The organism is Blautia sp. aa_0143, assembly GCF_004167315.1.
Lineage (GTDB): Bacteria > Bacillota > Clostridia > Lachnospirales > Lachnospiraceae > Blautia_A > Blautia_A fusiformis.
The window spans coordinates 1-57,671 of record NZ_RCXU01000014.1; the positions used below are offsets into that span (position 1 = coordinate 1).

Below are 57,671 nucleotides of genomic sequence, written 5' to 3' on the forward strand. Positions count from 1 at the left end.
TCCACTGTTTTGTTATAGAAAACAGAAAATCGCTATGCCACAGCCTCGGCAGGCCATCGCGTAGCGATTTTGTTCAACTTGAATTTGTAATTACATTCCATACATATTGGCATTCTTTACAAGTACTTTATCACCCTTTTCTAATTGTTCCTTGGAAATTCCTCGTAACCCAAGTCCAACATGCTCTGTTTTATATCCACAACCATTTGCTTTTCGTTCTTTTGTATGTACATCGACAGTAGTAATTCTGGTTTCTAAGATATCTCCATTTGCTTTATAAATACATGCATTTTCCCCTTCTCTGCACATCCCTGTTAATATGTTTCCTGTGGCAACTGTTCCAACTCCCATAATTGTAAATATATCATCAATAATCAATTCAAAATCTTCTTTTAAACACGATGGAACATCTAATCTGCTCATGTATTCTGTTTCTCGTTCTTTTTTGCTTTTACCAAATAATCCCATGGTATTCCTCCTTTAAAACTTCCGATTTTTCGTTCTCAGCGACTTCCCAATAAATGGGAATTGTTCTACTTCTTCATCTTTTTAATATCCAGATACAGCCCATATCCCAGAAAAAGGATTCCAATAATAAACGCAATACCAGCCGCTATTGCTAAAAAAGGACCTACACATTCAAGACCGGCTGCAAATAAAGTGGCATTCCACGAAACTACTCCACTCATAAATATCGCAGCAGAAATATATCGTGCAGAAATTAAAACTGCTGACATGAAACAGAAAATAGCACCTACAATTTTGTTTTCCATTTAAATTACCTCCAAATACCGATTTGTTACTCACATGATATCATATTTTTTCTTCAATTACATCCACCTAATTTTAATACACTGCCTGTCGACTTGCTTCTGTAACCAGCATCCGGTTAATCTTCTCCTGCATTGTTTCCTTTGCATTTTCATTGAAATGATAACGGACAACATAGACTGTCTGCCCGATTTTCTTTGTAAATGTGTTACCCTCTGTTTTTGTATTCATCATTTTTTCCATAATCATTTCTCCTTTCTTTTGGAGCCCCAGCAGAGAGTCATTCCATTGGTCTCTGTCAGAACATTATTCTTTAAATCAGACCCAAAATGGGCACTTCCAGTTTCACAGGCTACCTATATATAGCCTTTTCATTTTTGCTTGCAAAAAGCCTTGTGATCACAGCACTTTTTTAACGTAAAAAGCGTTTTAATATGATGCAGCCAACGACAAGAAGCATATCTAACAAATATCATTGTCTATCACTTCTGTTTTCTCTGCCGATATCTCTCTGGTTAATGCCTAATAATCTTCCCTGCCAGACAAGACGATAAGTACAGCGTTTGCTTCTATCGTGTTTCCAAATACTTTCTTCCATCATCCGATGGTTCTTCATCAAGTTCCGGTCCGTGACGTTTACAGATATCTAAAAACATTGTCCGGCAGGCAGAATCGGCTGCAGATTCAAAATTTTATTATTCAAAAATAAATAAAAATGGATTCCACCAAAATACCCATCACCAAAAATGTACTGGACACTTCTATTCATTATATTTGCACCAACAACTTGAAGTTATCTTCCTGCTTACGACTTTCCAACAACATAAACTCCAAATATCATTTTGATAATATAAAGATACTTCTTTCTTACCCCAGAGCAAGATCCACCTGTGTTTAACAATATTGTCTTTCATCACAATATTCTCTCATCAGGTTTTCATCTTGCTGGGGATTCCCCAAACCCATTTTTCTATTTATGCCGAGGTCTCAGTACACACTAGAGCAAGATCCACCCCGGTAATACCATATCGCTATTTTAGCAATACGGCATTTTTCGGATGTTGGAATCTTGCTGAGGATTGTGCTCCCCAGTTCCTCACATTCAGCATAAATATATAATTGGTTCCTCGAATTTCTTCGGTCACAGCACAGGGAGAAAAAATAGGCTAAACAGCCCTATATCCCTGTGAAATCACCATGTGATTAAAAAATAGCAAGGACAGGAAGTGTGGATACACTTCCGCAAAATTGCCAATTTCGGAGCCATATCCAAAATTGAAAAATACATAAAAATCAAAAATCCGAAACCTTACTTGATATCCAAATTTATAATTTTTACAGATTACAAAAAAACCAATATGAAAATTTTACAAATTTTGTACCACCTGTAAAATTCCCATATTGGTTTTCATTCAGCTTTTATGGATTTGGAATATTCTATGTTTTCAAATATTTTACTTTGAGCAAAAAACAGCTCTATAAACTTTTATCATTGCATTTTCTGGTATAATTTCATCAACTCTCCCACACAATCTGCTTCCGTCATTTTTGTACTAAAGCCATACGCAGCCATAACAGCTTTATCATTTGCAGTATGTGCTCGCCGTAACTCGGCTGGCATTGTTAAAGGATCATATAAAGCCGCAAGATTACTATTAGGATATAATGTTCTTGCTTTCAAAATTTCCTGTGCCGATTTTTCAATTTGTTCCCGATTCTTCTCCGTTACTACAGGCCACGGGAAATTGTTATACACTATTGTGTTTGAATAACTATAATCACTTTTTAATCTTCCACACACTGCTCGCATCCATGCCATATGAACATTCGACATCAATACACCAAATTCATAAAATGATGCATTTGGCATAGTGAATAATTTGTCTCCCGGAATAATTTCACCATCTAAATAATCCATTGGAATATATCTACGATTCTGAGAAGAAACTTTGGGAATCGCAATATATTGATTTTTATGTTCAAGTATTGATGCAAATAAAGTTGGATTCTCAGCCGCTTTTTTTGTGTTCGCTCTTGTACTACTAAGTCTAAATTCACGTACTTTATTCACCCGTTCTAATATCATCGGACATTTTTTTAATAATCCAGGATCAGCTCCAACAAGCCAAATACAATATCTCGGCTTTCGATCAATAAAATCTTTTCCCATCATATAATGTCTAAAAAACGGAGAAGCCTGTGGTTCTTTTTCCAAAAACTCTTCCTTTTCCTCTTCCGTCAATATTAAAAATCCACCATCAATTGCTTGCCCACCTAATGCTATTTCAGGAACATTACACAATGGTTTCATTCTTTTTTCAATGAATATATTTTCTGCATCAAGCAAATATCCATTAATATTATTCGCCGGAATTGCGTTCTCACCTGAATAAATTATTTTCTGCTTATTATTTACAGCTCTGCTAAAGCCAACAATTACACAATGAACATGCGCTTTTATTGACGCTTCACTATCCCATATAAATGTTCTGTATGCAAAATCAATATGTACACCTGATTCAAAAAGCGGTTTCCAGAGAATCGAAACACTTTCTCCCTGTGTAATTGAATTAGTTGATACCAATGCTGCTCTGATATTATAATTTCCCATATAGTCAGCTGCTTTTTTATACCAGCAACTAACATAATCAAGATTTCCTATACTCTTCCATCCTTCAAATATCTTCTCAACATCTTCCTTCTGCTCCGACGCCATCCAACGTGCTCCTACAAATGGCGGATTTCCCATTATAAACGATAATTTTTCTGCAGGAATTACATCATTCCAATCAATTCTTAATGCATTTCCTTCTGTGATATTTACATATGTCTTTAAAGGAAGAAAATCATCATTAAATCCATACACAATATTTTTCGTTTCTTCCAACATTTGAGATTCTGCAATCCATAAAGCCGTTTTTGCAACTGTAACTGCAAAATCGTTAATCTCTATTCCATAAAATTGCTGAATAGAAACTCTAATTGGATTATTTACCTCTACCAATGTCATTTGTCCGCCAACTTTTTCCTTTATCACCTCATTCTCCAAACGACGAAGCGACAAGTATGTTTCTGTAAGGAAATTTCCAGAACCACACGCAGGATCAAAAAATGTAAGTGATGCCAATTTATTTTGGAATTCTTCCAATTTTTTATCTCTGGTACGCTTCACTTGAATTGCTCTAATACTATCAAATTCCTTTTGCAAATCTTCCAAAAAAAGCGGACTAATAACTTTATGTATATTTTCAATAGATGTATAATGCATTCCTCCTGAACGTCTGGTCTCAGGATTTAATGTAGATTCAAATACCGCTCCAAATATAGTTGGAGAAATATCACTCCAATCAAAATCTTCTGACGCTTTTGTAAGAAGTAATTCTTTAATTTCCTCTGTAAAAGGTGGTATCTCAATAGTTTCATCAGCAAATAACCCACCATTTACATACGGGAACTGAGCAAGTTCTTCCTCCAAATACTCGTCTCGCTCTGATACAGGTGTATCCAATATCTTAAATAATTCTAATAAAGCTCTCCGGCAATCCTTTACTTCATATGTTTCCAAATAATCATGGAACATATTTCTCTTTCCGAAAATACCAGCATCTTCTGCATACAAGCAAAAAACAATTCGCACACATAAAGCATTCAGGCTCTTTAGTTTATGCTCTCTTTTTTCTTTCTGCTCAAATGTTTCATCCTTTTCCTTAATATCTGGTATACGATATTGTTTTAAAAACGCATCATAAATAAGCCCAACAATACCTCCTGCTTTTATTGATACTTCCATTTCATGCGATATTGTCTTTACTTCCTTTTTCACCAAGAAGTCCAACAATGGATATTTGCTTTGTAATTCATCTAAAGCAATCTTTGTCGGTTCTGGCTGTTTCTGGTTCATATCATAAATCCAAATTTCAGCAAAATTTGACGTAACAATCCACCGAGCTCTTTCATCAAAAGTCAGCTTCCCATTATATCTGTCTGCCTGTTCAAATGGAGTAAGATCAACATCTCCTGAATTCCTGATTTTCTGATCCAATGCTTTTCCAAGACTCTTCTGTTCAATAATTACTCGTGTTTCAGGAATATATACATCAATACGTTTTGTATTTCCATCAATTACAACTTTCTTTTCAAAGTTCAAACGTTCTGTCACATTATCCATTCCCAAAACATTCGTCAATAAATCAATCCAATAAGAACGTCCATCTTCATCTTCTTTCCCTTTTCCCATCCATCGGTTTACAAATTGACGGGCAGCCTCTCTTTGTTCTGCATCTGTCATGCTTTTTCCTCCTAAATAATCGTACATTCACAAATCTTTCTCCGACTATTTTTACATATCATATCCACAGTATATCATAAAATTATTACAGAACAGCATTCATATATCATTATTTGTATTTTGTCTACACACAAGGAACTTCTACCGCCAAATCATAATAATATTGATACATGACCATGTTATCTTTTGCTTCTATATACACTCTCTGAGCTTCTTTCATCAAGTTATTCCAAATTTCTTTCCATTCACTAGGAGCCGAATCTAAAAACCACATATTATTAAATGACATTTCTATCGTCCCCCATAAATCATCTTCTTTACGCTCAGTTTTTATATTCATCTGCATATTTCGTGCAATTTCCAATGCATCTTTTTGTAAAAAAGTGAATTTCACTACTTTTTGAGGATCTGGAACTTTCTTAAAACAACGCATATGAGCTTCTGCCTTTTTTATAATTGTTTCCAATTGTTCATCATGCCATTTTTTATCCTCTAGTATCTCTTCTTCTGACATTTGCGCTTTTTCTGCATTAATTTCTCTTTGCATTTCTTCCAATTCACGCTGTGCAATATCATAATATTTCTTTTCAATCACCATAATCTCCCAACTCCATAAAAAAAGAAACAGTCAACATTTTCGTTACAACTGTTTCCTTTATTTTTGAAGTCCCCGGAGCATTTGTATCACTACATTCTGTTCTTTTTCATCAAGATTATTCCAAATATTCAAAACCTCTTGTTGTGATTCTGATAAGCTTACTGGAACATCCATTCCGGCAAAGAATTGTGCCATTGTTACTCCCAGTGCATCACATATCTTTTCTACAGTAGGCATAGTGGGTAAACTTTCTTTAGCAATAATTTTTCCAATCGAAGATTGAGATATACCAGTCAATTGTGACAGCCGATATTTACTCATATCACGTTTTTTACATAAAGCTATAATATTGTCCGCAATATAATCCTCTGTACGCAAGTAAATACACCTCTTTCCGATAGTAGTTACCTTAATTGTAACTAGAAATCCGAAAAAATATTAGAGATGTATCTTGCAAGTATTTACTAAGGGAAACAGTAGTATTAAAACAAAAAAATAGAACTATATAAAGTTGTATTCCATTAATGTCAGCTTATTATCTAAATGCTCATATTCTCTTTGTATTTCTTCAATTTTATCATATAGTTTCAGCACTGTCGAACCCTTTATCATTTTATTTTCTTGGCACATCTGCCGGAATTTTTCTTTGTACTCCCGCAGTATTCTTCCTTTTTCCTCTAATTCCTCCAGTGTTTTAATTTCCTCTTTATCTGCCATGTATTTTCCTCTCAGACATAATTTTTAATACATAAATAATAACCTTTTTTTCGCTGTTGTTCAATTACAACTTATCGCCTTTTTCTCCCATCAATCGACAATCTTCTTTTTGCTATATACATATGATATACTTCTTTTTATACAACCAATTACTATTGTATAACTCACCATTTTTTCTATCTACAACACAAAAAAGTCAAGTTGTGATGGAAAGGAGGTGAGGACATGGAAATAAATTATGCACTTATAGGCAAACGTATAAGAGAAACCCGCAAACAACGAGGATTATCTGCCGAGGAGCTGGCTGAAATCGCTGATCTTTCTACTGTTTATATAAGCTATATAGAAAATGCCAAGCGTAAACCCAGTTTAGAATCTTTAATCAAAATTAGCAATGCCCTTGAAATTACTATTGATGAATTACTCTATGGAAACTTGTTATACAATCCTACGGAATATCAAACTGATATTGATTTATTAATGGCAGATTGTACCAGCACTGAAAAACGTTACATATTCGAGGTTCTTTCAGCCATAAAGAATATTTTACGAATCAATGATTGGCATCTATCCTCAAAACACAATTACGATGCTGATAACCCGAATGATTATTAAATCATTCAATAACAATCAAATATCTATTTCTACATAAACCATCTGTTAATCACTTAACTGATGGTTTATGTCTTTTTCAATCCAAAAATTCTATGATAGTTATATCAACTATAAAGGATGTCGCTATTGATGAAAGAAAGTGAAGAACGAAGCAGTAATATTGATGAACAGAAAGCCAGAATCCGGCAAAGATACAAAGGTATTGATCCAGAAGAACTGGAAGTAATTCCGGCACTTCCACCAGAGGATATTTTTAAAACAGAAAAAAAACTACGAGTAGCTGTATATGCAAGGGTATCTACGGATGATCCACGCCAAACATCCTCATATGAATTACAGAAAAATCATTATCAGGATGTAGTAAATAAAAATCCGAATTGGATGCTTGTCGAAATATATGCCGACGAAGGCATTTCAGGCACTTCGCTTCAACATAGAGATGCATTCAAAAAAATGATTGAAGATTGTGAAGCCGGAAAAATTGATTTAATCATAACAAAAAGTGTATCCCGATTTGCAAGAAACGTTGTTGACTGTATCCGATATGTACGAGAGCTTTCTTCACTCCGTCCACCCGTCGGTGTATTTTTTGAAACAGAGCATTTAAATACTCTTGATCCCAAAAGCGAAATGATTCTGTCATTCATGTCAACACTTGCACAGGAAGAAAGTCATACCAAAAGTGAAATTATGAATTCTTCCATTGAAATGCGTTTTCGTCGGGGAATATTCCTTACACCTCCTCTGCTCGGATATGACCGAGACGAAAATGGAGATCTTGTAATCAATCCACATGAAGCTAAAATTGTGCAGCTTATTTTTTATATGTATCTGAATGGAAGCAGTACTCAACAAATTGCTGATTCTTTGACAGAACTCGGTTGTAAAACAAAAAAGAATAATGATGTCTGGTCATCCAGTACCATACTACAAATCCTTCAAAATGAACGCCATTGTGGGGATGTTCTGGCGAGAAAAACATGGACTCCTAATTATCTTGACCATAAATCAAGGAAAAACAATCAAGACCGTAATCAATACAGAAAAGTCGGACATCACGAAGCTATTATCTCCCGAGATGATTTCATAGCTGTTCAAAAATTAATTACAAATGCGAAATATGGAAATAAAGAGATTTTACCAGAATTACATGTGATACAAGAAGGCTCTCTAAGTGGATTTATAAGCATTAATCCAAGATGGTCTGGATTTAAAGCTAGAGACTACTTTGAAGCATCTCAAAGCGTCCTTAAACCGGCAAATATGAATGTACCTGATACAATTACTGCTTCCGCCGGTTCCTTCGATTTAAGAGACTATGAAGTTGCCAGAGGACAATTTTTCTCCTCTGTTGGTCGGATTTCTGTTTCTTTTTCATATAAACAGATCTCTTTTAACAAAGATGCTATACGGAAATTTCCAAACATAAAATTTGTCGAACTGCTAATACACCCAAGCTCAAAACTACTTGCTATCCGACCATGTTCCTCTGAAACAAAAAATAAAGTGCAGTGGTCACGTCTCAAAGATGGTCAACTTATTCCAAAACCAATTTCCGGCGCTGCATTTTTGCCAACATTATACGAGATATTTAAATGGGACAAAAAATGCAAATATAGAATATTAGGAGTTGCCCACCAAAAAGGCAATGAAAATGTCCTTATTTTCAACATGGACGATACAGAAATACGAATACCGACAAGTACCAACGACGTATCCGCCCCCAATAACAACATGCCTGATACAATATCTGATTCTAAGAGTGTGTTAGCTTATCCTGCCGACTGGATGAATAGCTTCGGTAATAATTACTATACTCAGTCTCAAGCGCCAGAATTAACAGAATTTACAGCAGACAAAAACTGGCAGACTGCTTCAGAAAGTAAACCTTATAAAGAACCCGAGCTACAAACCACTCCCAAAGAAACCATTATACAAAATATAAAGAATATTATTACAGAAATTAAAGGAGACACCCAATGAGCGAGCAACCTATAAATCAATGGAATATGACTACAGAACCTTCTGATATGATGAAAATCAACACACCTATGCCAATAACAGTCGCGCCCAGCCCCTCAAATCAAATGGAAGTCATTGACGATGATTCTTTCAGCTATGACGGTTATCAAGTTGTACGTGGCGAATTCTTCGCTCATATTTACGAACCTTCGTTTACGTTTAATAACTACAAGGTATCTGTAAATACCGCCTGCATAAAAAAACTACCCGATGTCGAATATGTGCAAATATTAGTCAATCCCATTGAAAAAAAACTGGCTGTCCGTCCCTGTCGAGAAGAAGAAAAAGACTCTTTTCGTTGGTGTTCCTCTGGAAAAAAGCGTTCGCCAAAACAAATCACCTGTCGAATTTTCTTTGCTAAAGTGATATCTCTCATGGACTGGAATCCTAATTATCGGTACAAGATTCTCGGCAAACTAATTCGTTCTGGCAATGAAATACTGTTCATTTTCGATTTAACTTCACCTGAAATATTTCCTCGTACTCTAAAAGACAATGGAACTGTAACCACTGCTAGGACACCTTCTTATCCTGAAGAATGGAAGAATCAGTTCGGTATTCCAGTGGAAGAACATCAAAAATCAATGCAAGTCAATATATTTGAAGGCTACGCAGTATTTGACATACAAGAAAAGAAGAAGGCAACTGATAAATCCATAGAAAAAGCAAAAGAACCATCAACAGCAGAAAGTGAGGAAAAATCCTATGAACAACAAACACTCTTCCCATCCACTAATATGTATTGACTTTAAAAAGAATCGTATACGAATCCACCGCAATACACTCCGTCAAATTGGTAACCCAGAATATATTCAACTTCTTGTTAATCCTGATCAAAAAATGATAGGTATAAAGGCTAGTTGTGCGGAGGATAAATTGGCACATAAAGTTAAGGATTATTTTGTCATCAATGGTAACAGTTATGAATTGTACAGCCGAGAATTACTATATTCACTTTCCCAACTTAACCTTTCTTGGGAGAAATTTAACATTTTTCGTTTAGAAGGCAATATTTACCCAGATAAAAAAATAGCTCTATTTTCCATGGATAACATCATCACAAAACTGCCACAAACAGAATTCAAATCAGAAATAATGGGAGATGAGTATGCGCAATTATAGTATATATACATTAAAAACAAAACTAGAATTCACCAATTTGTATCAATATCTCAGTGAAAAAGATTATAAACAACTTGAACAACAGATATTATGTCATTCCTATCACACCCCCATCTGCACATGGAATGGTATTGTCATTAATGGTATAGAAGCATATGAATTATTTCGTAAACACAGTATTCCTTTCCGAATAAAAAGACTCCATTTTTCCAGTAAAGAAGATGTAATTTCATGGATATGTACTGACCAACTTAAACGAGAGGATTTAACCAATATCAATAAAAAATACCTGATAGGGAAAAAATATGATGCTGAAAAAATTATAGTTTCAAGACAACTTTCATCTACGAATAAATCTCATATTTCCGGTGCAAGCATCGCAGCAAAAAAAATATCCGAAGAATGTAATGTAGCAATGGCTACCGTTTACAAATATTCTGCTTACAGTAGTGCACTAGATATAATTGATGAAAAAGTTCCGGATTTTGTCAAACGAGTTCGTTCTGGTCAACTCTGGATTTCCCAAGCTAATATTATTGAGCTTTCAGGATTACCAAAAGAGCAACTTTTAAGTCTAAATAACTACCTTCTTGCCGAAAAGATAGAACATCTCAGTTATCATGATATGAAAAGGGAATTACTATGGAATAATTACGCCAAACCGATGTTAAGGAAAGAATCTTCCGTTTCTATTCCTTCAATACGCAACCTGCCACAATTTGATCCAGATGCGGAAATTGCAAGTCTTACATTGACGATTCCCTCGTGGAACAGTTCTATCGAAAGAGTATTAAAAGTTTCAGATTTTAAAATTGCATCTGATACAGCAAAATATAAGCTTAAATATCAGCTTATGTGTCTAATATCAACCACAAATAATATTTTAAAAAAATTGGAGGAAATATAATTATGGATGGAAATACCGAAGATTTACAAAAGTTTGTTCCCCAAGTGCATTTTGAGCAAATACCTATTAAAAATTTATGTTCAAATCAAGATTATCAACGTAATCTTTCCATCAAACACGTTCAGCGTGCTGCAGCTAATTTTGACCTTTATCAGATAAACCCTGTAAAAGTAAGTAGACGTGATGGGATAAATTATGTGTTCAACGGACAACACACTATAGAGATTGTTGCTCTCGTCTCTGGATCAAGAGAAACTCCTGTCTGGTGTATGGTTTATGATGATCTTGTTTACACCCAAGAAGCAGATATTTTTGCAAATCAGATGAAATATGTCAAATCGTTATTACCTTATGAAATATTCATGGCTAATATTGAAGCTGGTAATGATAGAGAACTTATTATTCGTGACCTTGTTGAATCATATGATCTCACTATTACTTCTTCCTCTCGCCCCGGAGGTATATGTGCTGTATCCACTTTAATTAATATCTATGAAAAATATGGTTTTCACACTCTTGATCGTGTTTTACGCCTTTGTGTTGCCACATGGGAAGGTGCGCCTATGTCCTTTAGTTCCAATATGCTTAATGCTATTGCCCGTCTGGATAATGCTTATGGAGAAACAATGAAAGATGACACCTTCAAAGAAAAAGTTGGGCGTGTCTCTGTCAGAGAAATCAGTCGTACTGCCAGAGAACGTCGTGCCGGTTCATTAGGATTCGCAGAAGCTCTTTTACTAGAATACAATAAAAAATCCAAGTATTCACTTCCTTTTGAGAAATTATACACTCATAAAACACCCAAAAAAAGAGAACCATCAACTGAAGATGAATCCGGTCAAAGTTCCACTCCAGAAGGTCAGTTAGATTTATTTTCTACGGATCAAGAGAATACTCAGGCTCTGCCAAACGAATAGCGCAGAGCCTTCAGCCTTTAATTCTATCCATACTTTCAAAAGAACACCCTGCTTTAAGGCTCTCTTTCATGCAATCACTATTTTATCTTATCCCAAATTCATCAACCGCTCCATCCGCCACCTTATATATGAATACCCATTCCAAATATTTGCTTTTACCGGATACTCTTTCCTGTAAACAAATACAGTGTGATATTTAACAAAATGTATTCTACACCAATTATGTATATCTTTCATATATATGTTATTTATACCATTCATCCACTGTTCTAAAGCCCATATGTCTTTATCTGACACTAACTCCATTATGAACAGTACATTATAATATTGAATGACACCTACTCTCTTCCTTTCCTCTATTAACCTTTTACACAATAACCTATACTTAATGTTCATATCGTTCCTATGCCCCTCCCTCTAATCTATATTTTCCATCCTTATATACGTTATATATATAATTATTATATAGTACATATAAGGCTCTGCAGCATATCCACTGCCTCTCCTCCACGGACTTCCCCTACAATTATCCTATCCGGTCTCATTCGAAGGGCTGACCGGATCAGATCTCGGATCGTTACTGACACCGCGCCCGCCATATTGGCCATTTTTGCCTCCAGACATACCAGGTTATCAATTCCCCGGATCTTAAGCTCCGCATTATCTTCAATGGTGATCAGGCGCTCATCTTTTGGAATATATTCTGTAACAGCTCCAAGGAATGTTGTTTTTCCACTGCCTGTACCTCCACCGATCACAATAGAATATCTTGCCTGAACAAGTTTTTTTAAAAACTGTGCACATTCTTCGGTGATGCTTCCAAAAGCGATCAGTTTTTCCATTGTGATAGGATCATCCGGAAAACGACGGATCGTCAGGATCGGACCATTCAGAGCAACCGGATAAACCACTGCATTCACACGTGCTCCGTTTTCCAGCCTTGCATCTACAATGGGCATGGACTCGTTGACAACCCGGTTACAGCGCCCTACGATCTGCTGGATCACATCCTCCAGCTTCTCTTCTGACGTGAAGACCTTATTCCATCTGGTCAGTTTTCCTCCACGTTCCACAAAAATATGATCCGGACCATTTACCATGATCTCCGTAACACTTTCATCATCGATCAGTTCCTGCAGAACATCCAGCTTGCGCACAGAACAGAACAGCTCCTGTCTGAGCTCTACTTTCTCCTTCAGTGAAAGAAACAGTTCCCTTGCCTGAGTTAATATCAGTTCATCGATCACCCCCAGGATCTCATCATCGGACAGCTCTCTGGAAACATCCAGCTGTTCCATGAGCAGATCATACATTTCCCGGAATTTTTCTCTGTTCATGACCGCTCCTTTCTCAAAAGTTCACGGATATAATCTCCCAGTTCACTCCAGACCAGCTGTTCTACGTAAGCGTCAGAAGAGATCCTATCCATATGAAAGGGCAGATGCACCTTTTCTGTTTTTTCCAGGATCTTTTCTTTATTCCAGATACGCAGAAGATTTTCGAATTGTGTCACCTTACAGACAGAAAGTGTGTCATTCAAAACCGGCATATAGATTTTTCTGCACATTTCCAGAAGCCGGAAATCCTCATCTCCATTTTCTCCCATATCCAGGATCAGCACTTCATAGGAACTGTGAAGTACGATCTCCTGCAACAGCCGCTCCCAGTCTTCCCAGTCCACGGTCCGGATATCTGAAGGTGTTCTTACAGGCGGTATAAAATCCAGATTGTTTACTGTCTGGATCATTCCGTTCATTCTATGGATCAGGTTTTCATTTCCCTGGCGAACATAATAAAACAGATCACTCAGATTAGCCGGAAATTTTTTCCCAAGAAGTTCCTCAAAACCAGAATAGGATTCCAGATTCAGATAAAGAACGGCACGTTCTTTCGCCAGTATCTGTCCCAACGCAAGTGCAAAGGATGTCTTCAGACATCTGCCAAGAGGAGAAAAAACACCGATGATCTCCATTGTCTTTTTCAACACAGGAAAAGTTACCGGATCAAGAGACTTCTCTTCTCCATAGCAGGCCATCACCTCCCTTATCACATCTGAGGAAGATTGATATTTATACACACTTGAATACTGATCCAGTTCCGGAGGATGCACACCCTCTGAAAGAATGATGATCTTTCCGATACCAAGGTCACGGACTTCTTTTCGCATTGCTTTATCGGAAATCAGCAGCAACTCAATATGATTTTCTTTTCCGTAGGCAATGAGACTTTCCGCCGTGGTAAATGCCTGGATCTCAAACGGAAGATTCTTTTTCTGGTTCAGATAATCCATAAAATTGAAAGCATAATCCACCTCCAGATCACAGACCGCAAATATGTTTTTCTTCAATACACACCTCCTGCATAAAGCACCGCACTCAAAAATATGGGTACCGTAAAATGAAAGTTCTCCGGAAAGCTCATCCCCTTTCTGTAATAAGGACGTATCTCACCGGTACAGTAAAACTCATTCATATACTGATATAAATAAAGGAATCGTCGGCGGATACCGCCTGTAGAAATAAGAATTGCCAGAGAAATGCCTGCACCTGCAAGCAGAGAATAAACAATACATTCCATAACTGTCCGCGGCCCCATGATCCCGCCAAGTGCGCACAGAAGCTTAATATCTCCGGCGCCGATCATATGGAATATAAAAAGAATTCCCAAAAGAAGCACCGGCACAGCCACTCCTGCCAAAAAGATCACTCCACCTTTCGGCCCGTTTTCTGTAATCTGGATCAGGAAACCGATCATAAAAGAAAAAAGGATCCATCCATTGTCTACAGATGCATTTTTAAGATCCATCCAGACCGCCATCGCAGATATCACCACGGATAATTCTCCATAAAGAAACATACACGCCCCCTTTCCTTTTTAAAATATATGTTTATTCAGTTATGATAAAAATGGAATTTCCCGCCTGACCTGGCGGTGATCGATACCAGAAGATCTCTGGTGAAATTAATTATAGAATTTCAGGAGCATTTTGTCCAGCATTTTCGTTCGACAAATTCTGACACGAATTTTTCTGTCATCTGCTCCTGAAATTCTTTTTATTTTTTATCGTTTTATCTTCTATGATCCTATCGGATCTTTACTCCGTCCTTGATCACTGCTTTCAGTTCCAGATCCTGATCCAGCAGTACCACATGAGCTTTTTTACCTGCTTCCAGAGATCCGTACTGTTCTTCCACACCAAGGCTTCTGGCCGGATTTATGGTCGCGCAGGCCACGGCTGTTTCCAGCGGAAGCTCCATCTTTTTAACAACTGTACGCATACAATCCATCAGATTTGTGGCAGATCCTGCGATCGCACCGTCAGATACCAGCGTGGCAAGTCTTCCCACAACCTTAACATCCAGTCCGCCCAGTGTATACTGGCCGTCCGGCATACCGGTAGCTCTCATACTGTCGCTGATCAGGATCATCCTGTCAGCTCCCATCATCTGAAAGGTAGCTCGAACAACAGACGGATGGATATGGATCCCGTCACAGATGATCTCTGCCATAACATCCTTATTATCAAAAACAGCACCTACGACGCCTGGTGCACGATGCGTAAACGCAGGCATTGCGTTATACAGATGGACTGCATGGTTTGCCCCTGCTCTGCATGCTTCCATTGCTGTATCGTAATCTGCATTGGTATGTGCCAGAGAAACATTGACCCTTTCATGAACTTCCCGGATAAATTCTGCTGCATGCTCACTTTCTTCAGGTGCAATCCCTATAAATTTTACCAGACCTTCCGAGGCCTTTAAAAAACGGTCACAGATTTCCACATTACATGGCAGGATATTTCTCGCGTCCTGTGCCCCTTTTTTTGCAGGGCTGATAAAAGGCCCTTCCATATTGATCCCCAGAAAATCCGCCTTACGGCAGTCCTTTGTTTCTTTTTTATATTCTGCTGCTGTATGGAGGATCTGCTCCAGTTCCTCTACCGGTAAAGTCATAGTAGCCGGTGCAATCGCTGTAACTCCTACCGATGCCTCATATTCCGCGATTCTTCCGATCGCAGCCTTGTCTCCGTCGCAGAAATCATCTCCCTTGCATCCATGAAAATGCAGATCGATCAGTCCCGGAATGGCGTAGCAGCCTTTTCCGTCCAGAACATCCCCGTTAAGCTGCGGCGCATCCTTTTCTTCATAAACCTGTCGGATCTTATCCCCATCCAGGATAATCCCGCCTTTTACAAATGCTTTGTCCGGTGTAAAAACATACACATTATCAATGATCATAGTAAAACCTCCCAAAATCCCCATTTGTGATCATAAACAAAAAAGCAACCAGAAACATGTTCTGATTGCTTTCAGTTAATAGCCAGTACGGGAATCGAACCCGTGTTTCCGCCGTGAGAGGGCGGCGTCTTAGCCCCTTGACCAACTGGCCATATTCTTTTGTTTCTGCCGTTTGATTTCGTTTTTTGTTGTTTCCCTCAACCGACTTCGTTAGTATATAACACTTTCTTTCAAAATGCAAGTACTTTTTTTAATTTTTTTAAAAAATTTTCATGTTTTTCACGTTTATTCGTTTTTTACCCATTTTCCGGTATTTCGTACGCTTGACCACTGCTGGTGTAAGTGCTACTATCAAAGCACCAATACGAAAATAATCGACTGCGGATAATTATCCGCCCGGTATAACAGAAAGAAGGAATTGGATGACTCGCATTTTGTGTCTCGGAGACAGTATCACAGATTGCGGACGGCTTTTCTCCGCAGATCCTCTTGGAAAAGGATATGTGAAGCAGCTCTCCTGTCTGCTTCATAACACAGATCACCGATTTTCCATTGAAAACAGAGGTATTGATGGTTTCACCCTGGAACGGCTTCTTCAGAACACAGATTTCTGGCTGGAAAGCTCTGATCCGGATATTGTTACCGTCCTGATCGGGATCAATGATGTGGGGATCATGATGAACACCCGCCGTTCATCTGCACAACAGCAGGATCTGATGAACAAATTTGTCACCCGTTATGAGCTCCTTGCAAAAAAGCTATCCTGCACAAACTCCCGGAAACGAAAGCTCTATTTCCTGGAACCCTTTGTTTTTCCATGGCCACGCTGCTACGCTTCCTGGGCTCCCCTTCTTTCACAGATGTCCGTGCATATTAAAAAGATCAGTCAGGATCATGGTGCCGTTTTTCTCCCGCTGCAGAACGATCTGGATCAGAAAGCTGCACGGTCCGGGCCTGCATCAATAACTTCTGACGGTATCCATCTCACACCACAGGGGCATCAGATCCTGGCAGATAAACTTTATAAATTGATCATATCAGAAAGGTAATACTATGGAAACAACGATCAAAAAAATCGAAGATATGTCACTGAACGCATGGCCTTCCCATAAAATGGAACTTTATGACGGATGGATCTTACGTTTTTCTTATTTCTATACGCACAGGACCAACAGTGTGGAACAGTTCGGAACCTCCACACTTCCATGGCGCGAAAAAATCCCCTACTGCGAACAGGTCTATAAGCGTCTGGGAACTCCTGCGATCTTTAAGATCAGCCCCCTTGTATCCCCGGATTTTGACTATATGCTGGAAAACAGGGGCTATTCCGTTCAGCACATAACAAATGTTATGACTGTAGACCTGGACAATGCCGTTCTGGATGCGTCTGTCACCGATGTGCTTTTTTCCAATGAAATTCCTGATTTCTGGATCCACAGCCTTTTTGACTTGAAAAGAACTACAAATCCGATCCATCGAAGCGTCGTTCCTTCCATGTATCGTGCCATTCTTAAGGAAACTGTCTGCGCTTCCATAACAAAAAACGGCGAGATCATTGCCACAGGTCTTGGAATCCTGGATCGCGACTACATCGGTATCTATGCCATTCATGTGCGTGAAGATTATCGCCGCAGAGGATATGCCCGTCAGATCTGTACCGGTCTTCTCAATGAGGGCAAAAAAAGAGGCGCCAGCCACGCTTATCTTCAGGTGGTAAAAAACAATACTTCCGCAGAAAAGCTTTACAGCTCTCTTGGATTTCAGTATTCCTATACCTACTGGTTCCGTGTTCAGCCTGTAGGAACACGTTTTCAGTAAATGCATGGATTTTCCGTAAATCCCTGTAGAAATCAAAAAATCTTTTTGCTATAATACCCTTAATATGTATAAAATCTTTCCTGCCTTCATATACTGATCCTTATCAATCAATAAGGAGACTGATCCGATGAACGATCCGCAGGAAAAAAACACCCAAAATCCCTATCATATTTATTACGATAATTATCTGGATACCAATGCCTGTACTGAATGCACGGGTCTGATCAACCATGGAATCGACAGCCGTGAGCAATGGGATTCTTTCCGCCAGATCTTTGACTTTATACCGGCGTCGGAAACCCATGATCTTACAGATAAACAGGACTGACCGTTATCCCGGGTCGGAGGACACAAATGAAAAAACTGTCTGCTGCATGTATGATTCTCGGCCTTTCCCTTTTTGCGGGAGGCTGCAGCAATGATCAGATCGATGATCATATTATTTCTCTTCAGGATAAAATTTCAGACGTTACTGCTTCAGATTCCACAGAACAGGAAGATCAGGAGCCTTCCACGGAAGAACGTGTTTATATAGATGAGCTTACCGGCACACTGCTGGATTTTGACGGTACACATCTGACGATTTCCAGCAATGGAGAAACCTATGTATTTGATGTTTCCCAGACAAGGCTTGAATGCAAATACGGCGTTGTATCCAGTGATCAGGTCAGTGTGATCTACCAGGGACAGCTTTCCGGAACGGATATCAGCACCATTTCCCCCATCAAAATAACCGACAAATATCATAATGAAACTCCTCTGGAGGACCGCACTTTAAAGGGCAAAGTGAAATCACTCACCTCCAATGCCCTTGTGATAGTTACAGAAAAGGGAAATACCGTAACCTTCCCTGTCACCGGTGTCAGACAATACTACAAAAAAGGCATCAAGGCCGGCAAGTGGGTCTATGTCCATTTTCGCGGTAAATTCATCAACGAAACACTCGTGGATGACAAACAGTATGACGGCAGTTTCACAAAAGTGATCAGTGTCTCCGATACGGATCCACTGAAAGTACCTGCAGCAACTCCTACGCCTTCCCCTGAACCAAAGAAAAAAGAACAGCATCTCCGTGCAAAGATCGTAAGTGTCAGCACCAGCACAATGACTGTCATCCCGCAGGCCACAGGATCGGAACTGACAGTTTCACTTTCCTCCGCCCCTGTATATTTCAAAGGAGGAATGGCTCCGGGATCTTATGTAAACATTATCTATACCGGTAAATTTAATGGTGAATCCACCAGCGGCATGAAGATCCGTGGAATCACCGGGGAGGATCCGGACATACTTTCAGTACGCAACATTACTTCTACTGTAACCGGCACGATCCTGGGCACAACCGCCAATACCGTGCTGCTCCAGACATACGACGGCGTAAAGATCCTCTGCAGCCGTGAAAACGTTCCGGACCTTTCCTCAAGCGGAATGGAAGAAGGTGCCGATCTCCGGGTTACTTTCAACCCTGCGAAATCACGCACCTCCAATATTTATACCTGTATTAAATTCGAAGACCCGTGACGGAAGATGGTACGGATCCTTTTTTCTCCATCTTCCATCCAGCTTCGTACTGCCTGCGTATCACCCAGTATATCAAAAAAAGCTCTGCTTTCATCCTGTACACCCTGGCCGTGAAGAACCTGATATGCACCGGCATCGCTTCCTACTGCCACATGAACCTTCTTTTCAAAAGCTTTCTTCAGATTCTGCTCGCCTGTCTTTATAATAGATGCAAGGATCGTATCTTCAAATCTGCCGCAGCCTTTAAGATTCCGCACAGTTACAAGTGTCGGAACCCACACGCTTTCGCTGTCTGCCAGCATGGAAATCGTCTCATCATCCATATAGTTCCCATGCTCAATACTGTCAACACCAGCCTCCACTGCTGCCTGTACGCCATAGCATCCATTTGTATGGCTCATCACGGCAAATCCCTCTTCATGAGCAATATGTACCATTTCTTTCACATCCGTTGCTGAAAGCGGCGTTCCCGTAATTTTCCCGTGATCTGCAAAATCCAGAAGCCCTGTAGTCATGATCTTGATAAAATCCGCACCTTCAGCGGCAGTTTCCAGAACTCTTCTGTGATATTCCTTCATGTCTGAAAAGCTTTTTCCAACGATCTTCCCGTAATGACCCTCTTTATAAATGGCAAAAACCGGTGTGCGATAGTCAATTTCATATTCCGGGGCCAGTCTGGCAGCCCGTTTTGACACACCGTAATGATCTCCTCCGTCTCTCACAAAACGGATTCCTCTTTTCCGGTATTCCTCAAAATGAGCACGGATCAGTGTATCCCGGGGCCCGTTTTTCTGTGTCTCAACGGCTTTCCGGTAATCATAGCCATTGAGAAATATATGTGCATGACATTCCCCAAACATTTTCATCACTGTTCAAAAAAGTTTCGGATCTCTTTCTCAGATGCCTGCACCGATCCCTGTACAAAGAACGGCTTTCCGCCTCCGCGTCCGTTTAATTTCGCATTCATCTCTTTTGTAAACTGACGGAGATCGCCATCTTTTTCACCTATTGCATACTTGTAGCTTCCGTCTGCATTTCCGGAAAAAACCGCACAGCAGCCCTGGCAGGTCTGTGTCACGGCGTCTGCAAGCTTCCGCACACTGTCTGCATCCATTCCATCCATAAAGATGAGAACGCTTCCGCTTCCTGCATAACGCTCTGCCTCTTTCCGGCACATGTCGTCTACCAGCTGCCCAACCTGTCCTTTCAGTCGGAAATTCTCTTCCTGAAGGCGTTCCACTGCCTGCGCAGTCTTATCCATTTTTGCGGAAAGCTTTACAGAAATCTGGTGGTTCTGGTCATTGACCATGTTCAGATAATCCAGCACACGTTTTCCGCAGATCATCTCAATACGGACACCTTCACGAAATTTTTCCACGGAAAGAAGTTTCACCATTCCGATCTCTCCGGTATGTGTCACATGAGTTCCGCAGCATGCACAGATATCCACCCCTGGAAATTCTACGATCCGCACCTGACCGGTGAGCTCTTTTTTGCTTCGATAATCGATCTTTTCCAGTTCCTCAGCTGTAGGATATATGATCTTTATCTGCGTATCTTCCCATATCTTTTGGTTTGTTTTCCGCTCGATCTCAGCAAGCTGCGCCTCATCCAACGGGCCATTCAGATCTATGGTAATGGTATCGCTTCCCATATGAAAGCCTACATTATCATATCCGTAAGCCTCATGGATCAGTCCGCTCACCATATGCTCACCGGAATGCTGCTGCATCAGATCAAATCTTCTTGCCCAATCGATGCGTCCCTGTACTTCTGTTCCGGCTTCCATCGGCTGATCTGTATAATGAAGAAGTTCTCCCTCTTTTTCATGCACTTCCTTTACTTTCACATCGTTGAGATATCCGGTATCGCTTGGCTGTCCACCGCCCTCCGGGTAAAAAGCGCTCTCATCCAGAATGATATGAAAACCTTTTTTTGCTTCTCTGCACTCCAGGACTTTGGCTGTAAATTCTTTTTTATATACATCTTCATAATATAAACGTTTCGTCTCTGTCATTTGTCTCATCCTTTCTGCATCTCTGCTTTGACGACTTATAGTATAGACCAAATTTTCTCTCCCCGCTATATAAAAACGGCATTTATCCAATGATTTACATATTTTTCTATAAAAGCTGAAGGCTTTCCTTCAGGTTCCGCGTTATAATAAATGAAGCGGGAAGAGAAGGGAGCTGATTGCATTACACGGGAAAAATATCTGGAATATCTGATACATACATACCAAAACTTAATATTTTCCATTTGTCTGAAATCGGTGGGCAATCCCTTTGACGCCGAGGATCTGACACAGGATGTTTTTCTTTCCGCCTACAAAAATCTCTCCCGTTTTGATGGCACCTACGAAAAAGCCTGGCTCAGCAAGATCGCAGTCAGAAAATGTCTGGATCATCTGAAAGCAGCCGGCAGACGTACCATTCCCACAGAGGACACCTATTTTGAACAGCTCCATGATAAAGAGTTTTCCCCGGAGGAGGCATTTCTGGACAAAGATTTCAAGGATCGGATCCGGCATTTATGTTCAGCGCTGAAAAGCCCCTACAGGGAGGTTGCCCTTGAGCATTTCTGCGAAGAAAAAAACGCCGCAGAAATTGCAAAAGCGCAGAATAAAAATATCAAAACAGTCCAGACGCAGATCTACCGGTCCAGATCTATGCTGAAAGCACTGCTGGAAAGGAGTGATTAGATGCACATACCACAGGATGAATTACAGAAATTCCAGAACGGAACCATGAATACGGATGAAATGATCCATTTTCTGGAGCATATGGAGCAATGTGACTTCTGTCTGGATGAACTTCTTCAGAATGAGGATGCCGCTTCTGAGTATGCTCCATCCTATCTGCAGGATGAAATTCTGAAAAAAGCAGCTTCTCCGGAAGTTCAGGCTTCCAGAAAAATACATGAAACTGCTTATTGGATGAAGCTTCTCTGTGCAGGCTTACGGACTGCCGTAGGCATGGGTGTTGCGCTGATCATGCTTTTTTCTGTATCTCAGACAGATTTTACGGCTCTTCATCCTTCACCGGAAACAAAAGTTAAGATTTCTTCATCCCTTGACATTGGTTCCGGCCTAAACCAGCTTTCCATGCAGGTAGGTTCCCAGCTCAGTGAACATTCTCAGAAGATCAGTAATAATCTGAACGATCTTACGAATAAAATTATAAACGGAGGCAAGTAAATTTATGAAAAAACAAAAACATGGTTTCTGGGTATTTATCTTTTCCCTGATCCCCGGTGCCGGGGAAATGTACATGGGATTTAAAAAACAGGGACTTAGCATTATGCTGCTATTCTGGGGATCGATCGCACTGGCATCCATAACCGGTCTTGGATGGCTGGCCATGTTTCTCCCGGTGATATGGTTCTATAGTTTTTTTAATGTCCATAATCTGAAATCCCTGTCAGAAGAAGAATTCTACTCTGTAGAGGATAATTACATTCTTCACATGGATCAGTTTTCCGGTGATATGGGAAAATTCTTACAAAAACATCAGAGTGCAGCTGCATGGGTTCTGATCCTGTTTGGTATCTGCATCCTGTGGAGTCGTTTCACAAGTCTTCTGTACTTCATTGTACCGAATAATATGGCCGACTATGTATACAATATCTGCAACAGCCTTCCGCAGATCGTCATTGCTGCAGGTATCATTGCTGCAGGTATTTATCTTCTTACTCAGCAGAAAAAGAAACTGAAACAGGAAACCGAAACAAAAGATGAACATTACTGGGAACCCTATCGTCCATATCAGCAGCTGACAGAAAAGCCTGTTCATACTTCTGATAACTCAGACAAAGATACAGCTTCTGAAGCTTCTTCCATTACTGATCCGGAAAATACCGAATCTGATCCTGCTTCATCCACAAAATAACAGAGAAAAAAAGATCCACTGCCAGTTTCCTGACAATGGATCTTTTTATATGATTTAAATTTACTGCTTATGTGTTACTTTAAGACGTGTCATCGCTCTCGCAAGTGCCATCTGGTTCATATGATACTCCTGGATGCTCTGTTTCTGACGAAGCTGCTCTTCTGCACGTTCCTTTGCTTCCTGAGCACGGCGGATATCAATCTCGTCCGGACTCTCTACGCTGAGGCAGAACAGCTTGGCACGGTTATTGATCATCTCAACAAATCCGCTGCTCACAGCAAACACATACTCATTACCGTCAGCATCCTCAAAACGCATCTCACCGGGAATGATGGCAGCTACAACATTCGCATGATGGGCAAGAAATCCCTGCTCACCATCCACTGCCGGGATAATAAGCTTCTGAGCACGTCCTGCATAAGCCAGTTTATTGCTGGCATATATTTCCAGGCCAAATGTCTCACTCATAGCTGCTCCTTACTGCCGGTTCTCCTCGGCTTTTGCTTTTGCAATTACATCATCAATGGTTCCAACATTAAAGAATGCGTTCTCCGGATAATCATCCATCTCGCCGTCAATGATCGCCTTAAATCCGCGGATCGTCTCTTTCAGAGGTACATATTTACCTTTGATACCGGTGAAGTTCTCAGCTACATGGAACGGCTGGGAAAGGAACTTCTGGATCTTTCTTGCACGGAATACTGTCTGCTTATCTTCCTCTGAGAGCTCCTCCATACCAAGAATAGCAATGATGTCCTGAAGTTCTTTATATTTCTGAAGGATCTCCTGTACTCTACGTGCAACCTCGTAATGTTCCTCACCAACAATATCTGCCTCCAGGATACGGGAAGTAGACTCAAGCGGATCTACGGCCGGATAAATACCCTGCTCAACGATCTTACGGGAAAGAACGGTTGTTGCATCCAGATGGGCAAATGTTGTTGCCGGAGCCGGGTCAGTTAAGTCATCGGCCGGTACATATACTGCCTGTACAGATGTAACAGAACCTTCCTTGGTAGATGCGATCCTCTCCTGAAGCTCACCCATCTCAGTTGCCAGTGTAGGCTGATATCCTACTGCGGACGGCATACGTCCAAGCAGAGCGGAAACCTCAGATCCTGCCTGTACAAAACGGAAGATATTATCAATGAAAAGAAGTACATCTCTGTGCTCCTGATCACGGAAATACTCTGCCATGGTAAGTCCTGTCTCAGCAACACGCATACGTGCTCCAGGCGGCTCGTTCATCTGTCCGAACACTAAGGCTGTCTTTTCAAGAACACCAGATTCCTTCATCTCTGTCCAAAGGTCATTACCCTCACGGGAACGCTCACCGACACCGGTGAAAATAGAATATCCACCATGCTCGGTAGCGATATTCTGGATAAGCTCCTGGATAAGGACTGTCTTACCAACACCGGCACCACCGAACAGACCGATCTTACCACCTTTGGCATATGGAGCAAGAAGATCGATAACCTTGATACCTGTTTCCAGGATCTCAACTGCCGGTTTCTGCTCCTCAAATGAAGGCGGATCACGATGGATGACCCAATGCTCCTCACCGTCCAGGGAATCACCGCCATCTACGGTATCTCCAAGAACGTTGAACAGACGACCAAGTGTTTTATCTCCAACCGGAACCTTGATACCGCTTCCGGTAGCTGTTACTTCTCTGTCTCGCTGCAGGCCCTCGCTGGCTCCCAGCATGATGCAGCGTACGATATTATTTCCAAGGTGCTGGGACACCTCCATAACGCATCTCTTACCGTTGTTCTCGACTTCAAGGGCATCCTTGATATCCGGAAGCTGTCCGTCTTCAAAAACAACGTCTACAACAGGTCCCATAACCTGTACGATCTTACCTTTATTCATAGTCATCACTTCCTTTTTTGTGCTTTAGCACCGCTGATAACCTCTGTGATCTCCTGGGTGATCGCAGCCTGACGTGCACGATTATACTGAATGGAAAGATCCTTCAGCATCGCCTTTGCACTATCTGTAGAGGACTGCATTGCTGTCATTCTCGCACTGTTCTCACTGGCATATGCCTCTACAAGACATCCATAGATCACACCTGTAAGGTAGTTGGGGATCATAGTATCCAGAAGTACATCTGCAGACGGAGATAACACGATCTCCTCCTGATAAATATCTGCCGGGATCTGACCCACCTTAAAATCAGCCTTTTTCAGCGGTAAAAGCTGCATATTCACATTTTCCATTGCCATCGCATTCAGCATCTGTGTATAGACAATGTGAATTTCATCCAGCTCTCTTTCAAGAAATGCCCGTACGATCTCTTCCGTGATAAGGCGTGCTCTGTGCATAGTCGGCTTCTGCACGGTATAATGAAAACTGCCGTCCATATCCACATCTCTCTTGCCGAAATACTGACGCCCTACCATACCAAGGACATACAGCTTGTGATGTCCCGGTACTTCTTCCATGAAATCTTCTGTCATTTTCTGTACATTATGATTGTATGCACCAGCCATACCTTTATCACCTGTAATGACAATGGTACCTACCTTTCTTTCATCCTTCGGAACAAGATGACGCTCACTGAAGAAAGGATGCTGGATGTCCGGCATATGACGGAGGATCCTGGCAATGGCAGCCTGCATATTATAGAAATATGGTTCCGTGTCCTGCAGGATCTTCTTGGCCTTCTGCATCTTGGAAGAAGAAATCATGTACATCGCATTGGTGATCTTCATGGTGTCCTGAATGCTTTTCATACGAGTCTGTATTTCTTTTGCATTTGCCATATCAACACCTACCTGCTCTTATCTCTGAATTCTTCTGCCGCCTTTACGATTTTCTCTACAAGCTCATCAGAGAGCTGCTTTGTAGTCTCGATCTCTTTGCCGATCTCAGGATATACATTATCAAAGTACTCCAGAAGATCCTTCTGATATTTCTTGATCTCTTTCTTTTCTACATCTACCATCAGCTTGTGAGTCGCAACGCAGAGAGTAATTACCTGCTGATGAAGACTTAACGGGCTGCAGAGCGGCTGTTTCAGAAGCTCCATCAGACAGCTTCCGTATTTCAGCTGTGCAGTTGTAGCCTCATCCAGATCTGAACTGAACTGGGTGAACACTTCCATCTCTCTGTACTGTGCCAGGTCGATACGTACACTACCGGAAGCTTTCTTCATAGCCTTGGTCTGTGCAGCACCACCAACACGGGATACGGAAAGACCAACATTGACTGCCGGACGCATACCTGAGAAGAACAGATCACTTTCCAGGAAGATCTGACCATCTGTGATGGAAATTACGTTTGTAGGAATGTATGCAGATACATCACCGGCCTGTGTCTCGATGATCGGAAGTGCCGTAATGGATCCGCCGCCTGCCTCTTCACTCAGACGGCTGGAACGCTCCAGAAGTCTGGAATGAAGATAGAATACGTCACCAGGATATGCCTCACGTCCCGGAGAACGCTCAAGCAGAAGTGACAATGCACGATATGCCACTGCATGCTTGGAAAGATCATCATATACGATCAGTACGTCTTTACCCTGATACATGAAATACTCTGCAAGAGCAGTACCAGCATAAGGAGCAATATACTGAAGCGGTGCACAGTCGCTGGCTGTTGCGGAGAATACGGTTGTATACTCCATTGCACCGTATTTTTCAAGATTGGAAACTACCTTTGCAACGGTAGAAGCTTTCTGTCCGATGGCAACATAGATACAGATCACATCCTTACCTTTCTGGTTGATGATCGTATCGGTTGCGATGGATGTTTTACCTGTCTGTCTGTCGCCGATGATCAGCTCTCGCTGTCCACGGCCGATCGGGAACATGGAATCAATGGAAAGGATTCCTGTTTCCAGAGGTACAGTTACAGACTTACGGTCGATGATTCCAGGAGCCGGGTTCTCGATCGGGCGATATTCCTCTGCCTGGATCTCTCCCTTTCCATCAATAGGCTCACCAAGTGCGTTCACGATTCTTCCGATAAATTTATCCCCTACCGGAATACCTGCCTGCTTGCCAGTTCTGGCAACCTTGGTGCCTTCCTTGATTCCTGTATCCTTTCCGAAAAGAATACATCCCATGCTGTTGGCACGGACATCCTGTACCATACCTTTCAGACCATTCTCGAAGGTCACGACCTCACCGTACATGGCATGATCGATGCCATAAACAGTTGCGATACCATCTCCCACGGAGATGACAGTGCCTACTTCCTGGTCCTTGCTGATTTCGTCATAGTTCTTTATTTCTTCCTTGAGAATCGAAATGATTTCATCTGGATTTATTGCACCCAATTCAATTTCACCTCCGGGTTAATTTCTGTTTCAGTTTCTTATAACGTCCGATGAGGCTCCAGTCGTACTCACGATCTCCTGCCCTGAGAACAAATCCACCTACAAGGCTTTTATCCTCTGTAAGGGTAAGTTCCACTTCTCTGGCAGAAAACTGGCTACGGAGAAACTCCTTCATCTTATTTTCCTGCTCTTCGGCAGGACGTGTTACATAAAGAAGCTCTGCCTTGAGAATTCCTTTCTGTTCCCGGCTGTAAGCATCATAAGCTTCAAGGATCTCTCCGATTCTGTCAATCTTCTGATACTTACACGTTACTTTAAGAAAACTCTTCATTTCCTGCGGAAAAACCCGCTCTATTACCTGTTCTTTTTCTTTGAGGGAAACAAGTGGATTTTCAAGCATCTTACCTATCTCAGGTGTATTCTTAAAAATCCTTCCTGTTTCGCAGATTGCCTCCCCCGGGACAGAAAGACCGTATAATGCTTTTGCATAATTAATGGACGTCTCTGTCATGAGGATCACCTGCTCCTTCTAAAAACTGGTCATATAGGGACATATCCTGTGCTTCGTCGTTCTTTTTTCCCATGATTCTGGATGCTGCATCCATTGCCAGCTCAGCCACTTTGCCTTCCATCGCTTTCATAGCAGCTTCCTGCTCAGTGCTGATATCTCTTCTTGCTTTCTCAAGAATCTGACCAGCCTGATCATTAGCTCTCTTCACGATGCTGTCTGCCTGTACTTTTGCCTCGTCCTTAGCCTGCTCTACAATACTGAAGGATTCCTCCTTCGCAGATTTCAGTGCATCCTCATACTGTCCTTTCAGCTGGTTTGCTTCAGTAGTTGTCTTCTCTGCTGAAGCAAACTGCTCATCGATCATAGCTTTTCTCTTCTCCATAACACCAATGATCGGGCCGAAAAGGAACTTCTTCATTAAAAGATAAAGAACGATCAGGTTTATAATAGTAAAGACAAGGTTGATATCAATTTTAATCACCTGGTCCACCTGCCTCTCTTAATCCTGAATTAGTATCTCGTCTTTACCTATTAGCCAAGCATGATGATGATCAGAAGACCGATTACGAAACCGTAAATAGCTGTTGCCTCTGCAAGAGCACATCCAAGAAGAAGCGCTTTACTGATCTTGCTCTCTGCCTCTGGCTGTCTTGCGATAGCTTCTACTGCTTTAGATGTTGCAAGACCGATACCAATACCTGCTCCAATACCTGTAAGAACTGCGATAGCTGCACCAATTGCGATTAACATAGTTTTTTCCTCCTGTAAAATACAATTTTTTTCATTTTTAGATCAAGCGGATCTTCCGCTTCACTACTCAATTGCTTCCTTAATGAACAAGGATGTTAAGAATACAAATACATACGCCTGTATGAATCCGTCGAAGAAATCAAAATACAGGCTGAATGGTATGGGAAGAATGGCCGGACAAACAAACTCCAGCAGCTTCATAACTACGAAGCTTCCCAGAACATTACCGAACAACCGCATGCAGAGAGATGTAGGTCTGATCGCTATTTCCAGAATGTTGATCGGAAGCATGATCGGAACCGGCTCCGCAAAGCTTTTCAGGAAACCCTTCAGTCCCCTTTTATGAAAGCCTGCATACTCGATCAGAATAATGCTCATCAGCGCCAGCGCAATGGTAACATTCATGTCCTTCGTTGGTGGTGTAAAACCAAATACGCCTGCGATATTGGCTATTCCGATGTAAATTACGGTTGACATCAAATAAGGCACATACTGTTTGCCTTCTTCTCCAAGGATACCCATGAAGAAATCCTGAAGAAAACTTACCCCGGTCTCCAGAAGCAGCTGCTTCTTACCCGGATTTTCCACACTGAGATTCCGAACTAAGATCAGAGACAGAATCACAAGAACCGCCATGATGACCCATGTGACTACCACGCATTCTGCAATTGGTATTCCACCAAACGCCGGAATGGTAAAGGCTGTCTTACTGTTTAGTTCTTCTGCCAGTGTACTTGATAAATCTCCCGTTTTTCTCCCTCCTTTTCTCTTGGCGCTGATCGTATCTTTTTATAATTGGTATGACCACGCCTTGTAGTTGACTTTATTTTACTCCGCATTTCCAGAATGTCAATATTATTTTTGCCTGTTTTGCACAAAAAAGAATCTGTTTTTTATACAAAATATACAATTCATTTCAATTAACCTTGATCCGACTTCCTGCGTACAGATACTTCTCCATAAGAAAGCAGGGTTTCTGAACCATCCTGTTCTCTCACAAGAAGCCTTCCATCTGGTGCTATGGATTCTGCATAAGCTTCCCTTGTACACTGTCCGTCTGTGATCACGATCATGTTTCCAGGAATGATATTATTTTCTGTATATTCTCTGGAAAGTCCCGGAGTCTCCACTTCCATGAGAAGCTGATTGACGATCTCCGCCACAAGAATACTGCAGTTTATATGCTCTGCGTCATTCCTGTTTTCAAATAATGCTCCAGCCGTTTTCTGTATATCTTCAGGAAACCCATCTTCCGGCATATACAGATTCAAACCAATTCCTACAACTGCAAACTCAATGTTCCCGCTTTCAAAGTCTGTAACAGCCTCTGTCAGTATCCCACACACTTTCTTATTATGAAGATACAGATCATTGACCCATTTGATCCCAAGGTCGATCCAGCAGATTTTCTTCACTGCACGGCACACTGCAGTTGCCGCCGCTGTAGTGATCAGGAGTCCTTCCTTCAGAGTTCGGTCAGGTCTTAGAACGATACTCATATAAAGTCCTGCATTTTCAGGAGAATAAAAACTTCGGCCTCTTCGGCCTCTTCCGCTTTTCTGTCTGCGCGCCAGTATCAGTGCACCATGACCTGCTTCTCCTGAAAATGCAGCCTCCTTGGCTGCCCGGTTTGTAGAATCCAGTTCTCTGTATATTTTTACAGGGACATCCGGATGATCGAGGTAAAGCCGTATTCCTTCTTCCGATAAACGGCTGCCTCCTCGAAGCACATAGCCTTTGTTTGGTCCAGCTTCTATGGTATATCCCTCTTCACGAAGGGATTTCACAGCTTTCCAGATGGCTGCCCGTGTGCAGTTTAGTTCTGCTGCTGCCGCCTCTCCGGATATCAGTTCATTCTCGTGCTGCTCCAGAAGCTTCAGCATTCTTGCTTTTACAGTCATATCTTCACCGTCCGTAATCTGCCTGAAATGGCAAAATTTATTCCCTCCTAAGAGTCGAAAGCATTATAGCACTTAAGCATCGCGATGTCTATTATCTTTTTTATATATGCTATCTATATTATTTTTATATTTCAGATGCAGCTATTATATGATTTTTCTCATTTTTGTCTGTTTTCATTTATTTTTTTATATATTATTTCTGTTGAAAACCTGCAGACTCAGGAGTGAATTTTCCTGAATCTTTATTATATACAGATTTTCTTTATCATATATTTATCATTTGTAATTAGAAAGACTTTTCTCAAGAAATTCCCGGTACTTATCGCGAACCTCATCCGGTGACGCGATCACCGCATCCGGGCCAAGACTGGCTATCCAGCCAAAGAACTGGTCACTGATATTTACACGAACCAGTGTTTTGAAATGTTCAGGATCCTTCCTGTGTATCATAATATCTCTGCCAAACCGATCCAGCACCACCCCGACCAAGCGGTTATGTGCTTCCAGACATATGGTTACTTCTCTGCCGCCAAACATCCCGAAGGTCCTGGATGTCAGCTCCCCTATATCATAATTCTCAAAAAATTCTCTGCCGCGTCGCACCTCCTTCTCTATACGGATCTGCTGGAGCTTATCTACCTGATACTGCTTAACCCTTCCACACTTCTCGTCGTAAGTGATCAGATAATACTCCTCATTCTGCCATACAAGTCCCCAGGGACTGACCGAATATCGTTCTCCCTCATTCTCCGGACGCAGCTTCTTCTCCACAGTCCATTCACAATATTGAAAAGAAATCTGCCTGTCCTCAGTTAATGCACGCTGGATCATATCAATACTGTAATACACATTCTCGTTTATAGTCCGGATACGGTTCTCTGCAAATCCCTGTCGCCGCAGCTGTCTGGACTCATAAACACTGGCAAGGCTCTCCAGCTTCCTGATCAGCTGTCGGGATTTCCCATTGGTGATACATCTGGAGGACTGTACTGCATCCACCAGAAGTCTCAGCTCCGGAAGCTCAAATTCCCGACTGGCAAGATAAAAACCGGCCGGGTGCTCCCGCCGGTTCAGGATATCCATTCCAAAATTCCGCAGGGTTTCAATATCATCATAGACAGTCTTACGCTCTGCACTGATCCCCAGACTATTCAGATAGGCGATCAGCTCCTTCACAGACATCGGATGCTCTTCGTCCGTCTGCTCCAGAAAAATGCGCATCAGATATAAAATTTTAATCTTCTGGTTAAAGACCCTTGGCATCCTTTCTCCTCCGTTCTGCTACTTGTCTGTCAGTGATGCTACCACTGCAAAATATAATACCATGAATGACAATACAACAGCAACGATATCTGCTCCGCGGAAATCAAAATTAAACAGCATCGCCCCGCCAAGCATGATCTCCATTGTAAGAAGTGCGCCCAGTACCATTGCCATTCCTGAGGAAAGCTTCTGTCTGCCGCAATGTCCGTTCTCAGCTTCCACATATCTTCCTTCTGCCAATACTGCCTTCCTGCTGCTCTCTGTATTCCACATAAGATCCATCCTCCCTGTCCTATGTTCGTCTCACGATTTATCGAACATATTTTCCAAACATATTTTCTGTATGTTTGCATTATAGCTCATTTTTAGTCCAATAAAACGGTACAAATATGGTTTTTTCGAACATTTGTTTATTTTATACAAAAATATGTTCGTCTTTAATATCCACAAAAAAGAATGCTGCCTGCCGGTCACTCCGACAAACAGCATTCTTTTTTTATCCGCAATCGCTATTTATTTTAGCACACCACTGTCAGCCAGTCCCCACTTACAGGTCAGAATATAAATTCGATGGACGCGTCTTATATCCCCATAGCTGAAGCAAGGGGTTTTACGACGCATTGGAAAAAAGCGTTGCTGTTCACTCCGTTCTCAGTAACACGCTCCGCGGGATATTACCAACGAACAACAAAAAAAGCCTGCCGTAAACGACAGACTTGTAAAATGTGACACTTTGAAAGGGCATTTGAAATCCTATGATATCTGCTTTTACATCATTCCCGCAAACACAGACGCTCCTACAACCGTAAGCAATCCGGCTACGGCAATGGCAAGGCTGCTCATAGCTCCTTCTACCGGGCCAAGCTCCATGGCTTTGGCTGTTCCGATAGCATGGGCAGATGTTCCAAGTCCAAGACCTCTTGCGATCGGCTCCTCGATCTTTGCGATCTTGTAGACAACCTCTGCGAGCATATTTCCCAGAACTCCTGTGATGATGATCACGGCAACGGTGATGGTCACGATACCGCCAAGCTCCTCGGAAACACCCATTCCGATGGCAGTTGTGATAGACTTCGGAAGCATAGTGACATATTCCTGATGATCAAAGCCAAACAATTTCGCCATAAGCAGAATGCTGCAAAGCCCAGCCAGCGTTCCGGAAAAGATCCCGGCAGCCACTGCCTTGAGATTTTTTTTCAGCAGATGGATCTGCTCATAAAGGGGCACTGCCAGACAGACTGTTGCCGGGGTCAGCAGATAGCTGATATATTTTCCACCTTCATTGTAATCATCATAATCAATATGGAAGATCAAAAGAACACCAATAACACAGATGATCGAGATCAAAAGCGGATTAAAGATCGCCATTTTAAACTTCTTTTTCAGGATCAGACCGATCTCATAGGCGATCAGACTTATCATTGCTCCGAAAAATGCGGAGTTTTTTATGAATTCCATCATTTTTCAGTTCCTCTCTTTCCCATACGGATCACTCCCTGTGTTACTTTTCCTGTTACGACCATTACGATCACCGTGCTGATAAACGTCATGATGAGAACCGGTACACAGATCGGTTTCAGAGTACTCCAGGCTGTGATCAGTCCCGCACCAGCCGGCACAAACATCACCGGCATGATCTCAACCAGAAAATCTGCCGCACCTTTGACCTGATCCAGCTTCAGAATACCTGTGAGCAAAGCTACCAGCATAATGATCAATCCATAGACACTGGCCGGTACCGGAAGCGGAAGAAAGGTTTTCAGTAATTCTCCAATGACGGAAATCAACAGGATGATGCTGAACTGCTGCACATGCTTCATGTTGCATCCCTCCTGATTCATGTAAAGCGCATATTCATATTTTGCTTTACTGCATACTCATGAACGCAGCTGCGTTCACAGTCTGCGCTCAAACGAATTTTTCAAAAGTGGTAAGACCACTTTTGTTTTAAACGTTTTTTTATTATACGCTACAAATCCAAAATTACAAGGATTGTATCCAATAAAATACAAAAAATCCTTTTATGCATCAGCGTATTCCAGTAATCTACAGAAACAGATCTGCATAAAAGGATCTATAAACAGGGTTATGATCATTTCCTGGAATTTTCCGCCAAAATGATTTTTTCCACCTGATATTTGCCATCCTCCACAGTCATCACCGCCATGGTAACCTCTCCGCCAAAGCGGCTTCTTCCACAGCTTCCCGGATTCAGCCACAGTCTGCCATCGATCATCTTCTCAAAATATTTGTGAGTATGCCCGAAGATGACCACCTGTGTGTCCCCCAGCTCCCACGCAACGTCTTTTTTGTTATGGACCATAAAAAATTTCACGCCGCCAATGGTAAAGCTTAGACTGGTGCGGAGATTTTCCGCCCAGTCTTTATCATTATTTCCACGGACCACATAGAGATTCCCCATGGAACGCAGTACATCCAGGATCTCATCTTTATTGACATCTCCGGCATGAAGAATGTATTTGCAGTCTTTTAAGATTTCCAGTACCTCAGGCCGCAGAAGACCGTGAGTGTCTGATATAATGCCGATTTTTTCTTTCATGATCTCTATCCTGCTCCAATCCTTTATCATTATCGCCTTTTACCTTTTGCAGCTCACGCTATGACCGGCAATACTCTTCACAATACATAAATATTTAACAGCTGCTTCTTTTCACACCATTTCAGAAATTTTCTTAATTGGATCAAGCCGATATTCGCAATCCTGCAGAGGACTTACCTGATTCGCTTAAAACAATTCTATTTTTCCATATTCTCCGTCAGATCCCGGTTTCCGCACCACTTCTCCTGCACGGAGCCGCCGGATGCCTTCCGCCAGAACTTCTCCGCCGGCTTTTCGGATATCTTCCGGCGGAACCTCTCTCAATATGGTAAACTCCGCACCCAGTTTCTCAAGCAGAGCCTCGTACTGTCCCTGAACTTTTTTGCTTGCCGTGGAAAATCCCACACATGCGGAGATCACCTCCGGCAGCGGCATCAGGCTTTCATATGGGCGGCCGCTTTCCGGCATGGCCGCTGAACTCTCATCACGGTCAGATAACTGTAGGATCCGGTGATCCACACCCATGGTCAGTTTCTTTCCGCACACCGGACAGATACCATTATACTTTTCTGCCTCTCTCGGGCTCAGGCAGACGCCGCATTTCCGGTGTCCGTCATAATGATACTTTCCCTCTTCCGGAAAAAATTCGATGGTACCCGTAAGTCCTTCTCCCTTCTGCACCGCATTCCACAAGCCCCGGTAGGAAAGCTCAATATCCAGAAGATCTGCTTCCCGTCCAAGTTTTGACGGGGAATGTGCATCAGAGTGTGATACCAGCTGATATCCATCCAGCGCCGAAATCTGCCAGTTCATCACTGGATCTGAGGACAGTCCGGTTTCCAGGGCATGGATGTAAGGTGTCAGTTCTTCAAAGCATTCTTCTATGGTGTCAAATCCGGACTTCGCTCCAAACAGGGAAAAATGTGGGGTCCAGATATGCGCGGGAATATAGATACCCTCCTCACTGACCTCCAGCATCAGTTCCAGAAGATCATGGCAGGGCAGCCCCAAAATAGGACGTCCGTCTGAATGGATATTTCCGATCTTTTCCAGCCTTGCGGCAAAAGCATCTGCCTCATTGAATCCCGGAAGCAGGATCAGGCTGTGCACCTTCCTGGTTTTTCCGCCTTTTTTATAGATGGAACTGATCTCACCGGACAGTACAAACCTGGGTGCTTTTCCAGGATAGCGTGACGCCTCCGGCAAAACATATTCATCTTTCAGCCGGAATAGTCCCTGTTCTGCAGGGATCAGCTTCGCCTTCAACTCCTGCCGCCAGATGGGATGTGTCATATCTCCGGTTCCAAGGAGTGTGATTCCTTTTTTCCGCGCCCAGAGATCCAGCATCTCCGGCGTGCCATCTTTGCTGGTTGCCATGGAATATCTGGAATGTATGTGCAGGTCTGCGATCTGTTTCAAAATTTTTCCTCCTGTATCATCTTTTCCTCTGTCCACATGTACATCCTGTCTTTTTAACAAAAACGCAGACAAAGAAATTACCGTCTTCTTTGTCTGCCTGAATGACCGGATCGTATATAACTCACCAGAAATCCATCTGTAACATGATCAGATATCTTTATAATACGATGGTGATATCACATCATACTCCCTGCAGGAGCATCCGTTCTCATAGCTGTCACAGCAGTCACAGTTGGAACAATACATATGCGTGTCATTAATATAAAATAAACCGCCGTACTGCATGGAAGTGCGCTGATTCTTGGATTTCTTCTTGCTGTTGTCGTAGTAGGCTCCGTTGGGGATCATCATATTCTCCGGGGAGAAGCTGCTGAAATCAAAGAAATGGGATTCCGTACCATGATGTGGTACCTTGATACACCAGTAATGCTCATGAAGGGGAATCCTGCCATCATAGTTTTCTGCGATCATCCTCATGTACTGTGGCTGTACATCTCCGGTAAACAGAAGATTCAGCTCGCCGTCGCCGGTATTCTGAAATGCCAGACTGATCTTGTGGCGGAACTGACGCAGAAAATGCCCCTGTTTTTCCGCACTTTCCAGAAGTGCCTGAAATTCTCCGGTTGCCTGTAATTCACGGAATTTCTTTTCCAGCTTTTCCGGTTTAAGGCGACGTGCTCTCTCTTTTTCGGCTTCTTCCGGAGCCTCTGCTGTATCCTCAGCTGCTGCGCCTGTATCTTCCATTATAAGCTCCAGCTTCTCCTGCGTATATCCTTCGTTTTCCCCACCAGGCTCTGTCTGTCCTGTCAAAGAGCGCTCGGATTCCTCTGTATCCTCTTCCACCAAAGACGCCTCAGACAGTGGAGCAGATTTCTGCTCTGCTTCCGGCATCTCCTCTGTCATGGACAGGAACAGCTGACGTACCTCCTCCGCAATGTTCACAAGCTCGGTCATTGCATTTTCATGATTCTCGATCAGGGAATTAAATACGTCCTCCGTTTCCCGGCTGACTTCCCTGAGATCCGGCCAGAGCGCTGTATATTTTCCTTCAAACTCTGAGCCTCTGGATAAAAGGTCGATCTTTACCCTTTTGGCGCAAAGAGCTTCTGCAAGGGCAAAAAGGCTGACACGTCTTCCGGGAAGACTGGCCTTTTTTGTCACATCCGCAAGGAGCAGAAGCGCCAGTGTGTATTTCATTTCCGGACCGGAAAATACATCCGGAAGATAGATCTTTTCAAATTCGTAGGCATCTCTTCGGTAACGCATCATATAAAGCAATCCGGAAACATGGTCCGGATGAAAATGTGTCAGTAGCAGATTTTTTTTGCGGATAGTGGTAAGGTCTGAGATGATCACATCAAAGACCTCTCTCCGTGGCCGCCCTTCGATCTTGCTGTTGGCTGCCCCGAAATCCACAAGCAGGCTGCTTTTTCTGTCACGGATACAGAAACAGTCTCCGAATCCCACATTGTACATTCGTATTCTCATTTATTTTTCCTCTGGTTTCTTATTCAGCTGACCTTTGTTTCTGCAGCTGACTCTTCTTTTTTCTTCTGTTACTGTCTTCATTTCTCAGAACCAGATCTGCATATCATACCAGGTTGCTCCGCCATGACAGGAATCTGCCACACCCAGCTTCTTCAGTCCGTGGCTCTCATAGAATGGGATCATATGCTCCTTGCAGGTAAGGATCAGAGCTTTTTTTCCGCGCTCTTTCGCAAGCTCCTTGAAATATTCCACAAGCTCTCCGGCGATCCCCTGATGACGGTATTCCGGGATCACATTCAGTCCGAATACCGTCTGGATTTCCCCGTCCTTTCTGTGAAGCGTGATATCATGATAAAATTCATCCGGGAGTACTGGTTTATCTGTGGTTCCTCCGTTGATAAAGCCTACGATCTGCTCATCCTTTACTGCTACAACGAAATTCTCCGGGAATGCTCCCATACGTTTCACAACTTCCTCATGACTTGCTGCCTCCGCAGGTGGAAAACAGATTGCCTCGATCTCTGCCAGACGGTCCGCCTCACCGGGATCTGCCAGTCTGATCTGTAAATTTTCTGCCATTTTTTGTGTTCTCCTCTATATTTATTCCGTTTTCATCCGGTTTCGATTCTTTTTTAATTATATCGGGTGAGGGAAAATGCGTCAACGTGTAACCTGCAAAAAAGCCCTCAGTATTCGCACTACTGAGGGCTTCGTTCTTTTGTTTTTATCTGTCATTATCACAGCACCGACCGGATCAACTGCTCCGTATACTCTGTCTTCGGATGCTCAATGATCTCTTCCGGTGTCCCTTCCTCTTCCACATGTCCGTCATGCATCACGATCACCCGGTCGCAGAACAGCTGGACAAGGGCCAGGTCATGGCAGATAAAAAGAAAGGACAGCTGGTTTTCTTTTTTTAACTTCTGAAGCAGCTCCATGATCTGTTTCTGCACAGTCACATCCAGGGCGCTGGTTGCTTCATCACAGATCAGCACTCTGGGTTCCACAGCCAGGGCTCTGGCAATAGCCGCTCTCTGGCACTCCCCTCCGCTGACCTGATGGGGATACCGATCTGCATATTCCGGAGTCAGTCCGCAGGTAAGCAGAAGCTTTTCCACACGGTTCCTGGTTTCCTTCTTACTTATCCCCATATTCCGGAGACTTTCCCCGATTCCGTCCCCAAGAGTGCATCTGGGGTCAAAGGATTCTGCCGGTGTCTGAAAAATCATCTGCATTTCCCGGTAGATTTCCCGGAGATTTTTTCCCCTTGCATGTGTGATATCCTTTTCCATGAGAAAAATTTCTCCGGCGGTGGGTTCTGTCAGATGTGTGATCATCTTCGCCACAGTGCTTTTTCCTGAGCCGGATTCACCTACGATTCCTAATACTTCCCCCGTTTTCAGAGAAAAGCTTACGTCTTCTACAGCCGTGAAGGATTTTTTACCGGTGGTGAAGCTTTTTTTCAAATGATGTACTTCCAGAATATTTTTATTTTCTGTCATCATCTGCCTCCATTTCCGGTACCTGTACGTTTCAAACGAGGTACCGAACTCATAAGCTCTTTTGTATAGGGATCCTCCGGATCTGTCAGAACCTGAGCTGTTTTTCCGTATTCCCTCACCTTTCCGTTTTTCAGTACCAGAACCTTATCTGACATTTTTTCCACCACACCGATGTTGTGTGTGACAACGATCATGGCTGTTCCGTATTCCTTACGCATCAGCAGCATTTCCTCAACCACCTGTTTCTGTATGGTTACATCCAGGGCACTGGTAGGCTCATCTGCCAGAAGAAGCGACGGATTCTGCAGCATGGAAATACAGATTCCCACACGCTGATTCATACCGCCGGACAATTCAAATGGGTAGCTTTGCAAAACACGTTCCCCATCCTTGAGACCAATCTTAGCCATCATCCGGACGGCACGCTCCGCACATTCCTTACGGCTGATCCTTTCATGCTCCCGCATACTCTCATAGATCTGATCGCCTACGGTGCGGATGGGACAAAGGGCTGCTCCTGAATCCTGAAAGACCATGGCGATCTCAGGACCCAGAAGTCTGCATAATTCTTTTTCCGGCATATCCACCACATTTTTTCCTTTGTACCAGATATCCCCTTCTGTCACCGTGCCTTCATTTCCCAGAAGTCCCATGATTGCCTTGATGATGGTACTTTTTCCGCTTCCGGATTCGCCTACCACCCCCAGGATCTCCCCTTTATTCAGTTCCAGATCCACATCATGTACAACCGGTTCTCCGTTGTAACAGATCGTCACATGCTCAAGCTTCAACAATAATTCCATCTTATTTCACTTCCAGATCTGCCGTGATCTCGTAATAATCACATGGGTGAGCAGTCAGCCCTGATACATTTGACTTTGACACAAGTCCCATATTCAGATGAGAAACAAAGAAATACGCATCATCATCCAGAATGGTCTGCTGTGCTTCCACAGCAAGCTTGCCTCTCTCATCTGTATCAAAGGTCTCATGCAGCTTCGCTACGATATCATCAAGATCCGAATTGCTGTATTTGCCATAATTTTTGGCAGCGTCAGATACAACTGTACTTGTGAAGAAATATTCCGGATCGCCGGTAGGTGCAGTTGTAAGCGAGCTTACATATACATCAAATTCTCCATTCTTTGCATACGTCGCATGGTCTGCTGTATTGTTGACATCGACCTCAATTCCGATGTCCTTTAAAGTGGACTGTGCATATTCTGCAAGCTTAGGCTGTTCCAGACGGGTTGGATAGGTCAGCCATGTGATGGACAGCTTCTTTCCGTCCTTATCTGCATAGCCATCTCCATCCGTATCTGTCCATCCGGATTCTTCCAGAAGCTTTTTCGCCTCTTCCGGATCATAGGACGGTGCCTTTACTGCATCGTTTCCATAGGAAAAGCTGCTTGGGAAGGCTCCCACTGCCGGAACACCTCGTCCTTCCATGATCACACTGCAGAAGCCGTCCTTATCGATTCCCATCTCAATGGCTTTTCTCACATTCTGATCCTGCATCAGTTCAGACTTCATATTAAACTGTCCGAAGAAACATCGGCTTGTTGCTACAGAGCTGATCTGATAGTCCGGATTTCCGTCAAAAAGCGCATAGTTATCATACTGAAGTCCATAGGTTCCCTGTATATCGCCTGTCTGTAATGCTGCTGTCAGGGCACTTCCGTCTGAGAAGGATTTTACGATAACGTTGTCTACCTTTACATCTCCGCCCCAGTAATCCTCATTTTTTACCAGCTTGATCTCTGTAGGAGATACCTCTGTTGCAACATAAGGGCCTGTTCCTGCCACATTTGCAGAGCCTCCCTCTCCCTGTACGCCATAATCCATATCAATGATAGCACCATATGGATCACCGAGATAATTGATCAGTGCCGGACATGGTTCGGAAGTATGGATCGTTACTGTCATTCCATCTGCTTCGATCTTATCGATCTTCATATCGTAAGGTGCACGGTCATGGTTTGCGATCAGATCCTCCAGGCATTCCTTTACCGCTTCTCCGTCCATGGTTCTTCCGCTGGAAAATTTCACACCATCACGAAGGGTGATCTTTACTGTATTATCGTCTGTAAATTCATAGTCTGTAGCAAGCCATGGCTCTACCTCCATGTTGTCATTGTACTTAAACAGTGTTTCTCCTACGCCATAACGAAGACAGCTCCATCCGGAATAATTGTCGTGAGGGTTTAATCCTGCATCTCCCATTTCTTCACTATATCCGGTAGTTCCGTAAACAAAGGTAGTTCCTTCACTCTTTTCTTTGCTTTTTGCTGCTGCCGAAACTCCTGTCATGCTCATGACCATTGCCGCTGCAAGCACTGCTGCCAGAATCTTTTTCTTCATAATCTCCGCTCTCACTTTCTCTGTTATGTTTATTTATAAGTGCCTGTTATCCTTTTCTCCTGTTTCGTTCCTTCGGATCCATATAATCCCGGATCGTATCTCCCAGAAGATTAAAGATCATTACTGTAATAAAAATCGCCATTCCCGGAGCAAGTACCATCCACGGTGAAATCTGCAGCATACTTCTTCCATCGCTGATCATACTTCCCCATTCTGCCATTGGAGGCTTTACCCCAAGCCCGAGAAAGGAAAGTCCTGCCAGCTCCATCATCATGGTTCCGATATCAAGAACTGACGTAACAAGGATGGGGCCTGCGATATTGGGAAGGATATGTTTGAGCAGAAGCTTTCCTGTACTGCTTCCGGAAAGCTTCGCCGCCATAAGATATGCAGAGTCCTTCTGAGTCAGAGTAAGCCCTCTGGCAAGTCTCGCAAACTTCGGCCAGCTGATCACTGCCAGGGCAATGATCGCATTCTGGATACCGCCTCCCAGAACACCTGCTACTGCCAGGGCAAATACCAGTCCCGGAAAAGCCAGGAACAGATCGGAGATACGCATCAGAACGGTATCGGCTTTGCCGCCCTTCCAGCCACAGAAAATACCAATAGCCGTTCCTGCCACAGTGATCACCGCAACCAGGAGCAGCGTTGCATAAATACTGGTCGTACTTCCTATGATCACACGGGAAAACATATCTCTTCCATAACGGTCTGTCCCGAGCAGATGCTCCGGTCCCGGCGGTTTCTGGGCAAGTGCCAGATCCTGGACATAAGGATCATAAGGGCAGAGATATTTTGCAAATGCCGCTACAAACAGAAGCAATGCTGTAAGCACAAGAAAAAAGACAAGCTTTGCTTTTGTATGATTTTTCCGGATCTTCTGCTTCCGGACTGTGATATTATTTTTTCCACTCATGCTCTGTCACCTCCAAGTCGTACTCTCGGATCCAGATAGTGGTAAATAATATCTGTCACCAGATTTACCAGAACATAAATAACCGCCATCCAGGCCACATAAGCCTGGATGATCGGATAGTCACGCATGGTGATCGCATCTACCGCCAGTTTTCCGACACCATCCCACATAAAGATATTTTCCACAATGGCAGTTCCTCCCAGAAGATTGCCGATGGACAGAGCCAGCAGTGTGATGATCGTCAGCATGGAAGCCTTCATTACACTCTTCCAAATGATCACACGACTGCGGATCCCTCTTGCCCGGGCTCCGGTCACATAATCCTTATTCAGTTCTTCCAGAACCGTGGCACGCACCTGTCTGGTATATTTTGCAGCCATGGAGATCGCCAGTGTCAGTGTCGGCAGAATAATACTCTGTCCGAGATCTGTATTTGTGACTACCGGTAAAACGCCCAGCCTGATGGACAGAAAATACATCAGGACCATGGCAGCAAAAAAATTCGGCATGGAATTGCCGATAAAGCTTAAAAATCTTATCAGATAATCTACCCATTTGTTGTGCTTTACTGCTGACAGGATTCCCAACGGGATCGCAAGAACAATTGTAAGAAGGATCGATGACAGAGTCAGCATCATCGTTGCCGGAAGCTTTGAAATAAAGGTTTCATAGACATCTCTGTGAGACACATAGCTCTCTCCCATATCTCCGGTTACCATTCCCGCAAACCAGGCAGCATATTGTACAAGGAATGGTTTATCAAGGCCATATTCTGCCTTCGCATTATCAATGACCTCCTGGGATACTGCAGAGCCTGCATTTTCATACATATAAGTTACTGCATCTCCGCCGGCAAGCCGCATCATGGCAAAAGAAAGAAATGTGATCCCGATCAGGACCGGGATCAGCTGCAGCAACCGTTTTATTATATATTTTCCCATATTTTCCTCTCCGCACTTTGTTTCTCAGTATTTCGAATAACAAAAGTTTAACAACACGGCTGTTCTGCCACAACCCCGGCGGGGGGATTTTACATATTCCATTTTGTCATGCATATGTATTCCATTATGTTCTTATATTCTCACACAGTGACATGCGGATAATTCTTTCCAGCCCTCTCCAAGAGACTGTGGCTCTTCATACTCGATCAGCCTCCGTTTTCTCTCTTCCAGCGGATCCGGGATATGGATCGCAGAAAGCAGGGACTGTGTATAAGGATGCTGCGGATTTTCAAAAAGCTCTTTTGTAGGTGCCATTTCTACCAGCTTTCCGTTTTTCATCACACCGGTTGTATCACTTAAAAAACGTACCATGGACAGATCATGGGCAATAAAAAGAAACGAAAATCTTTTTTCCTGCTGAAGCTTTTTAAAAAGCATGACGATCTGTGCCTGGATAGAAATGTCCAACGATGCGATGGGTTCATCTGCAATGATAAGACGTGGTTCCATGAGAAGGCTTCTTCCTATGGCAACTCTCTGTCTCTGTCCGCCGGAAAGCTCTCCCGGCTTTTTCGACAGAATGCTTTCATCCAGTCCTGTCTCCTTCAGGATTTCCCGAAGCCTGTTCTCCAACATTTCTCTGTCACGGATCCTGCGGCTGATCTTTACAGGCTCCAGCATGATCTGCCGTATGCTCATTCGGGGATTCAGTGCAGCGCCCGAATCCTGAAAAATCATCTGGATCTCAGTCTGCATTTTCTTCCGCATTCCGAAAGGATCCTTTTTATCCGGCACTCTTTCTCCCTGATAAAAGATCTCCCCGCCTGTAGGCCGGTAGATTCCTGCAAGCGTTCTGGCTGTCGTGGATTTTCCGCAGCCGGTCTCTCCCACCAGTGCCATGATCTCACCTTCCCGGATACGGAAGGAAACATCATCCACTGCATGGATCGTATAATCGGAACGGATACGGAAATGCTGCTTCAGATTTCTGGCTTCGATCAGTACAGGCGCCTGTTTTTGTTCTGTTTTCTGTAAAAATGACGCTTCCTTTTTATCCGGTTTCTGTTTACGGCCGCTGTTTTCCTGTAATCTGTCCTTCAAAATGGAAGGCTTTTCTATTTTCGGAGCTCTTTCATCCAGAAGCCATGTGGCTGCATAATGCGTATCACTGACCTTAAACATCGGAGGAGTCTGTTCATAATCGATTGCCAGTGCCTGGGGATTCCGAACGGCAAACGCATCTCCCGGCGGAGGATCCAAAAGAGAGGGCGGCATTCCGGGGATCGGATTCAGATCCCCTTTTTCACCTGCAAATACAGGCAGAGAAGACAGAAGTCCCCAGGTATAAGGATGCCGGGGATCATAATAAACCTCTTCTGCTGTCCCGATCTCAATGATCTTTCCTGCATACATAACTGCAACTCTGTCTGCGATCCTTGCAACAGCTCCCAGATCATGAGATATGAACACAATACTGATCCCTGTTTTTTCTCTCAGCTCAAGAAGCAGATCCAAAATCTTTGCTTCCACGGTTGCATCCAATGCTGTAGTCGCCTCATCGGCAAATAATATTTCCGGATCACAGGCCAGTGCAATAGCCAGCACACAACGCTGACGCATTCCTCCGGAAAAAAAATGAGGCTGCAGGCCATAGCGCTGTTCTGCATCCGGAATCCCTACCAGCTTCAGCATTTCCACAGCTCTTTTTTTCGCCTCATCCCCGGATACTTTCTGATTTTTGATAATAGCCTCTGTGATCTGTTTGCCAACAGGGATCGTCGGATTCAGCGTCAGCATAGGGTCCTGGAACACCATGCTTACCTTGCTTCCGCACAGCTTTTCCATTTTTTTTCTTTTATAGGCTGTGATATTCTCTCCGCAGAGACTGATCTCTCCGCTTTTTACATGTGCATTCGGTGGCAGAAGCTTCATCACACTACGGCACATAACGGTTTTTCCACATCCGGACTCACCTACGATACAAAGTATCTCTCCTTTTTTTACCGTGAGATCAACATTCCGGACGGCCTGTACCTCGCCGTCCGGTGTGTCAAAGCTTACCGAATAGTTTTTTAATTCCAAAACGGTTTCCTGCATGATCTTTTCCTTATTTTGTAATGGTCCAGTCTTCAATATTCCACATAACACCTACGGAATGATGTCCCAGAACACGTGTGGTATCCAGTCCGTCAAGTCCGGAAACGCCTACATAATCTCCCTGGAGATAAGCAACCAGAAGGATTCCAGGTACCTCGGCATATGCCTTTTCGAATTCACCATATGCTTCTTTTCTGGCTTCCTCAGTCTCACCGTGACGGCCTTCCTCAAGATATTTATCCACATCTGCATTGGAATAATGCATGTTGTTTCCACTTGCGTCGGTTACAAAGTTTACATATGCCATATCCGGGTCAAACTGTGTTGAATAGCCGGCAAGAAATCCATTGTATCCTGCATCCCAGTCAAATTTGGTAACAAGCTTTACTTCCATTTCCACACCAGCCTGCTTCAGCATATCAGACATGACATTGGCAATATCCACACGCTCTTCTTCGTAATCACGTACCTGGATGGTAAAGTGGAATTTCTGTCCGTTTCTCTCATAGATCCCATCATCACCTTTTTTCCATCCCAGCTCTTCCATCTTCTTTGCAAAGATATCCAGATCATAGGAGTAGATATTGGCTTCCTTATCTGTTCCGAGAGGGTTTCTCTGGATCGGGCTGTATGCCGGCTCTCCCTGTCCTGCAAGAACACCTGCAATAATGGAATCCTTATCCAGCGCATAATTCAGAACGCCGATGGAATCTCCGTTTTCCTTCCAGAAATTTGTGCTCATATCCATGGCAGCTCCACGGTAATCTGCTGTGGTGAACTCCCAGTAATTATATCCGTCCTTATCCTTGAACTGAGAAGCATAGTTGGAATTCAGCCATGCAAGATCCGCCTCGCCGGACTGGAGCATGGTTGCCTTTGTAGTCTCATCCGACACTGTACGGTATACAACGGTTTCAATATTCGGAACCTTTCCGTAATAATCTTCATTTCGTTTCAGTGTGATCATTCCGCCGGTAGCATCCCAGTCTTCAAATTTATAACGGCCTGTTCCCACCGGATTCTGGTTAAAGGATGTAGTATTTATGTCCTCCCCTTCCAGAAGATGCTCTGGAAGGATTCCCATGGTGAAGTAATCCAGCATGGCAGCATCATACTGATCCAGTGTAAAGATCACAGTCTGATCATCCGGTGCCTCAATACTTGTAATGTCCTGATAGTTGCTGGTGATGCTGGCTCCCAGGGTTTCATCCTCTGTAAGCTCCTTATAGGTATATACAACATCCTCTGCATTGAAATCTTCTCCATCATGCCACTTAACACCATCTCGAAGTTTAAAAGTATAGGTATTGGTATCCTTGTCAAAGGTATAACTCTCTGCAAGATCCTCTACCGGCTTTCCATTGGCATCATATTTCATCAGTCCTGAAAAAATAAGATCCGGAAGTTCATCATGGTTATTCAGAAGGGGATTAATTGTACTTTCTGACTCACCTGCATATACCAGAGTTTTGTTTTCTTCTGCCGCAGCTACGGTTACCACACTGCCTGCAGCTGCTCCTGTACATGCTGCGGTCACTGCTGCCAGTGTTATCGCCGCATATTTTCTGCCATAGTTGATTCCTGTTCTCTTTTTCATTCTGTTTTCCTCATCTTTCCTTATTTTCAAACCGGTTATCTACACTTCGGAATGCTTCATCACGGTTTGTATTCAAATATTTTTGACTGCATCAGAGATTGCTGTAATGGTTATTTACCTCACTTCTCACAAAGCTTCCCATACTGGTAATGCACATTAAAGTAATGACCAGAAAAACTCCGGGGATCACGATTACCCACCAGGTATTCATGATCAGTGCTTTATTTGCCAGTGAGAGCATACTTCCCCAGGAGATTACATCTGCCGGAAGCCCGAGGCCAAGAAAGCTTAATGTAGATTCCATGGTAATACAGCTGCTTATCGAAGAGATCACCACAAACATGATCGCCGAAACAAAATTCGGTATCAGATGGTGATACATCACATATCCAAAACTTCCTCCGCAAAGTCTTGCATACATCACATAATCACTGTTCCTTATCTGCCGCACTTCACTTCTTACAATACGGGCCAGTGCAAACCATCCGGTAATACCGATGATCACAGATATGCTGATCACATCATCGGCCTGAAGGACTGCTGACAGGATCAGGATCAGCAGAAGCGTCGGAATACTTCCGCACATTTCCGTAAACCGCATCAGAACCGAGTCCACCTTTGGCCCTGCTGTTCCGCTGATGCATCCGTAGGTAACACCGATCACAGTAATGATCGCAGTTCCCAGAAGCCCGATCACCAGAGAAACCCGTCCACCATACCAAATCAGTGAATAAATATCTCTTCCAAGCGAATCCGTTCCAAAGATAAACTCCTTTCCCGGCGGTGTATTCAGATTCTGGAGATAAAAACCTGAGGGATCATGATTTGCAACAACATTTGCAAATACACAGCCCAAAACGATCAGAAAAAGCAGGAACATGGAAAATACCGGTTTCCCCTTCAGCTTTTCCTGAAATGTTTTTTTTCGTTTTTCAGATTCATGCTGCGTCCACCCGGCACCAACTACCTGAAAAAGCTCAACTTCTGAAAGCTTCCGGTCAGCTACCATACCCTCACCTCCGAATCCTTCATTCTTGGATCAATCTCTTCATTGACAGTCTGTGCAACAAAGCTGCTAAAAAATACGATAAATCCCGTGATCAGCACATCGATCATCAACAGGTTATAATCATGATATTTTGCAGATTCCACTGCAAGATTTCCAATTCCCGCATAATTGAAAACAGCTTCCACAGTTACAGTCCCACCGGTTACATGGGGTACCGAAACTGCCATGATACTCACGATCGTCGGCATTACATTTCGAAGACAATGCTTCCACAGGATCTTTCTTTTGGAAAGTCCCTTGGATCTGGCAAGAAGTACATAATCCTTCCGCACCTCATCCAGGAATTTGTTACGTATCATATATGCGTAATACCAAAGATGGCTGAAGATCATTACTACCAGTGGAAGGATCATATGCTTCATACGATTGCCGATACTATCTGCCATTCCTACATCATAGGCACCGCTGCTTGGGAACCATCCAAGATTTACACTGAAGATCAGGATCAATACCACACCAAGCCAGAAAGCCGGCACATAATAGGCTGCTGTTCCGATCTTGCAGATCAGCCGGTCGATCCACTGATCCTCATGGAGCGTACAGAATATGGCGATCAGAACTGCCAGTATAAAGATCACAATATAAGCAATTCCTCCCAGCACCAGAGTATTTCCGATCAGCGGTTTGATCACATTCATAACCGGCTGCCTGTATTTCAGCGACAATCCGAAGTCACCATGAACTGCATTGGCAAACCATCTTACATACTGTACCCCGATTCCCTGATCCAGTCCCAGTCTCGTTCTGGCTGCAGCCACTTCCTCACTGGTCATCATTTCCAGAGAATCTCCGTAAAAGGACTGCAGGGGATCTCCCGGTGCCAGTCTCGCCAGCCAGAACACCACCACAGACAGCAGAAACATAACCACAGCAAGCAGAAGGATCCGCTTCAGGATCCGGATGACGAGTTTATTTTCTTTGTTCATAATTTTCCTTTCCCACTGCCCTTTACAGTTCAGACAGACATTCGCATTCCGCTCTGCTGCATGCTCATGAACACAAATCGTGGAGCGATTTGTGTTCATATTTCAAAAGCAGTTATGGCATCCAAAACCATAACTGCTTTTGAAAGGGTCGTGTTATTATTCGACAAAACATTTGTATGCACAAATAGGAGTGCGCGGAGGTTATGTGCATCACAGTGTTTTTATGTTCAGCACGCGGAGTGTGCTGCTGATATTATTTTATCATTTAACAGCTTTCGGACAACCCCGGTACGGGGATATTGGACAGTCGGGTTTGGCATGGATGTATATTCCATATAAAAAACGGGACTTTTCTGTATCAGGAACCTGTGTCCCGTGCAGAAAAATCCCGTCTGGTCTTTTGCTTTATTCTTTTATCACTTCCCGGAAATCTGAAGTCTTTCCTTCACGAATCCCAGAAAATCCTTTCCCTGTTCACTAAGCTCTTCACCTCTCCGGCAAATGCACCCGTAAACAAGTTTCTGGCCTTCTCCCGGAAATGTATATTTCACGGAGGAATATCCCGGATCACGGCCGGAAAGATCCGCACCACTGATATTACACAGCTCTCCGGACCCAAGAAGACGTTCCACGATATAATCACTGTTTGTTACGACTACGGTCTCTGCCTCCACTGCGGAATGACCGTTTTCCTCTACAAGGTTCCGGTAATTATCCGGGGAAAATTCATCGGGAAATCTCTGGATCAGCCTGAGCTGGGACATATTAAAATCTCCCTCATCTGCTGTATCTGCTTTCCCTTTCCCGGTATAAATATTTACCTCGGTTTCCGTCAGCAGCTCAAATTCCAGGTAATTCCGGGAAAGAAAATACTGGAACGCCGCCAGCTGATTCTGCATCACATAGGCGAATCCCATATCATCCTGTCTGCCTTTCACACGTTTTATGATCTCATGGGTATCTGCTGCGTAAACCTGATAATGAAGATCATCGCACTTATGTGCTTCATAATACGTTACGAAGATATCAGCAAACCAGGAGCTGGGATGAAAGCATACACACAGGCTGCTTTTTGCAAGTGGCTGTGCCTGCATTTCCAGTTCATCTATATTTTCCAGGATCCTCTGCACATGGATATATGCACGCTCTCCTTCCAGTGTCAGCTCTATGCCCTTTGCATGACGGACAAACAGCTGGGTACGCATATCGTCTTCCATGGAACGGATCACCTTGCTTACATTTGACTGCGTGGTAAAAAGCAGCTCTGCAGCCTGGCTGAAGGAGCCTGTTTTGGCACAGGCTGCAAAATACTGTATCTGTTTTATATTGAGCATGATCCTACCTCTGTTTCTTTGCAAAGATCAAAAACATCGGGGTCGGATTGTAAAACTCGTCTTTTTCTGTATAAATACGTTTGCTGATACCAAGGTCAAAGGAAAATTCTTCCACACCTATACGACTCAGCGTTTCCAGATCCCATGCCGGACGCAGAAAAGAACTGATGGGCAGCTGCCGCTTGATATCCTCGCATTCCTGCATCAGCTCATCCTGGATCTGATGATGGGCATGGTTCTCCGGAAGATCCGCAGTGTCCGCAAAGTCTGCTGCTCCGTAGTTTGCATCCAGATTTATCATCACTCCGCCCGGTTTCAGTACACGGAACCATTCCTGATAAGCATGCTCCGCGTCCGGAAGTGTCCAGGTAAGGTTTCGTGATACGATCACATCAAATTCCTCATCCGGAAAATCCGGAGCTTCTGCATCCATCACCATAAACCGGCAGTCTGCTTTTTCTTCCTCCGCCAGCTCCTTTGCATGAGTGATCATATCCGGCGTCAGATCGATCCCGGTTACCTGATAGCCTTCCTTTGCAAGAAGAATGGTAAAAAATCCGGTTCCGCAGCCTACATCCAGGATCCGGAGATTCTTTTTCTCAGGCAGATACTTCTTAAGCTCAGCCATCCAGCGGCCTGCAAGTGCACTGTGAAGCTCTGCTCTTCTCTGTTCCAGAAAGCTGTCGCTGCGCCTGGTCCAGTACTGGGCGATCCTTGTTTTCCGCTCGTCTTTTTCTCTTACGATATTTCCGTAGGTGATCACAGGGCCGCCTTCCACAACCTGAAGGCTTGATACCTGATAAAGAATCACACCATCCATGTCTGCACGACAAATTTCCTGTACATTTCCCTCATAATCACGGATCTCTCCAAGATACTCATCCTGATGAACGATATCGCCTGGTTTCTTCACCGGGTACCAGAGACCGTTGACACTGGCGCACTGATAACGCACATCATCCATTTTCAGTGGATAGTACGTACTGTGGGAACGGATTCCGTTATAGGCTCCGATGCTGCAGAGGATATTTCTTACATCTCTTCGCATGGAATCCACTTCCTCCCGTTCCCAGGTTCCCATACAGCCGCGTTCCAGAAGGACCGCCGGAATATGGAAGGTACTTGCCGCATAATTGTAGGCGCCGCCTGTACTCACATTTGACTGTACCATATATGGGACATCAACCTGCTCTGCCATTTTTCGGGAAGCTTCCACGATCTCCGGCTTTGCCACGCCTGCAAAATATACATACGGAGTCAGCTCCTCATAATCATCACCGCCGTGAAGATCGATATAATAATCTGCCTTCCGGATCAGGGATTCTGTGATGGCCGCTGCCAGTCGTTCCATTTTTGTGCCATCTTTTCTGCCAGGGAAAACACGGTTCAGATTTTTTCCGTCTTCCCAGCTGATGCTGCCTGCACGCTTCTCAAAATCTTCCCGGTTCAGCACCTTTACCAGAACCAGCTGGCCCTTTACCTTTTCCGGCTTCAGCCGCTTCGACAGCTCGATCAGAGTCTGGATCCCCACATACTCTCCTGCATGAAGACCTGCTGTGACGAGAACGGTTTTTCCAGGATCTTTTCCACGGATGATGGTTGCAGGAAGGACAAATTCTCCATCTCCGAGCTCAAGAAAGCCTTCTGTTTTTTCTCCTGCCGCAACCGGAAGATTCAGGAAATGATCCGGCTTTACACCAGTTACCATAAACATTGGTGTGGACTGATAATTTAATCTCTCCTCCTCACTCCAGACCGTTTTCCATATTTCTGTGTCTGTGCGGATCCCAAGAAGTCCTGCTTCTCTGAGAGTTTTTACATCCCACTGGGGACGACTGATCTTTGACAGCGGTACCTGGAGGGCGATCCGCTCCATGCGCTCAATATCCGTACAGAGATAGTGATCATCCAGGCTATTGTTTTCCACATTTTTCCGGTCGTTTTCGTAGGCCTTACGCTGCTCTTCCTCATAAAGATAACCGTACCAGTTGGCATCAAAATTCAGGAGTCTTCCTCCTACCTTCAGTACACGGACCCACTCTCTGTAAGCAACATCAGGATGCTCCAGATTCCAGGTAAGATTTCGGGAAATGACCACGTCAAAGGTATTATCCTCAAAATCCAGCTTCTGTGCATCCATCCTCAAAAAGCGGATATTCCGGCAAAGGTCTCCTGCATTTTCCTTTGCCTTTTCCAGCATTCCTTCCGTATAATCCACTGCATCTACATGATATCCGGCTTCTGCCAGGATCACAGGAAAAAATCCGGGGCCTGTTCCGATATCCAGGATACGGATCTCTTCCTTGGGTTTGTCCGGAAACTGACTGGTCAGCACCTTAAGCCATGCGTTTTTCTGCGTTCCTGCAAGCTCTTTATGATTCACTTCGGAGTACCCTTCTGTACGGGTGCTCCAGTAAGATTCGATTTCATCGAGAAGTTTTTCCACGTTGATTCCTCCGCACTTTTCTATTCACGTGAGGGAGATCAGGTCCCTCACAGGTCACGTTTAATGTACCAAATTGTCAGGGTATTAACAAGCCCCTGGGGGGGATTCCCAAAATTGCTCTGCTGATAAAATCCCCAAATGCCACACACTGCTTCTGTACTCCTGTCCACCTTGTAATTCTCCGAATGCTGTGGTATCATCCTGGCTGTAGTAATTCAGTAATATAACCGAAATTGAAAGGATGGTTCATATACAAATGACAACACAGGAACTGGCCTATGAAGTTATCAGCCGTTTAAAAAAAGAATATCCGGATGCAGACTGTACACTGGATTATGATGATGCCTGGAAGCTTCTTGTAAGTGTCCGTCTGGCAGCTCAGTGCACCGATGCCCGGGTCAATGTAGTTGTTCAGGATCTCTATGCAAAATACCCGGATGTGGCAGCCCTGGCAGCAGCAGAGCCGGAAGCGATCGAAGCCATTGTACGTCCCTGCGGCCTTGGAAAAAGCAAAGCCCGGGACATCAGCGCCTGTATGCGCATTCTCCACGAACAGTATCACGACAAGGTGCCGGAAGACTTTAACGCACTTCTGAAGCTTCCCGGTGTGGGCCGAAAAAGCGCAAACCTGATCATGGGGGACGTATTCGGCAAGCCCGCCATTGTAACAGATACTCACTGTATCCGCCTTTCCAACCGCATCGGCCTTGTCCATGACATGAAGGATCCGAAAAAGGTGGAAATGGCTCTCTGGAAGATCATCCCTCCGGAAGAAGGCAATGATCTCTGCCACCGTCTTGTCAATCATGGAAGAGAAGTCTGTACAGCGCGGACAAAGCCTTACTGTGACCGCTGCTGTCTCAATGATATCTGCGAAAAAAATGGGATCTGAATGTATGCAGTTCAATAAACCTTCAGACCTCGGAAAGGAAAAACATAATGAATTTCAAAAAACTGGAAAATAATCTCCTGGATATGATCCAGGAACAACAGGTAAAGATCGGATACATGAGCGGAGTTACCCGTTTTTATTATCCGCTGCAGTCTCTGAACCGCCTTCTTGGCACAGAGCTTACGGAAGAAGAAATGCAGCATGCAATGGAAAAATTCTCAGATCATGCCTGTGACCGTCTTGGAAAAGTAACGGCTTCTTCCAAAAACGGGCGTTTCTGCATCACCCTGCCGCCTCAGGCCTCGGACTACGTTCACGAAAACCGGAAGCCGAGTGAATTTCTGGTACACTTTATAGGCACGGTTGCACGTCATGGCTGTACTCTGGATGAAGTGATGGACGTTTTTCATGCTTATTCCGAACATGTACACGTGGAAAAAACAACCGGAACCGGATTTGATTATCTTGTATATTTCGAAGACGGGATCCCGGATGACTACCGGTATTGTCTGTCCCTGGAGGGTGAGCATATGATCTATCATAAGTTCACACCGGAGGACTATGAGGACTTCGGATTTTGATCTCCGAACATCGGGCAAGTTTCCCCCACTGCTTATTGCTTTTCGCAACCCTGCAGGAGACTCCCTTGATTTGATCAAAAAACCGCCGGTCTGCAGACAGCTCTTCAAAAAGTCCTCTGCAGATCGACGGTTGTTTTTATTTTCTATGCACGGAATTTCTTCTGCATCTCCCGCACCATATCTTTCCTCTTAAACAGGAACAGCCATATCAGCATCAGGAAACTGACGCATATGCAGATCAGCGACGGATACAGCACCGTTACCACACCGGCAGCCAACAGGATCACAGGGATCACTCCTCCGAAAGCTCCTGCCTCCAGAAGATAGATCATATATTCCGCCACCTCCAGCTTCTGTACCGCAGTGATCACCCACATGGAACAGATCACAGCAAGCGAAGCCAGAGGAAGCAGATAATCCACAGACCAGCCACGCCAGCCGGTAAACACATCCCAAAGCACTCCTGCAACAGCTGCGATCACCAGCTGCCACATCTCATTCTTCAGAAGATTCCGCCGCTTCACATAAGCCACTGAAACCATCAGCCAGGTGCAGAACGCCCCTGCAGTCACAAACCAGGCCCAGCCTATATGACTATCCAGCAGATAATCGATCAGATTACATACCACAGCCAGCACAATACACAGAAATGTAAAGCTCTCAAAAAGCTTCATCTGCTGTTTCTGCTCCTCTTTTTGTCCCGGAAGATCATTCTCCCGAATTGTACAGGATACCTGCTCATTTTTCAGTCTCTCCACAAAATTCCGCTCAATATTTCCATTGGGGATCTTGGACGTAAAGCTTAAAACCATCTCATCTCCAAAAGAACAGGAACACAGCTGCAGACTGTCCGTGCTTGCAAAAAGTCCGAATCTCTGAATATATTTCCGATATTCCTCCGGCATCCGGATGATCCCCACATTGGAATAGATCGCCGTGATAGACCTCCCCCCGAGAGTCGTCCCGGCAAGAAGGAACGGGGTTTTGATCTCCAGTGGTACCAGACGCAGGATCGGATTTTTCTCCAGGCTTACCAGATCATTCAGCTTTGCTTCGATCACGTCCTTACTCAGTTCCTTTGCAAACTGCTCCTTTACGGATCTCAGAATATCCTCAAAGGCTGTATCAGGCTGAAAATAACAGCTGATCTCGATCCATCCGAAAAAATTTGCCATAGACCGGGACGGAAAATAATTTCTCAAATTTACCGGGATCATCAGACCAATGGGCTTTTTCGCCTGGTTCTGAGGTACTTCTTCATGGATCGCCCAGATAAGTGCTGCCGTAAGAAAAACCGTGATCGACACACCGGCCGATTTTGCACGGGCGTGAATCTCTTTTACCGGAATACAGACTTCCGTGATACTCATATCCTCCTGCCTGAGCTTCTCGCCTTTTAACTGGAAGGCAGGCTTCTTGGACTCTCTCTTTCTTGGCGCGTCGGAGGAATAATACTGGGAAAAGCTGTCCTCCTCCATATCCCTGCCCGTAATGTTTTCATCCGAAAAAAGCTCCGGAAGCTCTGCGGATGGGTGCGTCTCCTGAAGATAATTTTTCACCAGCTCCATCAGAAAATGCATGGCTCCCGTTCCATCCGTCAGCGCATGAAATACCTCGAAATTGATCCTGTTCTTATAATAGCTCACCCGAAAAAGAAGCGTTTTTTTATCCGGAATATAAAGTCCGCTGCAGGGTGCACCTGCTTCTTTCTTTACCACTGCCGGAATATCACGTCTCTCCAGATAAAACCAGAACAGTCCCTTTCTTAAAACTGCACGGAAAAGAGGATATTTTTCCAGTGTCCTCTCCAGGGCTTCCTGCAGGTTTTCTTCTTTTATCTCTTCTTTCAGTTCACAGTAAAAACGAAATACCCTGGTGTCATTCTTTCCTGTCACCGCCGGGAACGCCAGCGCCGCATTGTCAAGTTTTCTCCACTGTGCATATTCGTTCTTCATGATGCTTTCCTTCTTCCTGTTCCTCTGTTTCCAGAAAACGATTTACATATGCAAAGCTCTCCTGCACATGCAGAAATTTGATCCCCAGTGCAAAATACCCGTGAAACGCACCTGCGATCCTGTGCACTTCCACACGATTTCCCGCTTCCCTCAGTTTTTCACCAAATGCCTCACCTTCATCCCGAAGAGGATCGAACTCAGCGGTAAGTATCAGGGTATCCGGCATATTTCGAAGATTCTTCTCCAGGATCGGCGCAAAATAGGGATTCCTCCTGTCTTCCGGACAACTCTCATAGAATTTCAGATAATCTTCCATCTTCTCCGCTGTGAGAAGATAACCGGTTCCGTTTGTTTTTACGGATTCAAAGGGAGAGTCTTCCGTATAACAGTTGTTCAGTGCCGGATAAATAAGGATCTGTTTTTTTGGAAAAAAATCTCCGCGGTCTCTGGCCATCATACATACAGCCGCTGCCAGATTTCCGCCTGCACTATCTCCCATAATGGTGATACGATCCGGATCCGTATTCAGAAGAAAACGATTGGTATAAAAAGTCTTCGCAGCTACATAACAATCCATCAGTCCCACCGGGAAACGGTATTCCGGTGCCAGCCTGTATTCAACAGACGCCACGATCTGGCCGGTAGACTGTGCCATTCTGGCACAAACCCGCTGATAATTCTCTACACTTTCCGTAACCCAGCCACCGCCATGGAAAAACAGGATCACCGGTGGTTTTTTTCCGGAGGCGGCACCGTTTTCCATGTCCTCTTCTGTTGGAAAAAACAGACGGATCGGCACTTTATAGTCTCCGTTATAAACTTCCGCATCCAGTGTCCTGTAAAAGATTCTCATAGGATCCATCTTCTTAAGATCTGCCAGCTTTCTGGAAGCCTCCACTTCGATCCCGCCATAGGAAAGAGCATGGAGCACTGTCCGCACGGCACGTGGCATAGCCGTTTCTCTCCCGGTCGGAATGCCCGGAACTATGACTGGTCGGCTTCTTCTGTTTTCTTTTCTTGTATAGATATATTTTGTTTCTGTTTCATATCTTCCAGGAATGCAGACTTGTTTCACGCAGGTACGCCTATAGGCAATCCTCTTCAGGATCTCATGATCTGTACGGATGATCACTTCCGTTCCCTTATAGCCCCGGATATAATATCTGTTTTCTTTCTTTTTTATACGTGGTTGTCTCAATCGCAGTAAATATTTTCTGATTACTTTTTCCTCCGTGGATTTTTCCTTTATTTTCACCTATGATAGCATCCGCAGTCTATGAGTACAAGTCATAGTAAAAAATATACTGCTGCATGATCCCACGCATTCCTCTGTATCTGCGGTTGGGAAATCCTCTTTTGTAATGCACGTCCATGACCTGACGGATGTGGGTATCTATGGGAAAAGCATCCATATGATGCAGTGCAAACAGGCAGATACATTCAGCTACCTTTTCTC

The 57,671-nt window shown here is 43.5% G+C and carries 57 protein-coding genes, 1 tRNA gene and 2 pseudogenes (1 of these 60 running past the window's edge); 15 read left to right on the top strand and 45 right to left on the bottom strand.

Going from position 1 to position 57,671, the window contains the following annotated elements; translation table 11 throughout:
* Nucleotides 1-90 precede the first annotated feature (90 nt).
* The 7 genes from EAI83_RS08485 to EAI83_RS08515 form a co-directional block, all read right to left on the bottom strand.
* Nucleotides 91-468: a hypothetical protein gene (locus EAI83_RS08485; protein ID WP_008374225.1), complete on the bottom strand. Its 378-nt coding sequence runs from the start codon at nucleotides 466-468 to the stop codon at nucleotides 91-93.
* Nucleotides 469-533: 65 nt separating this feature from the next.
* Complete coding sequence (locus tag EAI83_RS08490; protein WP_008374227.1) at nucleotides 534-773, bottom strand: hypothetical protein; 240 nt, start codon at nucleotides 771-773, stop codon at nucleotides 534-536.
* A 73-nt stretch (nucleotides 774-846) separates the two neighbouring features.
* A complete protein-coding gene (locus EAI83_RS08495) occupies nucleotides 847-1,014 on the bottom strand; it encodes a transposon-encoded TnpW family protein (RefSeq protein ID WP_015513594.1) in 168 nt (55 codons plus the stop codon).
* A gap of 1,246 nt (nucleotides 1,015-2,260) precedes the next feature.
* On the bottom strand, nucleotides 2,261-5,059 hold the full coding sequence (locus EAI83_RS08500) for a DNA methyltransferase (RefSeq protein ID WP_055164298.1): 2,799 nt from the start codon (nucleotides 5,057-5,059) through the stop codon (nucleotides 2,261-2,263).
* A gap of 124 nt (nucleotides 5,060-5,183) precedes the next feature.
* Entirely contained in the window at nucleotides 5,184-5,657 is a 474-nt protein-coding gene (locus EAI83_RS08505; protein ID WP_129900264.1) for a chemotaxis protein CheY, read from the bottom strand.
* Nucleotides 5,658-5,714: 57 nt separating this feature from the next.
* Nucleotides 5,715-6,035, bottom strand: coding sequence for a helix-turn-helix domain-containing protein (locus EAI83_RS08510; protein ID WP_013976760.1), 321 nt, complete (start codon nucleotides 6,033-6,035; stop codon nucleotides 5,715-5,717).
* Nucleotides 6,036-6,158: 123 nt separating this feature from the next.
* The gene (locus tag EAI83_RS08515) at nucleotides 6,159-6,374 is read right to left on the bottom strand and encodes a hypothetical protein (protein ID WP_015525605.1); all 216 of its coding nucleotides are present in this window, start codon (nucleotides 6,372-6,374) and stop codon (nucleotides 6,159-6,161) included.
* A gap of 225 nt (nucleotides 6,375-6,599) precedes the next feature.
* On the opposite strand from EAI83_RS08515, the gene EAI83_RS08520 reads away from it, so the two are divergent.
* The 6 genes from EAI83_RS08520 (at nucleotide 6,600) to EAI83_RS08545 (ending at nucleotide 11,957) form a co-directional block, all read left to right on the top strand.
* On the top strand, nucleotides 6,600-6,989 hold the full coding sequence (locus EAI83_RS08520) for a helix-turn-helix domain-containing protein (protein ID WP_008374249.1): 390 nt from the start codon (nucleotides 6,600-6,602) through the stop codon (nucleotides 6,987-6,989).
* 129 nt (nucleotides 6,990-7,118) lie between these two features.
* A complete protein-coding gene (locus tag EAI83_RS08525) occupies nucleotides 7,119-8,972 on the top strand; it encodes a recombinase family protein (protein ID WP_129879754.1) in 1,854 nt (617 codons plus the stop codon).
* Nucleotides 8,969-9,757: a hypothetical protein gene (locus EAI83_RS08530; protein WP_055145192.1), complete on the top strand. Its 789-nt coding sequence runs from the start codon at nucleotides 8,969-8,971 to the stop codon at nucleotides 9,755-9,757. Before EAI83_RS08525 ends, EAI83_RS08530 begins: the two co-directional genes overlap by 4 nt.
* The gene (locus EAI83_RS08535; RefSeq protein ID WP_044999283.1) at nucleotides 9,717-10,133 is read left to right on the top strand and encodes a hypothetical protein; all 417 of its coding nucleotides are present in this window, start codon (nucleotides 9,717-9,719) and stop codon (nucleotides 10,131-10,133) included. Before EAI83_RS08530 ends, EAI83_RS08535 begins: the two co-directional genes overlap by 41 nt.
* Nucleotides 10,120-11,040 (top strand): hypothetical protein, encoded by a 921-nt coding sequence (locus EAI83_RS08540; RefSeq protein WP_055145197.1) that lies wholly within the window; start codon nucleotides 10,120-10,122, stop codon nucleotides 11,038-11,040. The genes EAI83_RS08535 and EAI83_RS08540 overlap by 14 nt, the downstream gene beginning before the upstream one ends.
* 2 nt (nucleotides 11,041-11,042) lie before the next feature.
* Entirely contained in the window at nucleotides 11,043-11,957 is a 915-nt protein-coding gene (locus EAI83_RS08545) for a DUF6551 family protein (protein WP_055155695.1), read from the top strand.
* Nucleotides 11,958-12,433: 476 nt separating this feature from the next.
* Here the strand turns inward: EAI83_RS08545 and EAI83_RS08555 are convergent.
* From EAI83_RS08555 to EAI83_RS08575, 5 genes and pseudogenes are all read right to left on the bottom strand, one after another.
* Nucleotides 12,434-13,294: pseudogene (locus EAI83_RS08555) on the bottom strand (CpaF family protein); the annotation flags it as partial.
* Nucleotides 13,291-14,304 carry a hypothetical protein gene (locus EAI83_RS08560; protein WP_021652830.1) on the bottom strand — a complete coding sequence of 338 codons (1,014 nt, stop codon included), beginning with the start codon at nucleotides 14,302-14,304 and terminating at the stop codon, nucleotides 13,291-13,293. The gene EAI83_RS08560 and the pseudogene EAI83_RS08555, both read right to left, overlap by 4 nt.
* Nucleotides 14,301-14,813: a prepilin peptidase gene (locus tag EAI83_RS08565; protein WP_129975086.1), complete on the bottom strand. Its 513-nt coding sequence runs from the start codon at nucleotides 14,811-14,813 to the stop codon at nucleotides 14,301-14,303. Before EAI83_RS08565 ends, EAI83_RS08560 begins: the two co-directional genes overlap by 4 nt.
* Nucleotides 14,814-15,040: 227 nt before the next feature.
* Entirely contained in the window at nucleotides 15,041-16,195 is a 1,155-nt protein-coding gene (gene nagA, locus EAI83_RS08570; RefSeq protein ID WP_044962282.1) for an N-acetylglucosamine-6-phosphate deacetylase, read from the bottom strand.
* Nucleotides 16,196-16,274: 79 nt separating this feature from the next.
* Nucleotides 16,275-16,346, bottom strand: a tRNA-Glu gene (locus tag EAI83_RS08575).
* Between the two features lie 271 nt (nucleotides 16,347-16,617).
* On the opposite strand from EAI83_RS08575, the gene EAI83_RS08580 reads away from it, so the two are divergent.
* The 4 genes from EAI83_RS08580 (at nucleotide 16,618) to EAI83_RS08595 (ending at nucleotide 19,531) form a co-directional block, all read left to right on the top strand.
* Nucleotides 16,618-17,244 (top strand): SGNH/GDSL hydrolase family protein, encoded by a 627-nt coding sequence (locus EAI83_RS08580; protein WP_129975088.1) that lies wholly within the window; start codon nucleotides 16,618-16,620, stop codon nucleotides 17,242-17,244.
* 4 nt (nucleotides 17,245-17,248) lie between these two features.
* Complete coding sequence (locus tag EAI83_RS08585; RefSeq protein ID WP_015525590.1) at nucleotides 17,249-18,013, top strand: GNAT family N-acetyltransferase; 765 nt, start codon at nucleotides 17,249-17,251, stop codon at nucleotides 18,011-18,013.
* Between the two features lie 127 nt (nucleotides 18,014-18,140).
* A complete protein-coding gene (locus tag EAI83_RS08590) occupies nucleotides 18,141-18,341 on the top strand; it encodes a hypothetical protein (RefSeq protein WP_021652824.1) in 201 nt (66 codons plus the stop codon).
* A 26-nt stretch (nucleotides 18,342-18,367) separates the two neighbouring features.
* Nucleotides 18,368-19,531, top strand: coding sequence for a hypothetical protein (locus tag EAI83_RS08595; protein ID WP_129975090.1), 1,164 nt, complete (start codon nucleotides 18,368-18,370; stop codon nucleotides 19,529-19,531).
* Here the strand turns inward: EAI83_RS08595 and EAI83_RS08600 are convergent.
* Together EAI83_RS08600 and EAI83_RS08605 are read right to left on the bottom strand one after the other, a co-directional pair.
* Nucleotides 19,501-20,391, bottom strand: a complete 891-nt coding sequence (locus tag EAI83_RS08600; protein ID WP_129975093.1) for an amidohydrolase family protein — start codon at nucleotides 20,389-20,391, stop codon at nucleotides 19,501-19,503. The genes EAI83_RS08595 and EAI83_RS08600 overlap by 31 nt on opposite strands.
* Before the next feature lie 5 nt (nucleotides 20,392-20,396).
* On the bottom strand, nucleotides 20,397-21,557 hold the full coding sequence (locus tag EAI83_RS08605; protein WP_129975095.1) for an alanyl-tRNA editing protein: 1,161 nt from the start codon (nucleotides 21,555-21,557) through the stop codon (nucleotides 20,397-20,399).
* A gap of 141 nt (nucleotides 21,558-21,698) precedes the next feature.
* Here EAI83_RS08605 and EAI83_RS08610 point away from each other — a divergent pair, with 141 nt between their 5' ends.
* Genes EAI83_RS08610 through EAI83_RS08620 form a run of 3 tightly spaced genes read left to right on the top strand, consistent with a single transcriptional unit; the run spans nucleotide 21,699 to nucleotide 23,418 of the window.
* The gene (locus EAI83_RS08610) at nucleotides 21,699-22,232 is read left to right on the top strand and encodes an RNA polymerase sigma factor (protein WP_129975097.1); all 534 of its coding nucleotides are present in this window, start codon (nucleotides 21,699-21,701) and stop codon (nucleotides 22,230-22,232) included.
* Nucleotides 22,233-22,727, top strand: coding sequence for a hypothetical protein (locus EAI83_RS08615; protein WP_129975099.1), 495 nt, complete (start codon nucleotides 22,233-22,235; stop codon nucleotides 22,725-22,727).
* 4 nt (nucleotides 22,728-22,731) lie between these two features.
* Nucleotides 22,732-23,418: a hypothetical protein gene (locus EAI83_RS08620; protein ID WP_110102747.1), complete on the top strand. Its 687-nt coding sequence runs from the start codon at nucleotides 22,732-22,734 to the stop codon at nucleotides 23,416-23,418.
* Between the two features lie 60 nt (nucleotides 23,419-23,478).
* Here the strand turns inward: EAI83_RS08620 and atpC are convergent, their stop codons facing one another.
* From atpC to EAI83_RS08760, 28 genes and pseudogenes are all read right to left on the bottom strand, one after another.
* Nucleotides 23,479-23,886, bottom strand: a complete 408-nt coding sequence (gene atpC / locus EAI83_RS08625; protein ID WP_015525582.1) for an ATP synthase F1 subunit epsilon — start codon at nucleotides 23,884-23,886, stop codon at nucleotides 23,479-23,481.
* A gap of 9 nt (nucleotides 23,887-23,895) precedes the next feature.
* Nucleotides 23,896-25,293: a F0F1 ATP synthase subunit beta gene (gene atpD / locus EAI83_RS08630; RefSeq protein ID WP_015525581.1), complete on the bottom strand. Its 1,398-nt coding sequence runs from the start codon at nucleotides 25,291-25,293 to the stop codon at nucleotides 23,896-23,898.
* Between the two features lie 5 nt (nucleotides 25,294-25,298).
* The gene (atpG, locus tag EAI83_RS08635; RefSeq protein WP_015525580.1) at nucleotides 25,299-26,189 is read right to left on the bottom strand and encodes an ATP synthase F1 subunit gamma; all 891 of its coding nucleotides are present in this window, start codon (nucleotides 26,187-26,189) and stop codon (nucleotides 25,299-25,301) included.
* A gap of 8 nt (nucleotides 26,190-26,197) precedes the next feature.
* Nucleotides 26,198-27,706, bottom strand: a complete 1,509-nt coding sequence (gene atpA / locus EAI83_RS08640) for a F0F1 ATP synthase subunit alpha (RefSeq protein WP_021652816.1) — start codon at nucleotides 27,704-27,706, stop codon at nucleotides 26,198-26,200.
* A 7-nt stretch (nucleotides 27,707-27,713) separates the two neighbouring features.
* Complete coding sequence (gene atpH, locus EAI83_RS08645) at nucleotides 27,714-28,217, bottom strand: ATP synthase F1 subunit delta (RefSeq protein WP_015525579.1); 504 nt, start codon at nucleotides 28,215-28,217, stop codon at nucleotides 27,714-27,716.
* Nucleotides 28,198-28,698, bottom strand: coding sequence for a F0F1 ATP synthase subunit B (gene atpF / locus EAI83_RS08650; RefSeq protein ID WP_022427145.1), 501 nt, complete (start codon nucleotides 28,696-28,698; stop codon nucleotides 28,198-28,200). Before atpF ends, atpH begins: the two co-directional genes overlap by 20 nt.
* A gap of 50 nt (nucleotides 28,699-28,748) precedes the next feature.
* Nucleotides 28,749-28,967, bottom strand: a complete 219-nt coding sequence (atpE, locus tag EAI83_RS08655; protein ID WP_021652814.1) for an ATP synthase F0 subunit C — start codon at nucleotides 28,965-28,967, stop codon at nucleotides 28,749-28,751.
* A gap of 63 nt (nucleotides 28,968-29,030) precedes the next feature.
* On the bottom strand, nucleotides 29,031-29,696 hold the full coding sequence (locus EAI83_RS08660) for a F0F1 ATP synthase subunit A (protein ID WP_084449196.1): 666 nt from the start codon (nucleotides 29,694-29,696) through the stop codon (nucleotides 29,031-29,033).
* 191 nt (nucleotides 29,697-29,887) lie between these two features.
* Nucleotides 29,888-30,868, bottom strand: coding sequence for a biotin--[acetyl-CoA-carboxylase] ligase (locus tag EAI83_RS08665; RefSeq protein ID WP_129975101.1), 981 nt, complete (start codon nucleotides 30,866-30,868; stop codon nucleotides 29,888-29,890).
* A 276-nt stretch (nucleotides 30,869-31,144) separates the two neighbouring features.
* Nucleotides 31,145-32,131: a helix-turn-helix transcriptional regulator gene (locus EAI83_RS08670; RefSeq protein ID WP_015525576.1), complete on the bottom strand. Its 987-nt coding sequence runs from the start codon at nucleotides 32,129-32,131 to the stop codon at nucleotides 31,145-31,147.
* A gap of 18 nt (nucleotides 32,132-32,149) precedes the next feature.
* Entirely contained in the window at nucleotides 32,150-32,404 is a 255-nt protein-coding gene (locus EAI83_RS08675) for a hypothetical protein (protein ID WP_059086214.1), read from the bottom strand.
* Between the two features lie 495 nt (nucleotides 32,405-32,899).
* Nucleotides 32,900-33,592, bottom strand: coding sequence for an LrgB family protein (locus EAI83_RS08680; RefSeq protein WP_022427148.1), 693 nt, complete (start codon nucleotides 33,590-33,592; stop codon nucleotides 32,900-32,902).
* The gene (locus EAI83_RS08685) at nucleotides 33,589-33,951 is read right to left on the bottom strand and encodes a CidA/LrgA family protein (protein WP_015525571.1); all 363 of its coding nucleotides are present in this window, start codon (nucleotides 33,949-33,951) and stop codon (nucleotides 33,589-33,591) included. The genes EAI83_RS08680 and EAI83_RS08685 overlap by 4 nt, the downstream gene beginning before the upstream one ends.
* A 272-nt stretch (nucleotides 33,952-34,223) precedes the next feature.
* On the bottom strand, nucleotides 34,224-34,691 hold the full coding sequence (locus EAI83_RS08690; RefSeq protein WP_022427149.1) for a metallophosphoesterase family protein: 468 nt from the start codon (nucleotides 34,689-34,691) through the stop codon (nucleotides 34,224-34,226).
* 189 nt (nucleotides 34,692-34,880) lie between these two features.
* A pseudogene (locus tag EAI83_RS08695) lies at nucleotides 34,881-36,068 on the bottom strand (endonuclease Q family protein); the annotation flags it as partial.
* A gap of 189 nt (nucleotides 36,069-36,257) precedes the next feature.
* Nucleotides 36,258-37,598 carry an MBL fold metallo-hydrolase gene (locus tag EAI83_RS08700; protein ID WP_243113464.1) on the bottom strand — a complete coding sequence of 447 codons (1,341 nt, stop codon included), beginning with the start codon at nucleotides 37,596-37,598 and terminating at the stop codon, nucleotides 36,258-36,260.
* An 84-nt stretch (nucleotides 37,599-37,682) separates the two neighbouring features.
* Nucleotides 37,683-38,177 carry a GNAT family N-acetyltransferase gene (locus tag EAI83_RS08705; protein ID WP_015525566.1) on the bottom strand — a complete coding sequence of 165 codons (495 nt, stop codon included), beginning with the start codon at nucleotides 38,175-38,177 and terminating at the stop codon, nucleotides 37,683-37,685.
* A 158-nt stretch (nucleotides 38,178-38,335) separates the two neighbouring features.
* Entirely contained in the window at nucleotides 38,336-39,100 is a 765-nt protein-coding gene (locus EAI83_RS08710) for an ABC transporter ATP-binding protein (protein WP_129975103.1), read from the bottom strand.
* Entirely contained in the window at nucleotides 39,100-39,903 is an 804-nt protein-coding gene (locus tag EAI83_RS08715) for an ABC transporter ATP-binding protein (RefSeq protein ID WP_129975105.1), read from the bottom strand. The genes EAI83_RS08710 and EAI83_RS08715 overlap by 1 nt, the downstream gene beginning before the upstream one ends.
* A gap of 1 nt (nucleotide 39,904) precedes the next feature.
* On the bottom strand, nucleotides 39,905-41,461 hold the full coding sequence (locus EAI83_RS08720) for an ABC transporter substrate-binding protein (protein WP_021652799.1): 1,557 nt from the start codon (nucleotides 41,459-41,461) through the stop codon (nucleotides 39,905-39,907).
* Between the two features lie 46 nt (nucleotides 41,462-41,507).
* Complete coding sequence (gene nikC, locus EAI83_RS08725; protein ID WP_129975107.1) at nucleotides 41,508-42,377, bottom strand: nickel transporter permease; 870 nt, start codon at nucleotides 42,375-42,377, stop codon at nucleotides 41,508-41,510.
* Nucleotides 42,374-43,318, bottom strand: a complete 945-nt coding sequence (gene nikB / locus EAI83_RS08730) for a nickel ABC transporter permease (RefSeq protein WP_021977177.1) — start codon at nucleotides 43,316-43,318, stop codon at nucleotides 42,374-42,376. Before nikB ends, nikC begins: the two co-directional genes overlap by 4 nt.
* A 132-nt stretch (nucleotides 43,319-43,450) precedes the next feature.
* On the bottom strand, nucleotides 43,451-45,415 hold the full coding sequence (locus EAI83_RS17690) for a dipeptide ABC transporter ATP-binding protein (protein WP_129975109.1): 1,965 nt from the start codon (nucleotides 45,413-45,415) through the stop codon (nucleotides 43,451-43,453).
* A gap of 10 nt (nucleotides 45,416-45,425) precedes the next feature.
* Nucleotides 45,426-47,012 carry an ABC transporter substrate-binding protein gene (locus EAI83_RS08740; protein ID WP_129975110.1) on the bottom strand — a complete coding sequence of 529 codons (1,587 nt, stop codon included), beginning with the start codon at nucleotides 47,010-47,012 and terminating at the stop codon, nucleotides 45,426-45,428.
* Between the two features lie 91 nt (nucleotides 47,013-47,103).
* A complete protein-coding gene (locus EAI83_RS08745) occupies nucleotides 47,104-48,021 on the bottom strand; it encodes an ABC transporter permease (RefSeq protein WP_129975112.1) in 918 nt (305 codons plus the stop codon).
* On the bottom strand, nucleotides 48,015-49,007 hold the full coding sequence (locus EAI83_RS08750) for an ABC transporter permease (protein WP_129975114.1): 993 nt from the start codon (nucleotides 49,005-49,007) through the stop codon (nucleotides 48,015-48,017). Before EAI83_RS08750 ends, EAI83_RS08745 begins: the two co-directional genes overlap by 7 nt.
* Before the next feature lie 416 nt (nucleotides 49,008-49,423).
* The gene (locus tag EAI83_RS08755) at nucleotides 49,424-50,341 is read right to left on the bottom strand and encodes a LysR family transcriptional regulator (RefSeq protein WP_129975116.1); all 918 of its coding nucleotides are present in this window, start codon (nucleotides 50,339-50,341) and stop codon (nucleotides 49,424-49,426) included.
* Nucleotides 50,342-50,345: 4 nt separating this feature from the next.
* On the bottom strand, nucleotides 50,346-52,787 hold the full coding sequence (locus tag EAI83_RS08760) for a methyltransferase domain-containing protein (protein WP_129975118.1): 2,442 nt from the start codon (nucleotides 52,785-52,787) through the stop codon (nucleotides 50,346-50,348).
* 256 nt (nucleotides 52,788-53,043) lie between these two features.
* Here EAI83_RS08760 and EAI83_RS08765 point away from each other — a divergent pair, with 256 nt between their 5' ends.
* Nucleotides 53,044-53,679 carry an endonuclease III domain-containing protein gene (locus EAI83_RS08765; RefSeq protein WP_022427162.1) on the top strand — a complete coding sequence of 212 codons (636 nt, stop codon included), beginning with the start codon at nucleotides 53,044-53,046 and terminating at the stop codon, nucleotides 53,677-53,679.
* 47 nt (nucleotides 53,680-53,726) lie between these two features.
* Nucleotides 53,727-54,260 (top strand): DUF3877 family protein, encoded by a 534-nt coding sequence (locus EAI83_RS08770; RefSeq protein WP_092071731.1) that lies wholly within the window; start codon nucleotides 53,727-53,729, stop codon nucleotides 54,258-54,260.
* Nucleotides 54,261-54,403: 143 nt separating this feature from the next.
* Here EAI83_RS08770 and EAI83_RS08775 read toward each other — a convergent pair whose 3' ends face one another.
* The 3 genes in view from EAI83_RS08775 to EAI83_RS08785 are tightly spaced (at most 19 nt apart) and all read right to left on the bottom strand, a layout consistent with a single transcriptional unit that may run on beyond the window.
* The gene (locus EAI83_RS08775) at nucleotides 54,404-56,215 is read right to left on the bottom strand and encodes a DUF6320 domain-containing protein (protein ID WP_129975121.1); all 1,812 of its coding nucleotides are present in this window, start codon (nucleotides 56,213-56,215) and stop codon (nucleotides 54,404-54,406) included.
* Entirely contained in the window at nucleotides 56,181-57,470 is a 1,290-nt protein-coding gene (locus tag EAI83_RS08780) for an alpha/beta hydrolase (protein WP_330547780.1), read from the bottom strand. Before EAI83_RS08780 ends, EAI83_RS08775 begins: the two co-directional genes overlap by 35 nt.
* Nucleotides 57,471-57,489: 19 nt before the next feature.
* Nucleotides 57,490-57,671 carry the 3' portion of a DNA-3-methyladenine glycosylase family protein gene (locus EAI83_RS08785; protein WP_021652785.1) on the bottom strand. The gene runs 625 nt beyond the window's last position, so the window shows 182 of its 807 coding nt (coding positions 626-807); the start codon falls outside the window, past its right edge; it ends in the stop codon at nucleotides 57,490-57,492.

Bases quoted from the DNA above. Each gene is read 5' to 3' on its own strand.
- nagA (WP_044962282.1), bottom strand. From the start codon at position 16,195: ATGATCATTGATAATGTGTATGTTTTTACACCGGACAAAGCATTTGTA.
- EAI83_RS08710 (WP_129975103.1), bottom strand. From the start codon at position 39,100: ATGACAGAAAATAAAAATATTCTGGAAGTACATCATTTGAAAAAAAGC.
- EAI83_RS17690 (WP_129975109.1), bottom strand. From the start codon at position 45,415: ATGCAGGAAACCGTTTTGGAATTAAAAAACTATTCGGTAAGCTTTGAC.
- EAI83_RS08755 (WP_129975116.1), bottom strand. From the start codon at position 50,341: ATGCTCAATATAAAACAGATACAGTATTTTGCAGCCTGTGCCAAAACA.
- atpH (WP_015525579.1), bottom strand. From the start codon at position 28,217: ATGACAGAGACGTCCATTAATTATGCAAAAGCATTATACGGTCTTTCT.
- EAI83_RS08530 (WP_055145192.1), top strand. From the start codon at position 8,969: ATGAGCGAGCAACCTATAAATCAATGGAATATGACTACAGAACCTTCT.
- EAI83_RS08540 (WP_055145197.1), top strand. From the start codon at position 10,120: ATGCGCAATTATAGTATATATACATTAAAAACAAAACTAGAATTCACC.
- nikB (WP_021977177.1), bottom strand. From the start codon at position 43,318: ATGGGAAAATATATAATAAAACGGTTGCTGCAGCTGATCCCGGTCCTG.
- atpG (WP_015525580.1), bottom strand. From the start codon at position 26,189: ATGGCAAATGCAAAAGAAATACAGACTCGTATGAAAAGCATTCAGGAC.
- EAI83_RS08610 (WP_129975097.1), top strand. From the start codon at position 21,699: ATGAAGCGGGAAGAGAAGGGAGCTGATTGCATTACACGGGAAAAATAT.
- EAI83_RS08665 (WP_129975101.1), bottom strand. From the start codon at position 30,868: ATGACTGTAAAAGCAAGAATGCTGAAGCTTCTGGAGCAGCACGAGAAT.
- EAI83_RS08740 (WP_129975110.1), bottom strand. From the start codon at position 47,012: ATGAAAAAGAGAACAGGAATCAACTATGGCAGAAAATATGCGGCGATA.
- EAI83_RS08685 (WP_015525571.1), bottom strand. From the start codon at position 33,951: ATGAAGCATGTGCAGCAGTTCAGCATCATCCTGTTGATTTCCGTCATT.
- EAI83_RS08670 (WP_015525576.1), bottom strand. From the start codon at position 32,131: ATGCCAAGGGTCTTTAACCAGAAGATTAAAATTTTATATCTGATGCGC.
- EAI83_RS08615 (WP_129975099.1), top strand. From the start codon at position 22,233: ATGCACATACCACAGGATGAATTACAGAAATTCCAGAACGGAACCATG.
- atpD (WP_015525581.1), bottom strand. From the start codon at position 25,293: ATGAATAAAGGTAAGATCGTACAGGTTATGGGACCTGTTGTAGACGTT.
- EAI83_RS08525 (WP_129879754.1), top strand. From the start codon at position 7,119: ATGAAAGAAAGTGAAGAACGAAGCAGTAATATTGATGAACAGAAAGCC.
- EAI83_RS08520 (WP_008374249.1), top strand. From the start codon at position 6,600: ATGGAAATAAATTATGCACTTATAGGCAAACGTATAAGAGAAACCCGC.
- EAI83_RS08745 (WP_129975112.1), bottom strand. From the start codon at position 48,021: ATGGTAGCTGACCGGAAGCTTTCAGAAGTTGAGCTTTTTCAGGTAGTT.
- EAI83_RS08715 (WP_129975105.1), bottom strand. From the start codon at position 39,903: ATGGAATTATTGTTGAAGCTTGAGCATGTGACGATCTGTTACAACGGA.
- EAI83_RS08590 (WP_021652824.1), top strand. From the start codon at position 18,141: ATGAACGATCCGCAGGAAAAAAACACCCAAAATCCCTATCATATTTAT.
- EAI83_RS08605 (WP_129975095.1), bottom strand. From the start codon at position 21,557: ATGAGACAAATGACAGAGACGAAACGTTTATATTATGAAGATGTATAT.
- EAI83_RS08600 (WP_129975093.1), bottom strand. From the start codon at position 20,391: ATGTTTGGGGAATGTCATGCACATATATTTCTCAATGGCTATGATTAC.
- EAI83_RS08750 (WP_129975114.1), bottom strand. From the start codon at position 49,007: ATGAACAAAGAAAATAAACTCGTCATCCGGATCCTGAAGCGGATCCTT.
- EAI83_RS08680 (WP_022427148.1), bottom strand. From the start codon at position 33,592: ATGATGGAATTCATAAAAAACTCCGCATTTTTCGGAGCAATGATAAGT.
- EAI83_RS08720 (WP_021652799.1), bottom strand. From the start codon at position 41,461: ATGAAGAAAAAGATTCTGGCAGCAGTGCTTGCAGCGGCAATGGTCATG.
- nikC (WP_129975107.1), bottom strand. From the start codon at position 42,377: ATGAGTGGAAAAAATAATATCACAGTCCGGAAGCAGAAGATCCGGAAA.
- EAI83_RS08770 (WP_092071731.1), top strand. From the start codon at position 53,727: ATGAATTTCAAAAAACTGGAAAATAATCTCCTGGATATGATCCAGGAA.
- EAI83_RS08500 (WP_055164298.1), bottom strand. From the start codon at position 5,059: ATGACAGATGCAGAACAAAGAGAGGCTGCCCGTCAATTTGTAAACCGA.
- EAI83_RS08505 (WP_129900264.1), bottom strand. From the start codon at position 5,657: ATGGTGATTGAAAAGAAATATTATGATATTGCACAGCGTGAATTGGAA.
- EAI83_RS08485 (WP_008374225.1), bottom strand. From the start codon at position 468: ATGGGATTATTTGGTAAAAGCAAAAAAGAACGAGAAACAGAATACATG.
- EAI83_RS08705 (WP_015525566.1), bottom strand. From the start codon at position 38,177: ATGGCAGAAAATTTACAGATCAGACTGGCAGATCCCGGTGAGGCGGAC.
- EAI83_RS08595 (WP_129975090.1), top strand. From the start codon at position 18,368: ATGAAAAAACTGTCTGCTGCATGTATGATTCTCGGCCTTTCCCTTTTT.
- EAI83_RS08535 (WP_044999283.1), top strand. From the start codon at position 9,717: ATGAACAACAAACACTCTTCCCATCCACTAATATGTATTGACTTTAAA.
- EAI83_RS08690 (WP_022427149.1), bottom strand. From the start codon at position 34,691: ATGAAAGAAAAAATCGGCATTATATCAGACACTCACGGTCTTCTGCGG.
- EAI83_RS08620 (WP_110102747.1), top strand. From the start codon at position 22,732: ATGAAAAAACAAAAACATGGTTTCTGGGTATTTATCTTTTCCCTGATC.
- EAI83_RS08580 (WP_129975088.1), top strand. From the start codon at position 16,618: ATGACTCGCATTTTGTGTCTCGGAGACAGTATCACAGATTGCGGACGG.
- EAI83_RS08585 (WP_015525590.1), top strand. From the start codon at position 17,249: ATGGAAACAACGATCAAAAAAATCGAAGATATGTCACTGAACGCATGG.
- atpE (WP_021652814.1), bottom strand. From the start codon at position 28,967: ATGTTAATCGCAATTGGTGCAGCTATCGCAGTTCTTACAGGTATTGGA.
- EAI83_RS08545 (WP_055155695.1), top strand. From the start codon at position 11,043: ATGGATGGAAATACCGAAGATTTACAAAAGTTTGTTCCCCAAGTGCAT.
- EAI83_RS08775 (WP_129975121.1), bottom strand. From the start codon at position 56,215: ATGAAGAACGAATATGCACAGTGGAGAAAACTTGACAATGCGGCGCTG.
- EAI83_RS08700 (WP_243113464.1), bottom strand. From the start codon at position 37,598: ATGAGAATACGAATGTACAATGTGGGATTCGGAGACTGTTTCTGTATC.
- EAI83_RS08675 (WP_059086214.1), bottom strand. From the start codon at position 32,404: ATGTGGAATACAGAGAGCAGCAGGAAGGCAGTATTGGCAGAAGGAAGA.
- EAI83_RS08565 (WP_129975086.1), bottom strand. From the start codon at position 14,813: ATGTTTCTTTATGGAGAATTATCCGTGGTGATATCTGCGATGGCGGTC.
- atpC (WP_015525582.1), bottom strand. From the start codon at position 23,886: ATGAGTGAGACATTTGGCCTGGAAATATATGCCAGCAATAAACTGGCT.
- EAI83_RS08515 (WP_015525605.1), bottom strand. From the start codon at position 6,374: ATGGCAGATAAAGAGGAAATTAAAACACTGGAGGAATTAGAGGAAAAA.
- EAI83_RS08495 (WP_015513594.1), bottom strand. From the start codon at position 1,014: ATGGAAAAAATGATGAATACAAAAACAGAGGGTAACACATTTACAAAG.
- EAI83_RS08490 (WP_008374227.1), bottom strand. From the start codon at position 773: ATGGAAAACAAAATTGTAGGTGCTATTTTCTGTTTCATGTCAGCAGTT.
- EAI83_RS08765 (WP_022427162.1), top strand. From the start codon at position 53,044: ATGACAACACAGGAACTGGCCTATGAAGTTATCAGCCGTTTAAAAAAA.